This window comes from Streptomyces sp. NPDC030838 (genome assembly GCF_055572035.1).
In genome coordinates this window covers 1-53,000 of the sequence record NZ_JBVIED010000020.1, presented here as the reverse complement: position 1 = coordinate 53,000, position 53,000 = coordinate 1, and the positions used below count along the sequence as shown (strand labels likewise).

54 protein-coding genes are annotated in these 53,000 nt (G+C 72.6%); 11 read left to right on the top strand and 43 right to left on the bottom strand.

The window, feature by feature from the left end; genetic code table 11:
* The 3 genes from ACZ42A_RS36465 to ACZ42A_RS36455 form a co-directional block, all read right to left on the bottom strand.
* A partial coding sequence (locus ACZ42A_RS36465; RefSeq protein ID WP_468531651.1) for a serine/threonine-protein kinase occupies positions 1 to 1,114 on the bottom strand: 1,114 nt, incomplete at its 3' end.
* Positions 1,115 to 1,187: 73 nt separating this feature from the next.
* The gene (locus ACZ42A_RS36460; RefSeq protein WP_468531650.1) at positions 1,188 to 1,664 is read right to left on the bottom strand and encodes a MarR family winged helix-turn-helix transcriptional regulator; all 477 of its coding nucleotides are present in this window, start codon (positions 1,662 to 1,664) and stop codon (positions 1,188 to 1,190) included.
* The gene (locus ACZ42A_RS36455) at positions 1,661 to 2,266 is read right to left on the bottom strand and encodes a type 1 glutamine amidotransferase family protein (protein ID WP_468531649.1); all 606 of its coding nucleotides are present in this window, start codon (positions 2,264 to 2,266) and stop codon (positions 1,661 to 1,663) included. Before ACZ42A_RS36455 ends, ACZ42A_RS36460 begins: the two co-directional genes overlap by 4 nt.
* A gap of 166 nt (positions 2,267 to 2,432) precedes the next feature.
* On the opposite strand from ACZ42A_RS36455, the gene ACZ42A_RS36450 reads away from it, so the two are divergent.
* The 3 genes from ACZ42A_RS36450 to ACZ42A_RS36440 all read left to right on the top strand — a co-directional run bounded on the left by ACZ42A_RS36450 (position 2,433) and on the right by ACZ42A_RS36440 (position 5,379).
* Entirely contained in the window at positions 2,433 to 3,797 is a 1,365-nt protein-coding gene (locus ACZ42A_RS36450) for an aminotransferase class III-fold pyridoxal phosphate-dependent enzyme (protein ID WP_468531648.1), read from the top strand.
* 124 nt (positions 3,798 to 3,921) lie between these two features.
* Positions 3,922 to 4,623, top strand: coding sequence for a GntR family transcriptional regulator (locus tag ACZ42A_RS36445; protein ID WP_468531647.1), 702 nt, complete (start codon positions 3,922 to 3,924; stop codon positions 4,621 to 4,623).
* Between the two features lie 105 nt (positions 4,624 to 4,728).
* A complete protein-coding gene (locus ACZ42A_RS36440) occupies positions 4,729 to 5,379 on the top strand; it encodes a hypothetical protein (protein WP_468531646.1) in 651 nt (216 codons plus the stop codon).
* A 1-nt stretch (position 5,380) separates the two neighbouring features.
* On the opposite strand, the gene ACZ42A_RS36435 is transcribed toward ACZ42A_RS36440, so the two are convergent.
* Entirely contained in the window at positions 5,381 to 5,680 is a 300-nt protein-coding gene (locus ACZ42A_RS36435) for a hypothetical protein (protein WP_468531645.1), read from the bottom strand.
* 166 nt (positions 5,681 to 5,846) lie between these two features.
* Entirely contained in the window at positions 5,847 to 7,130 is a 1,284-nt protein-coding gene (locus tag ACZ42A_RS36430; RefSeq protein ID WP_468531644.1) for an adenylosuccinate synthase, read from the bottom strand.
* A 187-nt stretch (positions 7,131 to 7,317) separates the two neighbouring features.
* Here ACZ42A_RS36430 and ACZ42A_RS36425 point away from each other — a divergent pair, with 187 nt between their 5' ends.
* Positions 7,318 to 8,199 (top strand): diacylglycerol kinase family protein, encoded by an 882-nt coding sequence (locus ACZ42A_RS36425; protein WP_468531643.1) that lies wholly within the window; start codon positions 7,318 to 7,320, stop codon positions 8,197 to 8,199.
* Positions 8,200 to 8,731: 532 nt separating this feature from the next.
* On the opposite strand, the gene ACZ42A_RS36420 is transcribed toward ACZ42A_RS36425, so the two are convergent.
* Positions 8,732 to 9,226 (bottom strand): GbsR/MarR family transcriptional regulator, encoded by a 495-nt coding sequence (locus tag ACZ42A_RS36420; RefSeq protein WP_468531642.1) that lies wholly within the window; start codon positions 9,224 to 9,226, stop codon positions 8,732 to 8,734.
* A 104-nt stretch (positions 9,227 to 9,330) separates the two neighbouring features.
* Between ACZ42A_RS36420 and ACZ42A_RS36415 the strand changes: the two genes are divergently transcribed.
* Together ACZ42A_RS36415 and ACZ42A_RS36410 are read left to right on the top strand one after the other, a co-directional pair.
* The gene (locus ACZ42A_RS36415) at positions 9,331 to 10,233 is read left to right on the top strand and encodes an ABC transporter ATP-binding protein (protein WP_468531641.1); all 903 of its coding nucleotides are present in this window, start codon (positions 9,331 to 9,333) and stop codon (positions 10,231 to 10,233) included.
* On the top strand, positions 10,230 to 11,837 hold the full coding sequence (locus ACZ42A_RS36410) for an ABC transporter permease (RefSeq protein ID WP_468531640.1): 1,608 nt from the start codon (positions 10,230 to 10,232) through the stop codon (positions 11,835 to 11,837). Before ACZ42A_RS36415 ends, ACZ42A_RS36410 begins: the two co-directional genes overlap by 4 nt.
* 80 nt (positions 11,838 to 11,917) lie before the next feature.
* On the opposite strand, the gene ACZ42A_RS36405 is transcribed toward ACZ42A_RS36410, so the two are convergent.
* The 8 genes from ACZ42A_RS36405 to ACZ42A_RS36370 all read right to left on the bottom strand — a co-directional run bounded on the left by ACZ42A_RS36405 (position 11,918) and on the right by ACZ42A_RS36370 (position 20,770).
* Positions 11,918 to 13,123: a cytochrome P450 gene (locus tag ACZ42A_RS36405; RefSeq protein ID WP_468531639.1), complete on the bottom strand. Its 1,206-nt coding sequence runs from the start codon at positions 13,121 to 13,123 to the stop codon at positions 11,918 to 11,920.
* 63 nt (positions 13,124 to 13,186) lie between these two features.
* Positions 13,187 to 13,852: a response regulator gene (locus ACZ42A_RS36400; RefSeq protein WP_468531638.1), complete on the bottom strand. Its 666-nt coding sequence runs from the start codon at positions 13,850 to 13,852 to the stop codon at positions 13,187 to 13,189.
* The gene (locus ACZ42A_RS36395) at positions 13,849 to 15,207 is read right to left on the bottom strand and encodes a sensor histidine kinase (RefSeq protein ID WP_468531637.1); all 1,359 of its coding nucleotides are present in this window, start codon (positions 15,205 to 15,207) and stop codon (positions 13,849 to 13,851) included. The genes ACZ42A_RS36400 and ACZ42A_RS36395 overlap by 4 nt, the downstream gene beginning before the upstream one ends.
* A 124-nt stretch (positions 15,208 to 15,331) precedes the next feature.
* Positions 15,332 to 16,006 (bottom strand): response regulator, encoded by a 675-nt coding sequence (locus ACZ42A_RS36390; RefSeq protein WP_468531636.1) that lies wholly within the window; start codon positions 16,004 to 16,006, stop codon positions 15,332 to 15,334.
* Positions 16,003 to 17,403, bottom strand: coding sequence for a sensor histidine kinase (locus ACZ42A_RS36385; protein WP_468531635.1), 1,401 nt, complete (start codon positions 17,401 to 17,403; stop codon positions 16,003 to 16,005). The genes ACZ42A_RS36390 and ACZ42A_RS36385 overlap by 4 nt, the downstream gene beginning before the upstream one ends.
* Positions 17,404 to 17,413: 10 nt before the next feature.
* Positions 17,414 to 18,613, bottom strand: coding sequence for an acyltransferase family protein (locus tag ACZ42A_RS36380; RefSeq protein WP_468531634.1), 1,200 nt, complete (start codon positions 18,611 to 18,613; stop codon positions 17,414 to 17,416).
* On the bottom strand, positions 18,606 to 19,625 hold the full coding sequence (locus ACZ42A_RS36375; protein WP_468531633.1) for an alpha/beta hydrolase: 1,020 nt from the start codon (positions 19,623 to 19,625) through the stop codon (positions 18,606 to 18,608). Before ACZ42A_RS36375 ends, ACZ42A_RS36380 begins: the two co-directional genes overlap by 8 nt.
* Positions 19,626 to 19,882: 257 nt before the next feature.
* On the bottom strand, positions 19,883 to 20,770 hold the full coding sequence (locus tag ACZ42A_RS36370; protein ID WP_468531632.1) for an alpha/beta hydrolase: 888 nt from the start codon (positions 20,768 to 20,770) through the stop codon (positions 19,883 to 19,885).
* A 191-nt stretch (positions 20,771 to 20,961) separates the two neighbouring features.
* Here ACZ42A_RS36370 and ACZ42A_RS36365 point away from each other — a divergent pair, with 191 nt between their 5' ends.
* Complete coding sequence (locus ACZ42A_RS36365) at positions 20,962 to 21,567, top strand: TetR/AcrR family transcriptional regulator (RefSeq protein ID WP_468531631.1); 606 nt, start codon at positions 20,962 to 20,964, stop codon at positions 21,565 to 21,567.
* Positions 21,568 to 21,742: 175 nt separating this feature from the next.
* On the opposite strand, the gene kynU is transcribed toward ACZ42A_RS36365, so the two are convergent.
* The 17 genes from kynU to ACZ42A_RS36280 all read right to left on the bottom strand — a co-directional run bounded on the left by kynU (position 21,743) and on the right by ACZ42A_RS36280 (position 35,161).
* The gene (gene kynU, locus ACZ42A_RS36360; protein ID WP_468531744.1) at positions 21,743 to 22,933 is read right to left on the bottom strand and encodes a kynureninase; all 1,191 of its coding nucleotides are present in this window, start codon (positions 22,931 to 22,933) and stop codon (positions 21,743 to 21,745) included.
* 7 nt (positions 22,934 to 22,940) lie between these two features.
* The gene (locus ACZ42A_RS36355) at positions 22,941 to 23,780 is read right to left on the bottom strand and encodes a tryptophan 2,3-dioxygenase family protein (protein WP_468531630.1); all 840 of its coding nucleotides are present in this window, start codon (positions 23,778 to 23,780) and stop codon (positions 22,941 to 22,943) included.
* A 117-nt stretch (positions 23,781 to 23,897) separates the two neighbouring features.
* Positions 23,898 to 24,677 carry a thioesterase II family protein gene (locus ACZ42A_RS36350; RefSeq protein WP_468531629.1) on the bottom strand — a complete coding sequence of 260 codons (780 nt, stop codon included), beginning with the start codon at positions 24,675 to 24,677 and terminating at the stop codon, positions 23,898 to 23,900.
* Entirely contained in the window at positions 24,674 to 24,898 is a 225-nt protein-coding gene (locus tag ACZ42A_RS36345) for a hypothetical protein (protein WP_468531628.1), read from the bottom strand. Before ACZ42A_RS36345 ends, ACZ42A_RS36350 begins: the two co-directional genes overlap by 4 nt.
* Before the next feature lie 104 nt (positions 24,899 to 25,002).
* Entirely contained in the window at positions 25,003 to 26,262 is a 1,260-nt protein-coding gene (locus ACZ42A_RS36340; protein ID WP_468531627.1) for an MFS transporter, read from the bottom strand.
* 64 nt (positions 26,263 to 26,326) lie between these two features.
* Complete coding sequence (locus ACZ42A_RS36335) at positions 26,327 to 26,722, bottom strand: carboxymuconolactone decarboxylase family protein (RefSeq protein ID WP_468531626.1); 396 nt, start codon at positions 26,720 to 26,722, stop codon at positions 26,327 to 26,329.
* 149 nt (positions 26,723 to 26,871) lie between these two features.
* Positions 26,872 to 27,891 carry an aldo/keto reductase gene (locus ACZ42A_RS36330; RefSeq protein WP_468531625.1) on the bottom strand — a complete coding sequence of 340 codons (1,020 nt, stop codon included), beginning with the start codon at positions 27,889 to 27,891 and terminating at the stop codon, positions 26,872 to 26,874.
* Between the two features lie 44 nt (positions 27,892 to 27,935).
* Positions 27,936 to 28,145 carry a tautomerase family protein gene (locus ACZ42A_RS36325; protein ID WP_468531624.1) on the bottom strand — a complete coding sequence of 70 codons (210 nt, stop codon included), beginning with the start codon at positions 28,143 to 28,145 and terminating at the stop codon, positions 27,936 to 27,938.
* 167 nt (positions 28,146 to 28,312) lie between these two features.
* The gene (locus ACZ42A_RS36320; protein ID WP_468531623.1) at positions 28,313 to 29,164 is read right to left on the bottom strand and encodes a hypothetical protein; all 852 of its coding nucleotides are present in this window, start codon (positions 29,162 to 29,164) and stop codon (positions 28,313 to 28,315) included.
* Positions 29,165 to 29,169: 5 nt separating this feature from the next.
* Positions 29,170 to 29,796, bottom strand: coding sequence for a hypothetical protein (locus ACZ42A_RS36315; RefSeq protein WP_468531622.1), 627 nt, complete (start codon positions 29,794 to 29,796; stop codon positions 29,170 to 29,172).
* Between the two features lie 105 nt (positions 29,797 to 29,901).
* Positions 29,902 to 30,201, bottom strand: coding sequence for a YciI family protein (locus ACZ42A_RS36310; RefSeq protein ID WP_468531621.1), 300 nt, complete (start codon positions 30,199 to 30,201; stop codon positions 29,902 to 29,904).
* Positions 30,202 to 30,206: 5 nt separating this feature from the next.
* Positions 30,207 to 30,965, bottom strand: coding sequence for an AfsA-related hotdog domain-containing protein (locus tag ACZ42A_RS36305; RefSeq protein ID WP_468531620.1), 759 nt, complete (start codon positions 30,963 to 30,965; stop codon positions 30,207 to 30,209).
* A 36-nt stretch (positions 30,966 to 31,001) separates the two neighbouring features.
* A complete protein-coding gene (locus ACZ42A_RS36300; RefSeq protein ID WP_468531619.1) occupies positions 31,002 to 31,277 on the bottom strand; it encodes a phosphopantetheine-binding protein in 276 nt (91 codons plus the stop codon).
* On the bottom strand, positions 31,271 to 32,047 hold the full coding sequence (locus ACZ42A_RS36295; RefSeq protein ID WP_468531618.1) for an SDR family NAD(P)-dependent oxidoreductase: 777 nt from the start codon (positions 32,045 to 32,047) through the stop codon (positions 31,271 to 31,273). The genes ACZ42A_RS36300 and ACZ42A_RS36295 overlap by 7 nt, the downstream gene beginning before the upstream one ends.
* Complete coding sequence (locus tag ACZ42A_RS36290; RefSeq protein ID WP_468531617.1) at positions 32,044 to 33,378, bottom strand: class I adenylate-forming enzyme family protein; 1,335 nt, start codon at positions 33,376 to 33,378, stop codon at positions 32,044 to 32,046. Before ACZ42A_RS36290 ends, ACZ42A_RS36295 begins: the two co-directional genes overlap by 4 nt.
* A gap of 297 nt (positions 33,379 to 33,675) precedes the next feature.
* Positions 33,676 to 34,404: an HAD family hydrolase gene (locus ACZ42A_RS36285; protein WP_468531616.1), complete on the bottom strand. Its 729-nt coding sequence runs from the start codon at positions 34,402 to 34,404 to the stop codon at positions 33,676 to 33,678.
* Between the two features lie 88 nt (positions 34,405 to 34,492).
* A complete protein-coding gene (locus ACZ42A_RS36280; protein WP_468531615.1) occupies positions 34,493 to 35,161 on the bottom strand; it encodes a LuxR C-terminal-related transcriptional regulator in 669 nt (222 codons plus the stop codon).
* Between the two features lie 219 nt (positions 35,162 to 35,380).
* Here ACZ42A_RS36280 and ACZ42A_RS36275 point away from each other — a divergent pair, with 219 nt between their 5' ends.
* Positions 35,381 to 35,974 carry a TetR family transcriptional regulator gene (locus tag ACZ42A_RS36275; protein ID WP_468531614.1) on the top strand — a complete coding sequence of 198 codons (594 nt, stop codon included), beginning with the start codon at positions 35,381 to 35,383 and terminating at the stop codon, positions 35,972 to 35,974.
* A gap of 102 nt (positions 35,975 to 36,076) precedes the next feature.
* Here the strand turns inward: ACZ42A_RS36275 and ACZ42A_RS36270 are convergent, their stop codons facing one another.
* Both ACZ42A_RS36270 and ACZ42A_RS36265 read right to left on the bottom strand, forming a co-directional pair.
* A complete protein-coding gene (locus tag ACZ42A_RS36270; protein ID WP_468531613.1) occupies positions 36,077 to 37,318 on the bottom strand; it encodes an acyl-CoA dehydrogenase family protein in 1,242 nt (413 codons plus the stop codon).
* Positions 37,315 to 38,370 (bottom strand): ScbA/BarX family gamma-butyrolactone biosynthesis protein, encoded by a 1,056-nt coding sequence (locus tag ACZ42A_RS36265; RefSeq protein ID WP_468531612.1) that lies wholly within the window; start codon positions 38,368 to 38,370, stop codon positions 37,315 to 37,317. The genes ACZ42A_RS36270 and ACZ42A_RS36265 overlap by 4 nt, the downstream gene beginning before the upstream one ends.
* A gap of 206 nt (positions 38,371 to 38,576) precedes the next feature.
* Between ACZ42A_RS36265 and ACZ42A_RS36260 the strand changes: the two genes are divergently transcribed.
* Complete coding sequence (locus tag ACZ42A_RS36260) at positions 38,577 to 39,188, top strand: ScbR family autoregulator-binding transcription factor (protein WP_468531611.1); 612 nt, start codon at positions 38,577 to 38,579, stop codon at positions 39,186 to 39,188.
* Between the two features lie 106 nt (positions 39,189 to 39,294).
* Here ACZ42A_RS36260 and ACZ42A_RS36255 read toward each other — a convergent pair whose 3' ends face one another.
* The 8 genes from ACZ42A_RS36255 to ACZ42A_RS36220 form a co-directional block, all read right to left on the bottom strand.
* Complete coding sequence (locus tag ACZ42A_RS36255; protein WP_468531610.1) at positions 39,295 to 39,708, bottom strand: DUF3151 domain-containing protein; 414 nt, start codon at positions 39,706 to 39,708, stop codon at positions 39,295 to 39,297.
* Positions 39,705 to 41,210 (bottom strand): MFS transporter, encoded by a 1,506-nt coding sequence (locus tag ACZ42A_RS36250; protein ID WP_468531609.1) that lies wholly within the window; start codon positions 41,208 to 41,210, stop codon positions 39,705 to 39,707. The genes ACZ42A_RS36255 and ACZ42A_RS36250 overlap by 4 nt, the downstream gene beginning before the upstream one ends.
* A gap of 59 nt (positions 41,211 to 41,269) precedes the next feature.
* Positions 41,270 to 42,301, bottom strand: coding sequence for a class II fructose-bisphosphate aldolase (gene fbaA, locus ACZ42A_RS36245; RefSeq protein ID WP_468531608.1), 1,032 nt, complete (start codon positions 42,299 to 42,301; stop codon positions 41,270 to 41,272).
* A 145-nt stretch (positions 42,302 to 42,446) separates the two neighbouring features.
* Entirely contained in the window at positions 42,447 to 42,995 is a 549-nt protein-coding gene (pyrE, locus tag ACZ42A_RS36240) for an orotate phosphoribosyltransferase (protein ID WP_468531607.1), read from the bottom strand.
* 10 nt (positions 42,996 to 43,005) lie between these two features.
* Positions 43,006 to 43,794, bottom strand: coding sequence for an aldose epimerase family protein (locus tag ACZ42A_RS36235; protein ID WP_468531606.1), 789 nt, complete (start codon positions 43,792 to 43,794; stop codon positions 43,006 to 43,008).
* A 46-nt stretch (positions 43,795 to 43,840) separates the two neighbouring features.
* A complete protein-coding gene (locus ACZ42A_RS36230; RefSeq protein WP_468531605.1) occupies positions 43,841 to 44,659 on the bottom strand; it encodes an SRPBCC domain-containing protein in 819 nt (272 codons plus the stop codon).
* Positions 44,660 to 44,742: 83 nt separating this feature from the next.
* Positions 44,743 to 46,332, bottom strand: a complete 1,590-nt coding sequence (locus tag ACZ42A_RS36225) for a polyamine aminopropyltransferase (protein ID WP_468531604.1) — start codon at positions 46,330 to 46,332, stop codon at positions 44,743 to 44,745.
* Between the two features lie 90 nt (positions 46,333 to 46,422).
* Positions 46,423 to 46,941, bottom strand: a complete 519-nt coding sequence (locus ACZ42A_RS36220) for a DUF2617 family protein (protein ID WP_468531603.1) — start codon at positions 46,939 to 46,941, stop codon at positions 46,423 to 46,425.
* Between the two features lie 812 nt (positions 46,942 to 47,753).
* Between ACZ42A_RS36220 and ACZ42A_RS36215 the strand changes: the two genes are divergently transcribed.
* Positions 47,754 to 48,944: a pyridoxal phosphate-dependent aminotransferase gene (locus ACZ42A_RS36215; protein WP_468531602.1), complete on the top strand. Its 1,191-nt coding sequence runs from the start codon at positions 47,754 to 47,756 to the stop codon at positions 48,942 to 48,944.
* A gap of 91 nt (positions 48,945 to 49,035) precedes the next feature.
* Here the strand turns inward: ACZ42A_RS36215 and ACZ42A_RS36210 are convergent, their stop codons facing one another.
* Both ACZ42A_RS36210 and clpB read right to left on the bottom strand, forming a co-directional pair.
* The gene (locus ACZ42A_RS36210; RefSeq protein WP_468531601.1) at positions 49,036 to 49,563 is read right to left on the bottom strand and encodes a YbjN domain-containing protein; all 528 of its coding nucleotides are present in this window, start codon (positions 49,561 to 49,563) and stop codon (positions 49,036 to 49,038) included.
* A 133-nt stretch (positions 49,564 to 49,696) separates the two neighbouring features.
* Positions 49,697 to 52,312 (bottom strand): ATP-dependent chaperone ClpB, encoded by a 2,616-nt coding sequence (clpB, locus tag ACZ42A_RS36205; protein ID WP_468531600.1) that lies wholly within the window; start codon positions 52,310 to 52,312, stop codon positions 49,697 to 49,699.
* Between the two features lie 95 nt (positions 52,313 to 52,407).
* Here clpB and ACZ42A_RS36200 point away from each other — a divergent pair, with 95 nt between their 5' ends.
* Positions 52,408 to 52,821 (top strand): pyridoxamine 5'-phosphate oxidase family protein, encoded by a 414-nt coding sequence (locus tag ACZ42A_RS36200; RefSeq protein ID WP_468531599.1) that lies wholly within the window; start codon positions 52,408 to 52,410, stop codon positions 52,819 to 52,821.
* Positions 52,822 to 53,000 lie beyond the last annotated feature (179 nt).

Genomic DNA, 53,000 nt, shown 5'->3' with positions numbered 1-53,000 from the left:
CACCGAAAGCACCCGGACCGCTGAAAGCACCCGACCCACCGGAAGCACCGGGACCGCCGGAAGCACCCGGTCCACCGGAAGCACCGGGACCGCCGGTAGCACCTGGCCCACCGGAAACCCCGGACCCCCCAGAAACGCCCACTCCCCCCGCCCCCTCCAGCGCCCCCCTCCGCTCAGCCGGTGCCCCCGCCCCCTCCGGGTGCTCCGTTTCCAGCAGGGCCACCGCGTGGCGGCCGAGTTGGGCGACCAGGGTGCTGGGGAGCCAGGGGTCGAGGGCGCGGCCGTCGGAGACGGTGTCCTGGGCGCCGGTGCGGTCGAGGACGTCGTCGAGGGTGGGGCGGGTGGTGGGGTCCTTGCGGAGGCAGATGCGGACCAGGTCGGCGATGCCCTCGGGGACCCGTTCCAGGTTCGGTTCCTCCTGGGCGATGCGGAACATCAGGGCGTGCACCCCGCTGTCGGCGCCGCCGAACGGGAGGGCGCCGGTGGCGGCGTAGGCGAGGACGGAGCCCAGGCAGAAGACGTCGCAGGCGGGGGTGACGCGGTCGCCGCGGACCTGCTCGGGCGCCATGAAGCCGGGCGAGCCGACGAGTGCGCCGGTGCGGGTCAGTCCGCCGTCGGTCACCGTCTCCAGCGCCCGCGCGATGCCGAAGTCGATGACGCGCGGGCCGTCGATGGTCAGCAGGACGTTCGAGGGCTTCAGATCGCGGTGGACCATCCCCGCCGCGTGGATGTCCTTCAGCGCGTGCGCCAGCCCGGCCGCCAGGATGCGGACCGAGCGTTCCGGCAGCGGCCCGTGGTCGTGGCCGACGACCTGCTGGAGGCTGGGGCCCGCCACGTATCCGGTGGCGACCCAGGGCACGGCCGCCTCGGTGTCGGCGTCGAGCACGGGGGCCGTCCAGTGGCCGCCGACCCGCCGCGCGGCCTGCACCTCCTGCCGGAACCGCGCCCGGAACTCCTCCCGCGCGGCCAGTTCCTCGCGGACCAGTTTCACGGCGACGGTCCGGCCCCGGTCCGACCGGGCGAGATAGACCTCGCCCATGCCCCCTGCGCCGAGCCGCCCCAGCAGCCGGTACGCGCCGACCTGCTGTGGGTCCCCGGGCCCCAGTCTCTCCATCCCCACCGCCTCCCCCAGGTGAGCAACAGGCCGAGAATAGTGCGGCCGTGAGGGGAGTCGTACGGAGTGAGGTCTACGGTTCCGTAACAGGCGGAACAGGCCGGGCAGGCGGCCCCACTTCGTCGAGCACCTTCGACAGCCGCTCCAACGCCTCGACGGCGGCGGCGAGTTCGGTCTCGCCGAAGGCCTCGGCGAGCCGGTCGGCGTAGGCCGCGTGGCCGGGGTCGATGCGGGCGATCGCGGCGCGACCCTCCTCCGTGGGCGCGAGAAGCTTGGCGCGGCGGTGGGCAGGGTTCGGCCGGTACTCGGCGAGGCCCCGCTCGACCAGCAGATCCGCGATGCGCTGGACGCTCTGCCGGGTGATGCCCATGGCGCGGGCGATGCCCGCCACCGGCAGCGGTTCGCGCAGTACCGCGCCCAGTACCTGCCACCACGCCGCGGTCAGGCCGGCGGGGCGCGCCAGCTCCTCGGCGACGGCGAGGAACTGGCCGTTCAGCCGGAACACGCCGAGCGCGCTCCGGCTGAACAGGTCCTGACGGGCACGGCTCACAGCGCGCCCGCCTTCTCCAGTACGGCGTAGGCCTCGACGTCGGAGTCGTGGAAGAGCCGGTACCAGGCGTCCAGCACCTCGCCCTCGTACACCCCGAGCAGCCCGAGGATCTCCCGGGCGAAGGCGACGGGCTCGGTCGGGCCCGCGGTGATCAGCGGCCCGTCGGTGACGGCGTCGGCCTCGACGTACTTCTCGCCTCCCGCGTAGCCGGTCGCCGCCAGGTAGAAGGAGACGGCGCTCGTGTGCGCGCGGTCGTCGAGCAGGCCCTCGCGGGCCAGTCCGGCGGTGGCGCCGCAGATCGCGGCGACGGGCACGCCGGCGTCGAGGAACTCGCGCGCCTTGCGGGCGAACGGCGCGAGGTCGTCCGACGTGTCCCACAGGTCGGCGCCCGGCAGGATCAGCAGCGCGCTGTCCTCGGGCCGCACGTCGTCCAGGGCGGCGTCGGGCTGGATCCGCAGGCCGCCGAGAGTGCGGACGGGGGCGGTCGTCGGGCCGACGGTGCGGATCTCCCAGCCGGCGCGGGCGAGGTGGGCCGTGGCGTGGCCGGGCTCCCAGTCGGCGAGGGTGTCGTAGACGGCGAGGTGGACGGGCTTGCGGCTCATGGTTCCTCCTCCAGCGGTTCTGCGTATGACAGAAGGCTGTCACTTAGACAGTATGCTGTCAATAACGGGGCCTCCCCCCACCGTCGACAACCTGTCGCGGAAAGCCCCTGACCACAGACAGGACGCCGATATCGCGTCCGCATCGCGGACATCTACGCTCGGCCGCATGACCCCTCATCCCGTTCCCAACGCGCAGGCCGGCGCCGCCGTGAAGGCCGCGGACCGCGCGCACGTCTTCCACTCCTGGTCCGCGCAGGAGCTCATCGACCCGCTCGCCGTCGCCGGCGCCGAGGGGTCGCACTTCTGGGACTACGACGGCAAGCGCTACCTCGACTTCACCAGCGGCCTCGTCTACACCAACATCGGCTACCAGCACCCCAAGGTCGTCGCCGCGATCCAGGAGCAGGCCGCGAAGATGACGACCTTCGCGCCCGCGTTCGCCATCGAGGCACGCAGCGAGGCCGCCCGGCTGATCGCCGAGCGGACCCCCGGCGACCTGGACAAGATCTTCTTCACCAACGGCGGCGCCGACGCCGTCGAGCACGCGGTGCGGATGGCCCGGCTGCACACGGGCCGCCCGAAGGTGCTCTCGGCGTACCGCTCGTACCACGGCGGCACCCAGCAGGCGATCAACGTCACCGGCGACCCGCGCCGCTGGGCCAGCGACAGCGGCGCGGCCGGAGTCGTGCACTTCTGGGCGCCCTTCCTCTACCGCTCCCGCTTCTACGCCGAGACCGAGGAGCAGGAGTGCGCGCGGGCGCTGGAGCACCTGGAGACGACGATCGCCTTCGAGGGGCCGTCGACCGTCGCCGCGATCATCCTGGAGACCGTGCCGGGCACGGCCGGGATCATGGTTCCGCCGGCCGGTTACCTCGCCGGGGTGCGGGAGATCTGCGACAAGTACGGCATCGTCTTCATCCTCGACGAGGTGATGGCGGGCTTCGGGCGGACCGGTGAGTGGTTCGCCGCCGACCTGTTCGGTGTCACGCCGGATCTCATGACCTTCGCCAAGGGCGTGAACAGCGGATACGTGCCGCTGGGCGGCGTCGCGATCTCGGAGAGGATCGCCGACACCTTCGGCAAGCGGCCCTACCCCGGCGGACTGACCTACTCCGGGCACCCCCTCGCCTGCGCCGCCGCCGTCGCGACGATCAACGTCATGGCCGAGGAGGGCATCGTCGAGAACGCGGCGCGACTCGGCGCCGAGGTCGTGGAGCCGGGCCTGCGGGAGCTGGCCGAGCGGCACCCGAGCGTCGGCGAGGTGCGCGGCGTCGGCATGTTCTGGGCGCTGGACCTGGTGCGGAACCGGGAGACCCGGGAGCCGCTGGTGCCGTACAACGCGGCCGGTGAGGCCAACGCGCCGATGGCCGCGTTCGGCGCCGCCGCGAAGGCGCACGGCATCTGGCCGTTCATCAACATGAACCGCACCCATGTCGTCCCGCCCTGCAACGTCACCGAGGCCGAGCTGAAGGAAGGCCTGGCGGCGCTGGATGCGGCGCTGGCGGTGGCGGACGAGTACGTGACGGCATAGACACGTACATGACCCCGTAGTCGGTTACCCCGGGTGGGGGGACCGCGTAAGGTGGCGTGCTCGTAGGCACACCTGTGCACCCCTGGTGCACGCCATTCGAACGCGACGAGGGAGTCCCCCCACCATGCCCGGCACCAGCGGCAACGGCGCTGTGACCCGTAGCACCCTGCGGCAGCAGATCGCGGACGCGTTGCGGGACGAGGTGCTGGCCGGACGGCTGCAGCCCGGGCAGGAGTTCACCGTCAAGGAGATCGCCGAGCAGTACGGCGTCTCCGCGACCCCGGTGCGCGAGGCCCTGGTCGATCTCTCCGCGCAGGGCCTGCTGGAGGCCGACCAGCATCGCGGCTTCCGGGTCCGCGAGTACTCCGTGGACGACTTCCGCGGCCTGGTCGAGGCCCGCAGCCTGGTCACCGACGGCATGTTCCAGGCGCTCGGCGACGGCCACCGCGGCTTCCGGGACCCCGACGACCCCCGGGTCTCCGCCGCGCTCGCGGGTGTGCGGCGGCGCGGCGAGGAGGCGCAGCGCGCCGCCACGGCCGGCGACCTCACCGTGCTCATCGGCTACGACCTGCGCTTCTGGCGCGAGCTGAGCGGCCTGTTCGGCAACCCCTACCTCGCCGACTTCCTGCACCGGCTGCGCGTGCAGTCCTGGGTGTGCGCGGTGCAGCATCTGCGCCGGCTGACCGATCTGCGCGGGCAGCTGTGGGCCGGACACACAGAACTGGTGGACGCCCTGGTGCGCCGCGACACCCAGGCCGCGCGGGCGCTCATCGCCGCGTACAACACCCACTCCCTCGCACTGATCGAGCGGCTGGCGGGCGGCTGACGGCCCTTCTGGGTATGGGACCGGTACGGGAGGGGACCCGTCCGGCCCCCACCCATTACGCTTCCCTGACCGCCCCGCGCGCGCCCGTACCGGAGGAGCCCTCTTTTGGCCTGTGACCTGTGGCTGGTCCCGCTCGTCGACGTGTTGTGCCACACGCCGGACAACCCGTTCGCCGAGGAACTCGCGCAATACGACAAGGCGCTCGCCGAGGCCGGGCTGCCGCCGGTGCCGGTGTACCAGTACATGCCGGGCCTCTCCGGCGAGGTCGCCCCGGTCGCCGGATTCGACTACGACGCGCTGCACTTCCTGCGCCGGGCCTATCTCCTCCAGGTCTGCGGACTGCCGGTGACCCCGGTGGACGAACTGGGCGGCGACTACGAGCAGCTCCTGGAGATGTTCGAGACGACGGCCCAGCAGTCCCACCTGGTCTGGCACTACGACCACGCGGGCGCCTACGTCCCGGTCGACTTCCCGCACCCCCTGTCCAACGACGAACTCCTCGCGGGCGGCGGCCCGTTGGGCTCCTCCCAGACCCTCCTCCGCGAGCTGGAGCACGTCGCCCCCACCCTCGGCATCGACCCGGCCAACCCCCCGGCGGCCCCGCGACCCCCGCTCGCTCCCACCGACCTGGAGGAGCCCGCCGTACCGGCTCCCTACGACCCCAGCCCGTTCGCCCGCGAGCGCCACGTGTGGCTGGGGCTGCACGCGGCGGCGACGCGGAGTCTGGCGCAGGGGTCGATGATCGTCTTCAGCTGAGTCAGCCGCCGCCGGACAACTGGGAGAGCCCCTTCTGCACGTCATCCAGGTTCATCACCGGCGTGTAGGACACCGTGGCGTTCCCTTCCCGGAAGAGCGGCTCGGTGATCACCGGCATCTGCGACACGTCCTCCATGTCGAAGACCAGGAAGGCCGTACGCTCACCGTCGTCCGGGAGGAAGTAGGCGGCTTCCGGATGGACCCGCTCGACCATTTCCTGGATCAGTCCGGCCATCCTGCCGCTCTCGACGAGCTCGTTGCCCTTCTCCGTGTCGAAATGGGCCTTGAGCAGCACGCGCATCGCACTCACCTTCCTCGGGTCGTCCGGCTCGACGTACGCGTACGCCTTCAGGCTATGGCCGACAGGTGAGGTTCGCATGATGCGCGGAAACGCCCGGCCGGAGGACCGGCCGGGCGTTTCGCGCTCCCGGAACCCGTGGCTCGCGGCACGGATTCCCAACGGATTCCTACAGGAACGAGTTGATCTCGATCGTCTCGTCCCGGCCCGGGCCCACGCCGATCGCGGAGATCGGGGCGCCGGACATCTCCTCGAGCGCCTTGACGTAGTTCTGGGCGTTCTTCGGCAGGTCGGAGAAGGACTTCGCCTTGCTGATGTCCTCGCTCCAGCCCGGGAGCATCTCGTAGACCGGCTTCGCGTGGTGGAAGTCGGTCTGCGAGTACGGCAGCTCCTCGACGCGCTTGCCGTCGATCTCGTAGGCGACGCAGACCGGGATCTGCTCCCAGCCGGTGAGCACGTCCAGCTTGGTGAGGAAGAAGTCGGTCAGACCGTTCACCCGGGTCGCGTAGCGGGCGATGACCGCGTCGAACCAGCCGCAGCGGCGGTCACGGCCGGTGGTGACGCCCCGCTCGCCGCCGATCCGGCGCAGCGCCTCGCCGTCCTCGTCGAACAGCTCGGTCGGGAACGGGCCCGCGCCGACGCGGGTCGTGTAGGCCTTGAGGATGCCGATGACGCGGCTGATCCGGGTCGGGCCCACGCCGGCACCGGTGCAGGCGCCGCCCGCGGTCGGGTTCGACGAGGTCACGAACGGATACGTGCCGTGGTCGATGTCGAGCAGGGTGCCCTGGCCGCCCTCGAAGAGCACGACCTTGTCCTCGTCCAGCGCCTGGTTCAGGATCAGCACCGTGTCGGCGACGTACGGCTTGATCTGCTCGGCGTAGCCCAGCAGCTCCTCGACGACCTGGTCCACGGCGATGGCGCGGCGGTTGTACAGCTTGGTCAGCAGCTGGTTCTTGACGTCGAGCGCCGCCTCGACCTTCTGCTGGAGGATCGACTCGTCGTACAGGTCCTGGACCCGGATGCCCACGCGGTTGATCTTGTCCGCGTAGGTCGGGCCGATACCGCGGCCGGTCGTGCCGATCTTGCGCTTTCCGAGGAAGCGTTCCGTCACCTTGTCGACAGTGACGTTGTACGGCGTGATGATGTGCGCGTTGCCGCTGATCAGGAGCTTCGACGTGTCGACGCCGCGCTCGTTCAGCCCGCTCAGCTCGGAGAGCAGGACCGACGGGTCGACGACGACACCGTTACCGATGACCGGCGTGCAGCCGGGGGACAGGATTCCGGAAGGGAGCAGGTGGAGGGCATACTTCTGGTCACCCACGACTACCGTGTGGCCGGCGTTGTTGCCGCCCTGGTATCGCACCACGTAGTCAACGGATCCGCCGAGCAGGTCCGTCGCCTTTCCCTTGCCTTCGTCACCCCACTGAGCACCGAGCAGCACAAGTGCGGGCACGCGCGTACACCCCTTCCGGGCGGGGCATGTCCAAGGTCAGGGGCGCACGCCGCACACCTGTGGCTGCGTACACCGGCGACCTCCGTTGGCCGCAACCCGTCGGACCGGATGCCCCGGAATAGACGAAGCCCCTGGCGCAATAGCGCAAGGGGCTCTTGCACAAAGATGCTACCCGAGGAAGCGAGGCATGACCGAGGTGGCGACTTCCGCGACGTCCGAGCAGCTGTTGGTGATCATCGATCCGGTCGCCCGGCGAGTGGACTCGGAGTCCGCGCGAATCGCGAAAGACGTGCTCAGCGCGGGTGCCGCCACCAAGGTGTGCCTCCCGGACGGTCCCGAGGAATTCGCCCGGATGCTCTCCCGGCGTGGGTCCCGCCGGCCGGTCGTGGTCGGTGACGACCGCGCGCTGGTCCGTGCCGTGTCCCTTTTGCACCGGCAGCGGGAGCTGGCCGGATGTGTGCTGTCGATGGTGCCGGTCGGAGCCGGTTCCGGGGTGCTGTCGCTGGCCCGGTCGCTCGGGGTGCCGACCGGCACGGTGGCGGCGGCGCGGGCCGTGCTGGACGGGGCCGAGCGGCGGCTGGACCTGCTCGTCGACGACAGCGACGGGGTGGTGGTCGGCGCGGTGGGCATCCCGCCGCTGTCCGCCGGGCGGGACGCCCCGGAGGGGGCCACCGCCGTGAGCCGGCCGTGGCTGCGGACCTGCCAGTCGCTGGTCCGCACCCTCGTCCCGTCGCGCCCGGCCCGCGTGGCCACCGCCTCCCCGCCCAGCCCCGCCGGGCCCGCCCGGCTGCGGGTCGAGGTCGACGGGGAGACCCTGGTGGACCTCGGCCAGCCGCTGGCGGGCGTGTCGGTGTCGCCGGGGCTCGCCGGGCTGGCCGAGGTGGAGGTGCGGCCGGTGTCGGTGGGCGCGGAGGCGACCCCCCTGCGGGCTGAGGGCCGGACGGTGACGGTGACCGGACCCGCCTTCCGCTACCGGGCCGACACGCAGGTGGCGGGTCCGGTACGGCGCAGGACGTGGACGGTCTTGGAGGAGGCGCTGGGGATAACGGTGCCGGTTGGGGCCGGGTGAGTCGGGGGCACGGTGGCGGGGGCGTCCGGGTGAGTCACGTTCACCGTGCCGGTTCCGTCCGGTGGGTCCGGGGCACGGTGGCGGCGGCGTCCGGGTGAGTCACGTTCACCGTGCCGGTTTCGTCCGGTGGGTCGGGGGCACGGTGGCGGCGGCGTCCGGGTGAGTCACGTTCACCGTGCCGGTTCCGTCCGGTGAGTCAGGGGCACGGTGACTGCGGCGTCCGGGTGAGTCAGGCGCGCCGTGCCCGTTCCGTCCGGTGAGTCAGGGGGCACGGCGCCGGATTCGGCCGGGTGAGCCGGGCGCACGGTGCCGGCGGCGTCCGGGTGAGTCAGGTACACCGTGCTGGTTCCGTCCGGTGAGTCAGGGGCACGGTGGCGGCGGCGTCCGGGTGAGTCACGTTCACCGTGCCGGTTCCGTCCGTTGGGTCCGGGGCACAGCGCTGGTTGCGTCGAGGTGAGTCAGGTATACGGTGCCGGTTGCGGCCGGGTGGGGCTGGGGCACGGCGCCGGATTCGGCCGGGTGGGGCAGGGCTTCACCCGCCGAACCTCTCCCGCCGATACACCCGCCACCGCTCCATCATCCCGGCGACGTCCTTCTCGATGAACTCGAAGAAGGCGAGCGTCTCCGCCAGTCGGCGGCCCGCCGGGGTGTCGGCGCCCAGGCTGGAGACGCCCCCGCGCAGAGCGTCCTCCCAGCGCTTGATGATCGCCTCGCGATTGGCGAGCGCCTCGTACCACTGGTCGCTGTGCACCCGGTACCGCTCCCGCCGCGAACCGGGCTCCCGCTCGCGCGACAGCATGTGCACCTGCGCCAGGTAGCGCACCGCGCCCGAGACGGCCGCGGGGCTGATCCGGAGCTGTTCGCTCAGCTCCGCCGAGGTCAGGGTGCCGGAGTCGGAGGCGAGCAGGGCGGCGAAGACCCGGGCGGCCATGCGCGGCAGCCCGGCCTCCACGAGCTGGGCCGCGAAGTGCTCCACGAAGCGGGAGACCGCCTCGGGGTCCCGTTCCATCGCCTTCGGCTCCGTCATGCCTCGATCATCTCCCCTGGTCAGATGCCGCGGTCGAGTCTAGCCAGTCATTTATACGCTTCCTTAACTTCACAAATTTCTGAAGGAAGCGTACGTTCTGAAGCATGACCAAGGCCATCACCGTCTCCGGACTCCACAAGTCCTTCGGCCGGACGCACGCACTCGACGGCCTCGACCTGGACGTCGAGGCCGGCGAGGTCCACGGCTTCCTCGGGCCCAACGGGGCCGGAAAGTCGACCACCATCCGCGTCCTGCTCGGCCTGCTGCGCGCCGACTCCGGCGCCGCTCAGGTGCTCGGCCGCGACCCGTGGACGGACGCCGTCGACCTGCACCGCCGTATCGCCTACGTCCCCGGCGACGTCACCCTCTGGCGCAACCTCTCCGGCGGTGAGGTCATCGACCTCTACGGCCGGCTGCGCGGGGGCCTCGACGCCCGGCGGCGGGCCGAGCTGATCGAGCGGTTCGAACTGGACCCCACGAAGAAGGGCCGGACGTACTCCAAGGGCAACCGGCAGAAGGTCGCCCTCGTCGCCGCCTTCGCCTCCGACGTCGACCTGCTGATCCTCGACGAGCCGACCTCGGGCCTCGACCCGCTGATGGAGGAGGTCTTCCAGCGCTGTGTGGCGGAGGAGCGGGAGCGCGGGCGGACGATCCTGCTCTCCTCCCACATCCTCAGCGAGGTCGAGGAGCTGTGCGACCGGGTCAGCATCATCCGCAAGGGGCGGACCGTGGAGAGCGGCTCGCTCGCCGAGCTGCGGCATCTGACCCGCACCAGCGTCACCGCCGAGCTGGCCGGACCGCCGAACGGGCTGTCCCGGCTGCCCGGCGTGCACGACCTCGACGTCCAGGGCCGGCGGGTCCGGCTCCAGGTCGACACCGACCGGCTCGACGCCGTCCTGCGGCAGCTGAGCGAGTCCGGCGTGCGCTCGCTGACCTCCACCCCGCCCACCCTGGAGGAGCTGTTCCTGCGGCACTACCAGGACGACATGACGGAGGCCGCCCGATGAGCGCCGCCGCCTTCGCCGTACGGTCCGGAGGCTCGCGCCAACTGGCCGGCACCGGCACCCTGCTGCGGTTCGCACTGCGCCGCGACCGCGTGATGATCCCGCTCTGGGTCGGCGTGAACGCCCTGATGGTCCTGTCCATGCCGAACACGATCAAGAGCCTCTACGGCACCGCCGCCGAACGCGCCGATCTCATCCGCCAGATGGAGACCAACGCCTCCCTGCGCGCGATGATCGGCCCCGTCTTCGGCGACTCCTACGGCGCCCTGACCGTCTGGCGCGTCGGTGTGTACGCGGGAGCGCTCGCCGCCGTGATGGGCCTGCTCCTCGTCGTCCGGCACACCCGCGACGAGGAGGAGAGCGGCCGCCAGGAGCTGATCTCCTCCGCGATGGTCGGCCGCCGCGCCCCGCTGACGGCGGCTCTGCTGACCTCCGCCGTCGCCAACGCCGCCCTCGCCCTGCTGATCGCGGGTGGACTCGCCGGTCAGGGCGGCACGGGCGCCTTGGCCTTCGGGCTCGGCATCGCCGGGCTCGGCATGGTGTTCGCGACGATGGCGGCGATCGTCGCCCAGCTCACCGAGAGCGCCCGGCTCGCCCGCGGCCTCACGGCGGCGGTGCTGGGCGCCGCGTTCGTGCTGCGCGCGGCGGGCGACTCGGCTACCGACGACGGTTCCTCGGTCCTGACCTGGCTCTCTCCCATCGGCTGGCTGGAGAACCTGCGGCCGTACGCCGGTGAACGCTGGTGGGTGCTGCTGCTCTTCGCCGGCGCCGCCCTTGTCCAGGGCGCGGTGGCCTACGAACTCGCCGGGCGCCGGGACATCGGCATGAGCTTCCTGCCCGCCCGGCCCGGACCGGCTGCCGGGCGGCTGGGCAGCGCGGGCGCGCTGGCCTGGCGGCTGCAGCGGGGCGGGGTGCTCGGCTGGAGCGTCGGCTTCCTGCTCGCCGGGGTGGTGTACGGCGGGATGACCGAGGGCGCGGCCGACCTGGTCGGCGACAATGACAACGCCCGGCAGATCATCGAGCGGATGGGCGGACAGGCCGGTCTGACCGACGCGTTCCTCTCGGCGATGATCGGGATGCTGGGGCTCATCGCCGCGCTGTACATCGTCGCCTCGGTGCTGCGGCTGCACGGCGAGGAGACCTCGGGGCGGGCGGAACCGGTGCTGGCGAACGCCGTGGGGCGGCTGCGCTGGGCCGCGGGCCATCTGGCGGTCGCGTTCGGCGGCACCGTCCTGATCATGCTGCTGGCGGGGCTCGGTTTCGCCGTCGGCTACGGCAAGGAGGTCGGGCCGGTTCTGGGCGCGTGCCTGGCGCAGGTACCCGCGGTGTGGGTGATCGGCGGCGCGGCGGTGCTGCTCCACGGGCTGCTGCCCCGGGCGGCGATGGCGGCCTGGGCGGTCGCCGGGGCGGTGCTGCTGATCGGCTGGATCGGGCCCGCGCTGGACGTGCCGCGGGCGGTGCTGGACATCTCCCCGTTCGGCCATCTGCCGAAGCTGCCCGGCGGGGAGATGGAGTGGACGCCGGTGCTGGTGCTCACCGCCCTGGCGGCGGCACTCGTGGCGGCCGGGCTGGCGGGGCTGCGGCGGCGGGACCTGGTCACCTCCTGACCCCGCCGCGTCACCTCCTGACCCCGCGGTCGCCCCGGCACGGGCATCGGCATCGGTACCGGCGCCCGCCCCGGCACCGGTTACGCGATCTCCACGTCCAGGCCCTCCAGCCCCCGGATCACGAAGTTGGGCTTGCGTTTCGGCTCCGACGCCAGAGTCAGCGTCGGAGCCCGCTCCAGCAGCGCCTTCATGGAAGCGGCCAGTTCGATACGGGCCAGCGGGGCGCCGATGCAGTAGTGGATGCCCGCGCTGAAGGAGATGTGCGGGTTGTCGGCGCGGGTGAGGTCCAGGCGGTCGGGGGCCTGGAAGACCGCCGGGTCGTGGTTCGCGGAGCCGAAGAGCAGGGCCAGCTCCGCGCCCCGCGGGATCGTCGTCCCGTCGACCTCGATCTCGTCCAGCACCCAGCGCTCGAAGAGCTGGAGCGGGGTGTCGTAGCGCATCAGCTCCTCGATCGCGGCGGGAACCAGGGAGTGGTCCGCGCGGAGCGCCGCCAGCTGGTCCGGGTTGCGGAACAGCGCCCACCAGCCGTTGACCGTGGCGTTCACGGTCGCCTCGTGGCCCGCGTTCAGCAGCAGCACGCAGGTCGAGATCATCTCCTGCTCGGTGAGCCGGTCGCCCTCGTCGTGCGCCGCGATCAGACCCGAGATCAGGTCGTCGCCGGGCTCCTTGCGGCGCTCGGCGATCAGCTCCCGGAGATAGTCGGAGAACTCCACCGACGCCCGGACCGCCTTCGCCGCCGTCTCCTGCGAGGGATTCAGCTCGTACATCCCGCAGATGTCCGCCGACCAGGGCCGCAGCGGCGCCCGGTCGGCCTCCGGGACGCCCAGCATCTCGGCGATCACCGCGACCGGCAGCGGCTCGGCGACGTCGGCGAGCAGATCACCGCCGCCCCGCCGGACCAGCCCGTCCACCAGCTCCCCGGCCAGCGCCTCCAGATACGGCTTCAGCCGCTCCACCGTGCGCGGCGTGAACGCCTTCGACACCAGACGCCGGATCCGGGTGTGGTCCGGCGGCTCCAGATCCAGCATCCCGTGGTCGTTCAGCGTGTGGAACGGCTCGTGCTCCGGCGGAGGCGGCGTGCGCCCGAAGTCCTCGTGCGAGAAGCGGTGCTGGTACGTCCGCCCAAGCCGGCGGTCCCGCAGCAGCGCCGAGACGTCCGCGTGGTGCGGGATCAGCCACTGGTTCGTGGGCTCGTAGTGGTGCACGCGGCCCTGGGCACGCAGCTCGGCATAGGCGGGGTAGGGGTCGGCGAGGAACGCCGGGTCCCACGGGTCGAAGGCTGCCATGAACGGACGCTAGCCCGGCGGACCCCGCTCTGACCAGGGGGTCCGGGGCGCCCTCTTCCCCGGTCAGCCGGGTGTCACCAGCCGCGCCTCGTACGCGAACACCGCCGCCTGGGTCCGGTCGCGCAGGCCCAGCTTGACCAGGATCCGGCTCACATGGGTCTTGATCGTGGACTCGGCGACCACCAGCCGCTCGGCGATCTCCGCGTTCGACAGGCCGTGGGCGATGAGGACCAGCACCTCCGTCTCCCGGTCGGTGAGGTCCCCGTACGCCTCCTGCGCCTGCGGCAGCAGCTTCGGGGCCTCGGACAGCTTGGAGAACTCCGTGATCAGCCGCTTGGTGACCGACGGGGCCAGCAGCGCCTCGCCGGACGCCACCACCCGCACGCCCTCGGCGAGCTGCCGGGCCGAGGCGTCCTTGAGCAGGAAACCGGAGGCTCCCGCGCGCAGCGCCTGGTACACGTACTCGTCGAGGTCGAAGGTGGTCAGCACCAGCACCTTCGCCGCGCCGTCCGCGGCGACGATCTCCCGGGTCGCCTCGATGCCGTTCAGCTCCGGCATGCGGATGTCCATCAGCACCACGTCCGGCGCGAGTTCGCGGACCTTCGCGACCGCCTCCCGGCCGTTCACCGCCTCGCCGACGACCTCGATGTCCGGCATCGCGTTCAGCAGGACCGAGAAGCCCTCGCGCACCATCATCTGGTCGTCCGCGATCAGGACGCGGATGGTCATGCCTCATCCTCGCTCGTCGCCGGGACCGGCAGGAACACGGTCACCTCATAGCCTCCCTCGTCGGTGGAGCCCGCCGTCATCTCGCCGTTCAGCATCGAGACGCGCTCGCGCATCCCGGTGATCCCGTGGCCGGCCCCGGGCGAGGGCTTCACCAGGGACGGCTCCGGCGGTGCCCCGTTGACTATGCGCAGGCCCAGGCCACCGAGGACGTAGCCGATCTCGACGCGGGCGGTCGCGCCGGGCGCGTGTCTGAGGGTGTTGCTCAGGGCCTCCTGCACGATCCGGTACGCCGACAGCTCCACGCCCTGCGGGAGTTCGCGCACCGCTCCGGTCACCGCCTTGCCGACGCGGAGGCCGGCGTCGCGCACATTGGCGAGCAGCGCGTCCAGGTCGGCGAGGGTGGGCTGGGGAGCGTCCGGGGCCTCGTAGTCCTCGGCGCGGACCACGCCCAGCACGCGGCGCAGTTCGGTGAGGGCCGCGACCGCGTTCTCCCGGATCGTCGCGAAGGCGCGCTCCAGCTCCTCCGGCGGGTTCTCCACCCGGTAGGGCGCGGCCTCGGCCTGGATGGCGACGACCGACATGTGGTGGGCGACCACGTCGTGCAGCTCGCGGGCGATCGTGGTGCGCTCCTCCAGGAGGGTGCGCCGGGACCGCTCGTGCTCGGTGACCGTCTGCTGGGCGGTCACCTCCTGCTCGGCCTCCCGTCGTATGTGCCAGACGGTCACGACGAGCAGGACCAGGGCGGAGACGACCAGCATGGGCGCGGTGTTGGTGCTGTAGCCCCAGCCGAAGAGGCTCTCGGCGAAGAAGCCGTACGCGCCGGTCAGCAGCCACATCCACGCCGCCGTGCGCGGCCGGGTGCGGATCGCGACGACCGTCAGCACCACCAGGTGGGAGAAGAAGGCGCCGGGCGGCCACGGCCACTCCTGCCAGGTGCCGCCCAGCACGGTGCCGACCAGGGTCGCCGCCATCGACAGCCAGAACGCGGCGACCGGCCGGATCATGGTCAGCACCACCGGGCCGAGGGCGAGCAGGCTGAGGATCAGCTCGGAGGATCCGCCGTTGCTGGTGACCGACGCGAGCATGAACGCGAAGAATCCGGCCGCGGTGATCAGCGCGTGCGGCGTCCAGGAGGCGTACTCCCGCGGCCGGCCGCCCAGCCGCCGGGTGACCGGGCCGTCCACGGCCATGCGGGGCAGCGGGCGGTAGGCGAAGGCGTCGAGGAACAGGTCCTGCCGCAGGCCGCGCAGGGCGTCGGCGGCCAGCCGGTACTCGGGGCTGCGCGGCTTGTAGGCGGCGGACGCGGGGTTCGCGTCGTCCGCCGGCGTCGGGTGCGTGCGGGTCGTCTGGGTCACGTTCGAAACGGTAGGCCGGGGCGGGGGTTCCCGTCGTCACCAGCGAGAGGGGTCCTTCGGCATCCGTCTCAGGTACTACGGGTCGGAACCGGTACGGGTCGGACCCGGCTGGGTGGCCCCCCGCTCAGTACCCCGCCGGCCGCACCAGCCCCGACTCGTACGCGAACACCGCCGCCTGGGTCCGGTCGCGCAGGCCCAGTTTCACCAGGATGCGGCTCACATGGGTCTTCACGGTCTGCTCGGCGACGACCAGGTGCCGGGCGATCTCCGCGTTGGACAGGCCGCGGGCGATGAGGGCCAGGACCTCCGTCTCGCGCTCGGTGAGATCCGCGACGCGCTCCTTGAGCGGGGCCCGGGGCGCGCCGTCCAGGCGGGAGAACTCGGCGATCAGGCGCCGGGTGATGCCGGGGGCGAGCAGGGCGTCTCCCGCGGCCACCACCCGGACCGCCTCGGCGAGCTGGTCGGCGGAGGCGTCCTTCAGGAGGAATCCGGAGGCACCGGCGCGCAACGCCTCGTAGACGTACTCGTCGAGGTCGAAGGTGGTGAGCACCAGCACGCGGGTGTCCCGCGTCGACGCGGTGATGCGGCGGGTGGCCTCGATGCCGCCCAGCTCGGGCATGCGGATGTCCATCAGCACGACGTCCGGGTCGAGTTCGGCGACCTTGGCGACCGCGTCCAGGCCGTCCACCGCCTGGCCGATCACCTCGATGTCGGGCTTGGTGTTGAGCAGCACGGTGAAGCCCTGCCGGACCATCTGCTGGTCGTCGGCGATGAGTACGCGGATCGTGCCGCTCGTCATGGGGTCTCGCCTCCTGTCGGGGTCTCGGGAAAGATGATCTCCGGTTCCGGCACGTCCCGGAACTCCTCCTCGTCGACGAGGGCGGCGGCGTCCCGGGGCAGGAAGGCGATGACCTGGAATCCGCCGTGCAGGGTCGGCACCGCGCTGACGTGGCCGCCGAGCATCGCCGCGCGCTCCCGCATGCCGAGCAGGCCGTGGCCGGCGCCCGGGGAAGGCTGCACCGGCCCCTCGGGGGCGCTGTTGATCACGTCCAGGACCAGTCCCCGGCGCTGGTGGGTGACGGTGACGCGGACGTGCGAACCCGGCGCGTGCCGCAGGGCGTTGCTCAGCGCCTCCTGCACGATCCGGTACGCCGACAGCTCCAGCCCGGGCGGATAGGGGTGGTCGGGCTCGCCCCGGACGGCGACGGCGACCTTCAGTCCGGCGGCTCTGGTGTTCTCGATCAGGGCGTCCAGGCGGTCCAGAGTGGGCTGCGGGGCGTCCGGGGCGGCACCGGTGCCGGACTCACCCAGGCCGTAGGGATCGTCGGGGTTCTCGGAGCGCAGCACGCCGAGGACGCGCCGCAGTTCGGTCAGCGCCTCCAGCGCGTTCTGCCGGATGCCCGCCAGGTTCTCCTTCAGCTCCTCGGGCGGGTTCTCCACCAGGTGCGGGGCGACCTGGGCCTGAATGGAGATCACCGACATGTGATGGGCGACCACGTCGTGCAGCTCGCGGGCGATCCGGCTGCGCTCCTCCAGCAGGGTGCGGCGGGCGCGCTCCTCCGCGGTGATCGTGGCCTGCCGGCCGAGTTCGTCCCGGGCCTCGCGGCGGCCGCGCAGGGCCATCCCGAGGATGACGGCGACGGAGAACAGGCAGATCGCGAGCACGCCGGTGCTCTGGTAGTCCGGCGCGCCCAGCAGGCCCTGCAGGGCCCAAGTAAGGAACACCGTGACGATCAGCGCCTCGGCGGACACCCGGCTGCGCACCCGGAGGGCGAACAGCAGCAGCACGAGCAGATGGGCGATGAGCCCGGCCGAGGTCCACGGCCAGGTGAAGTCGTGGGCGTCATCGGCCAGTTGCCGCTGCCGCAGCCCGACGGCCCCGACCACGAACGCCGCCGTCGACAGCCACCAGGCCGGGATGGGCCGCCACAGCGCGAGCACCACCGCGCCGCCCTTGGCCAGCGCGACCGGGAAGGCGTACCCGAAGGCCAGGCCGCCGTTGTCCTGGAGCTGCGCCTCGTCGCCGATCACGATGCCGAGCGCGGCCAGGCACAGCAGGCCGTGCGGCAGCCAGCGCAGCCACACGAAGGGCGGCAGCGGATCGGCGCGGGCCGTCCACAGGTCGGCGCGCAGTACCCCCAGCCAGTCCCGCAGCCGGTCCGTCACCGGGTGCGGGCCCCTCCCCGTCCGCTTCACGCGCCCAACCCTAGGCACGCCGGGCCTCCTTCGCCTCGGTGCCGGTGGGGCCCCGATGGACGCGGACCACGCGGGAGGGGCGGTGAGCGGGCCGCGCGGTGCGGTGCTCGCGCGCGCGGAAGGCGAGCCAGCACATGGCCAGGGCGAAGGCGAGCACCGGCAGCCAGGCGAGCCGCGCGGCGACCCAGCCCAGGCTGTCGGGGACGGTGTGCAGGCCGGGCAGCCGGCCGGCGAGGAGGGCGGTGGCCGTGGTGGCCATCAGGGCGGTCTGGTGCCAGAGGTAGATCGTCATGGCCGAGAGGTTGACCACGGCGACCGCCGCCCAGGCGAGCGGTCGGCGCAGCGCGCGGCGCAGCGGCTCGCGCAGCAGCAGGGCGAGCCCGCACTGGGCCACGCCGAAGGTGACGGCGGCCAGCGTCGGCGGGTTCAGGTTGGAGACCGCGGCGCCCGGCACCCCGACCATCGACGCCGGATAGCCCGCCCAGGCCACCAGCGCCGCCGTCACCGCCGCACCGCCGGCCAGCAGGACCCACCCGGCGCGCCGGCGTTCCAGCTCGCCCCGGGTCCAGGCCGCGCCCAGGGTGTAGGGCACCAGCCAGCCCGCGGCCAGGTTCGCCCAGCCCAGCCAGGAGGGCCCGCCGAGCCCGAAACGCACCAGATCCACATGGAGTACGACGGCGAGCGGCCACAGCGGGTTGATCCGGGTGAGCAGCGGAGTCGCCGCCGTCAGCGCGGCGAAGACCAGCAGGAACCACAGCGGGCACAGGGCGAGCTTCACCAGAGTGCGCACGGTGGTGAACTCGGCGCCGGTCAGCAGCAGCGCCGCCGTGGCCACCGCCCACAGGGCGAGGAGGGCGGTCACCGGGGCGAACAGCCGGGCCAGCCGGGCGCGCAGCCACTGCCCGTACGTCTCCCCGCGGTCCCGCGCGGAGGCCAGGCCACGCGTCGCCACATGGCCGCCGACCAGGAAGAACACGGCGAGCGTCTGGAAGACCCAGGAGACCGGGGCCAGCCAGGGCAGATGCCGCAGCGGGCTGTCGGTGCGCAGGGTGCCGCCGTCGGCGACCAGGGCGGTCACCAGCCAGTGGCCGAGGACGACGCCGAGGATCGCGAGGGCGCGCAGCGCGTCGACCGCGCGGTCCCGCGAGGCGGGCGTCGCCGCGTCCAGACGCGCGGCGCCCTTCGACACCGAGGGGATCAGGTCACGCACGGGTCACCTCCGAGGTCTCGCCGAGCACGATCCGGGCCAGATTGGCCAGACAGACCGAGCCCGGGGCGAAGTAGTCGCTGTGGCCGCCGTCGCCGGCGGCGAAGACACGGGCGCCGAAGGCCGGGGACACCGGGTCGGTGCCGAAGCCGACGGTGGTGCCGAACAGGTCCGCTCTGGCGTGCGGGACCTCCGCGATCCAGTCGTCGCCGCCGCGGGCCGCCCAGATCCGCGCGGAGGTGTGCAGCGCGGCGGCGGAGTCGGCACCGGTGCCGGGGCTGCCGAGGAGGGCGATGTCGTCCACGGGCGGGCCGCCCCGGGCGGCGGTGCGGGCGCAGACGACCGAGCCGTAGGAGTGGCAGAGCAGGGAGATGTGGCTGTCGCGGCCGGTCAGGGTGGGCAGTCGGCGCAGGAACTCGCCCAGGCGGGGCGCGGCTTCGTCGGCGCGGCCGGTGGTGAGGACGGTGGTGCTGACCGTGCCCGGGGTGTCGTACCCGAGCCAGGCCACCACCGCCACGCGGGTGGACGCGGGGGCCCGCTCGGCGAGTTGGCGGTGCAGGGCGGTCGCCGTCGCGCGGAAGCGGTCGTAGGTGTCGAGGGTGGTGTCGGAGCCGGGGACCAGGACGGCGACACGGTCGGCGTGGGCGAGGTCGCCGAACACCTCGGTGGCCCGGCCGGTGCCGCGGCCGTCGAAGGCGAGGAGCTGCCGGGTCGGGGCGGCCAGGGCGCGGACCGCCTCCGCGCGGTGCCGGTCGCCGTGGGCGGCGGCCATCCGGGCGGCCCGCGCGGCGTTGGCGCGGTGGGCGGCGTAGGCCGTGTCGAGGGTGGCCGCTGTGATCGGGGGCAGGTCCGCCGGGGGCGGGGCGGGCACGCGGGGCCGGGCCGCGGCGGAGAGCGGGAGGACGACGGCGGCGGTGACGAGGAGGGCGAGGAGGGAGCGCAGCCGGCGGGGCGTGCGGCGGCCCGCCGGGGCCGTGCCGGTGGTGTCGGTGCCCGGTGCCTCGGTCGGCTCCATGGTGCGCTTCCCTCCCCGTCCGCCCGTCCATCGGGCCTGTTTGGTGGGGAAGTTACGGAGCGGGAGCCGTCGCTCGCGTCACGCCGGAGAGCTCTTCACGGACGTAGCTCTCAGGTATTACGGGTATGACGGGGCCCGCCTGACCGCGTCCCCGTCGGGAAACCGTGGGCCCCCGGGCCGGAACCCGCCGGAAACCGCCGGGAATCGCCGAGTGGCGCCGGGCACCGCCAGGCACGGCCGGGCACCGCCGGGCCGCCTCACCACGCCAGCTGCGCGATCTCCTCCGCCACCACCGCGCACGCGTCCGCCGCCGGATCGATGAGCGGGAAGTGGCCGACGTCCTCCAGCAGCGTCAGCCCGACCATCTCCCCCGCCTTCGCCGCCGCGTCCGCGTACGCCTCGGCGACCGCCTGCGGAACGTCCATGTCCGTACGGCCCTGGACCAGGGTCGTCGCGATGCCTGTAGGGAGCAGCAGCGCCGGGTCGGCGTACGGCTGCCGCTCGGCGAACGCGCCTTCGCCGCCCAGGAGTTGTCGTACCGCGCCCACGCACACGTCCAGCTTGTCCGCGACCGTGAAATCGGCGATCGGGGCCAGGGCGACCACTCCCCTCAGGGGTGCGGGGCGGTCGGTGCGCCAGGGGGCGTCGGCGGGCAGGAGGTGCCGGGCGGCGGCCCACAGCGCGAGGTGGCCGCCGGCCGAGTGCCCGGTGATCACCGTGCGGCGGGGATCGGCCTGCGGCAGGGCCTCGCGGACGAGCGCCGGGAGGGCGTCGAGGGCGGCGGCGACATCGTCGAAGGTGTCCGGCCAGCGGCCGGCCACGGGCCTGCCCTCGGCGCTCTCCCCTTCCGCGCCGCGCCGGTACTCCACACTCGCCACCGCGAAACCCCTACGGGCCAGGAAGTCCGCGAACGGGCTGACATGCCGGCGGTCGTACGGGGCGCGCCAGGCGCCGCCGTGCAGGACGACGACCAGCGGGGCGAGAGCGGTGGGGCCGGCGGGCTCGGTGCCGCGCGGGGCGTAGAAGTCGATGACCTGGTCGGGGTGGTCGCCGTACGCGGCGGCGGCGTCGGGATCGACGGGCGGGTGGGAGAAGGCGGACTCCTCCTCGGCGGCGGCCCGTGCTGCTGCGACGTCGTCCGTCATGCTCAACCTCTCAGCGATGAAACGTGGGTGGCGGACCAGCTGGGACACAGGCCGTTGGCGGGGACGGTACCAGGCCGGTGACGTGCCCGGACATGGGGTTGTCACGCTCGGTGAGGGGTAAACGGTCCTGTGGTTTCGTTACCGTGGCGGGGTGTCCCGTACGGCGATCCGTGTGCACCAAGGAGGCCGATATGTCCGCCGAACCCGGCACCGTACGTCCCGGAGGGCGCACCGCGCGGGTGCGCGCGGCGGTGCTGCGGGCGGCGGGGGACGTGCTGGCGGAGCAGGGGTTCGACCGGCTGGATCTCGCGGACGTGGCGCGGCGGGCGGAGGTCGGGAAGACGACCGTGTACCGGCGGTGGGGGTCGGTGACGGGGCTCGTCGCGGACCTGCTCGTGGAGATGGCCGAGCAGTCGTCGCCGCGCGAGGAGACCGGGTCGGTGCTGGGGGATCTGCGCGCCAACGCGTCGCTGGTGCGGCGGACGCTGGCCGATCCCCGGCAGGGGGCGCTGTTCCGGGCGGTGATCGCGGCGGCGAGCTGCGACGAGCGGACGGCGGGGGCGTTGCGGCGGTTCTACGAGGTGCGGGTGGACGAGTGGGCGCCGTGTGTGGAGCAGGGGGTGGCTCGGGGGGAGTTGCCGGAGGGGACGGATGCGCGGGCGGTGGTGCGGGCGGTGTCCGCTCCGCTGTATTACGGGTTGCTGACGTCCGGGGTGGTCCCCGATGCCCCCGCCGCGGAGCGGGCCGCGCGGGCGGCTTACGCGGCTGCCGTGGCGGGGGTGTACGTCGGTGAGTGAGCTGGGCTTTGAGCGGTTGCTTGAGCAGTTGCCAGAGCTGTGCCCGGCGTTGGGGCGGGCGGGGGTGGGTGCGCAGCCCAGCGGTACGGGGTGCCGCCGCGCCCACCCTCCCCAAGCTCTCGGCTTCGCTCGAGCAGGGGACCCCCATCGCCCCAGGCGGCACGCATGCCCGCGGCTATCGCTGACCCAGCACCTCCCCCAGCACCCTCGCCGCCCGCTCCGCATCCCCGAAGCCCACGTACAGCGGTGTGAAGCCGAAGCGGAGGACGTCCGGGGCGCGGAAGTCGCCGACGACGCCCTGGGCGATCAGGCGCTTCATGACCTCCCCGGCGTCCTCGCAGCGCAGCGCCACCTGGCTGCCCCGCTGCTCGTGGGGCACCGGGGTCAGGGATTCGACGCGGGAGGGGCCGACGTACGCCTCCACGCACTCCAGGAAGAAGTCCGTCAGCGCCAGCGACTTCGCGCGGACCGTGTCGATCGACACCCCGTCCCAGACGTCGAGCGCCGCTTCGAGGGCGAGCATCGACAGGATGTCCGGGGTGCCGACCCGGCCCCGCAGCGCACCCTGCGCCGGTTCGTAGGTGCCGCGCATGCCGAAGGGCTCCGCGTGGGAGTTCCAGCCGGGCAGCGGGGAGTCGAAACGGTCCTGCAGCTCCCGCCGGACGTACAGGTACGCCGGTGAACCCGGGCCGCCGTTCAGGTACTTGTAGGTGCAGCCGACCGCCAGGTCCACCCCGTGCTCGTCGAGCCCGACCGGCAGCGCGCCCGCGCTGTGGCACAGGTCCCAGACGGCCACGGCGCCCGCGCTGTGCACGGCGGCCGTGAGGGAGGGCAGGTCGTGGAGGCGGCCGGTGCGGTAGTCGACGTGGTTGAGGAGGACGGCGGCCGTACGCGGGCCCAGCACCGCCGGCACCTCCACCGGGGCGGCCGGCCGCAGCCTGCAGCCGGTCAGTCGGGCCGCCGACTCGGCGATGTAGCCGTCGGTGGGGAACGTCGTGGCGTCCACGACGATCTCGTCACGGCCCTCTCCGGCCATCCGCACCGCCGCCACCAGCGCCTTGAAGACGTTCACGCTGGTGGAATCGCCGACCACCACCTGCCCGGCCGCGGCCCCGATCAGCGGCGCGATCCGGTCGCCGATCCGCTCGGGCGCCGTCCACCAGCCGCTCTCCTCCCAGGAGCGGATCCGCAGTTCGCCCCACTGGCGGCCCACCACATCGGCGACCCGCCCGGGAACACCGGCCGGCAGCGCGCCCAGCGAGTTGCCGTCCAGATAGACGACGTCGTCCAGGACGAACTCCGCGCGCTTGCCCGCCAGTTCGTCCGCCGCGTCCAGCTTCTCCGCGCGCGCCCTCAGGTCGGACATCCTCGGCTCAGACATACGACCTCGCCGTCCACAGCTCCGGGAAGACGTTCTTCCGGGCCCGCTTCTCCAGCCAGGCCACGCCCGCCGAACCACCCGTGCCGGGCTTCGCGCCCATGGCCCTCCGGGTGGCGACCAGGTGGTCGTTGCGCCAGCGCCACACCAGCTCGGCCACGTCCGTCAACGCCTCGCCGAGCCGGGCGAGTTCGTCGGTCTCGTCGCCGGAGTAGACGGCGGTCCAGGCCGCTTCGACCTCCTCCGACGGCTCGTAGCGCAGGGAGACGTCACGCCGCAGGACGGACTCGGGGATGGCATGGCCCCGGCGGGCCAGCAGCCGCAGCACCTCGTCGTAGAGGCTCGGCTCGTGCAGCGCCTTCTCCAGTTCCGCGTGCACGCGGGGCGCGCCCCGGTGCGGGACGAGCATCGACGCGGACTTCTCGCCGAGCAGGAACTCCATCCGCCGGTACATCGCGGACTGGAAGCCGGAGCCCTCGCCCAGAGCGCTCCGGTACGAGTTGAACTGCGCCGGCGTGAGCTGGCCCAGCGGCTTCCAGGACGCGTTCAGCGCCTCCAGCTCCCGTACGGAACGTTTCAGCGCGGCGATCGCCACCGGGACGTCGTCCTCGCGGAGCGCCTTCGCCGCCGTCTCCCACTCGTGCACGACGACCGTGAACCACAGCTCCATGACCTGGGTCGTGACCAGGAAGACCATCTCTCCGGGATCGTCGGAGAGGGTGTGCTGGAGGTGGGTGAGAACGTCCGCTTTGACGTAGTCCTCGTACGGGGTGGTCCCCTGGAAGTCGAGATGCGGGGTCTCCGGCTCGTGGATTTCCTGAGCCTCGTGGGACATCGCTGTCTCCTGTATTACTCCGGGTAGCGGTCCGCCCCTGCCGTTACCGGCACGGGGGCCCCGGTCCCCACCCGCATCCTCCGCAATCCACCCCGGCGTCCGCAAGCGAGGCGCCGGTCACACCGCCAGGAGCGGATCCGGCAGACGGCCCGCGGCGCGGGTGACGTCGGCGGTCAGGTCGGCGAGCAGCGCCCGCCGGGTCACCGGGTCGGCCAGGTAGAAGTGGCCGCCCGGGTAGCGGCGTACGACGAGGTCCGCGCGGGTGTACGCGGACCAGCGGGCGAGCCGGTCCGGCGGGGCGGTGCGGTCCGCGGCGCCGCCGAACGCGGTGACCGGTACGGCGGGCGGGACGGCCGGCGGATCCTGCCGCCACCGGTCGACGAGCCGCAGGTCGGCGCGCAGGCGGCCGCCGAAGTGGCGCCACAGGGCGGGGTGCTCCACGACCTCCGCCGGGGTACCGCCCGTGGCGCGGGCCCACGCGCGCAGCTCGTCGTCGGACATCAGATGCCGCCCGCCCGGGGCGCCGCCCGGCGGACGGGGCGGCAGCGCGGCGGACAGGCCCAGCCAGTGCGGGGCGGTCCCGTCGGCGGCGAGACGGCGGGTGGTGGCGTACGCGGCCAGGGCGCCCATGCTGTGCCCGAAGAAGGCGTACGGGGTGCCGTCGAGGCGGGGCAGGATCGCGGCGCGGAAGGCACCGGCCAGGTCGTCGAGGTCGCGCGGCTCGGGAACGGCGACGGCGGCGCCCCGGCCCGGCGCGTCCAGCAGGCAGATCTCCCAGTCGCCGGGGAGGTGGCCGGCCCAGTCGGCGTAGCAGCCCGCGGAGCCGCCCGCGTGGTGGAACAGGAACAGGCGCAGCGCCGGTCCACCCGGCACCGGGCGCCGCGACACGGTGATCACCGGCTGCTCCGGTGGGCCGGGGAACGGCGCCGCGCGTCCGGCTCCACCAGGCCGGGCACCACGAACAGCGACAGCACGCTGCCCTGCGGGGACGCCGGGCCGGAGGGGAGCCGACGGGTGGCGGGCGGCTTCCGGGGAACAGCGGACGTCGCTGCCGCGGTCGAGCCCAGCGAGCGTACGGCGTGGCGCATGGGGCGGATGGTGATGGCGAGGTCGGACACGGCGGAACCTGCTCTCTCTCGGGGCGTGGGACACGGAAGGGCCCGTGGCCGGTCGGGGCGGACCGGCCACGGGCCCGTGGAGGGGTCGTACGGACGTACGCGGCTCAGGAGCCGCTGTTCGCGTCCTGCCGGCCGAGGGCGGCTGCGGCCAGCGCGGCCGCCGCGAGGGCCGCGGCGATCCAGGTGACGCTGCCCAGGCCGATGTGGTCGACGGTCAGGCCGCCGAGGAGCGAGCCGAGGGCGATCGACGCGTTGAAGGAGGTGATGTACATCGAGGAGGCCGCGTCGGTGGCGTCCCCGGCGGACTGCATGACCCACGTCTGGAGGCAGACCGGGAGCGCCGCGTACGCCAGACCCCAGACGATCAGCACCGGGTAGGCGATGAACTCGGCGTCCTTCAGCACGGCGAAGACGACCAGGGCGACCGCCATCGCGCCGACCGCGGTCAGCAGCGACTTGCGCAGCGAGCGGGCCACCGTGGCACCGGCGACGAAGTTGCCGATCACGCCGGCGATGCCGAAGACCAGCAGCAGCACGCTGATCAGGTCGGAGCTGAGGCCGGTCTCGTCCTCCAGGTAAGGGGCGATGTAGGTGAAGGCGAGGTAGTGGCCGATCATCGTCAGCGAGGTGACCAGCAGGGCGGTCATGAACGGCGCGTGGCGCAGCAGCCCGCGCAGCGCGGCGAGGTCGGCGCGGCCCTGCGGCGGCAGGGACGGCAGCAGGGTCAGGGCGCCCAGCAGCACCAGACCGCCGAGCCCGGCCATCGCGTAGAAGGCGACCTGCCAGTGCGTCTGCTGGCCGAGGAAGGTGCCCAGCGGCACGCCCAGCACGGAGGCGATGGAGATGCCGGAGAGCACGACCGCGGTGGCCTTCACGCCGTCCTTCTCGGGGACGAGCCGGACGGTGGTGCCGGGCACGGTGGACCAGAAGACGCCGTGCGCGAAGCCCATCAGGATGCGGGCGGCGATCAGCACGGTGTAGTTCGGGGCGAGCGCGGTGACGATGTTGCCGAGGACCAGCACCGCCATCAGGCCGCTGATCAGCCAACGGCGGTCGATCCGGCTGAACAGCGCGGTCAGCGGTACGGCGGTGAGGGCGGCGACCGCGCCGTAGAGGGTGACGGTCAGACCGGCCACGCCGTTCGACACGCCGACGTCCTGCGCGATGGGCGGCAGCAGGCCGACCGGCAGCAGCTCCGAGGTGACGATGGCGAAGACGCCGAGGCCGAGGGTGAGAACGGACAGCCAGCGCACCAGCGGGCTGCGGCTCGCCGGGTCGTGGGCGGCCGCGTGGCGGGCGGCGGGCGCGGGACGGGCCGGGGCCTCGTCGAGCGTGGCCCGGAATTCCGTGGACGAGGTGGTCACGAGATCTCCAAGTCGGGTCCTGGTGGGGGGATCTGGGGTGTCGGGACGGAGCGGGTTCGAGCGGTCACTGCTCGGCGGGGGGCAGGACGCGCTTGGCCACGGCCAGGGCGTTCATCACGCGCGGGATGCCGGCGTAGGCGGTGACGTGGGTGAGCAGGGCGACGATCTCGGTCCGGGTGGCGCCGGCCCGCAGGGTGGCCCGCAGATGGGTCTCCAGCTGGGCCTCGCAGCCACCGAGCGCGGTGAGGATGGCGAGGGTCGCCAGCTCCCGCGTCTTCAGGTCGAGTCCGGGCCGGCCGACGATGTCGCCGAAGACGTACTCGACGATGGTGTGCCCGAACCGCTCGTCGAGCGGGGCGACTCCGGCGATCACGGCGTCCGGGTCGATGCCGAGACTGCGCATGACCTCGGCACCGTGCGCTTCTCGCTCGCTGACGGCGACGGGGGCCTCGGTGGACATGACAATTCCCTTTCTGCGGGTGGATGCGGGGGAAGAGGAACAGGGAGGGGGTGGGGCGCGCGGGCCCGGGCGGGGGGGCTGGAACGGGCCCGCGCGGTCAGTGAGGAGCCGCTGAGGAACGGCGCTACCGGGCTATCGGGTCACCGGGGCTATCGGGTGACCGGCATGATCGCCGCGGGGTACCGCTCCCCGACGACGTTCTCGTCCCGGAACGCCTCGTCCAGCGCGTCCAGTTCGTCCTGCTTGAGCTCCACGGCGGCGGCGCCGAGGTTCTGCGCCAGGTACTCCATGCGCTTGGTGCCGGGGATCGGCACGATGTCGTCGCCCTGGGCGAGCACCCAGGCCAGGGCGATCTGCCCCTTCGTCGCGCCGTGCGCCTCGGCGATCGCGCCGACGGTGTCGAGCAGCGGCAGGTTGGCCTCCAGGCTGCCGTCGGCGAAGCGCGGGTTGACGCGCCGGAAGTCGCCCTCGGGCAGGCTGTCCACGCTGCGCACGGTGCCGGTGAGGAAGCCGCGGCCCAGCGGCGAGTACGGGACCAGCGTCACGCCCAGCTCGCGGCAGGCGCCGAGCACCCCGTCGTCGACGACATTGCGCGTCCACAGCGAGAACTCGCTCTGCACGGCGGCGATCGGGTGCACGGCGTGCGCCCGGCGCAGGTGGGCCGCGCTGATCTCGCTCAGCCCGATGTGCCGCACCTTGCCCTCGCGGACGAACTCGGCGAGCGCGCCGATGGTGTCCTCGACGGGCGTCTCGCCGTCGAACCGGTGGACGTAGTAGAGGTCGATGGTGTCGACGCCGAGCCGGCGCAGCGACGCCTCGACGGCCTGGCGGGCGTAGGCCGGGGTGTTGTCGTTCCAGCGCTTGCCGTCGGCGAGCCGGATGCCGAACTTGGTGGCCAGCACGACCTCGTCGCGGCGGCCCCGGATGGCCTTGCCGACCAGCTCCTCGTTGTGGCCGCGGCCGTACATGTCGGCCGTGTCGATGAGGGTGGCGCCCGCGTCGAGGGCGGCGTTGATGACCCGGATCGAGCGTTCGTCGTCGGCGGGGCCGTAGTACTCGCCGCTCATGCCCATGCAGCCGAGGCCGACGGCCCCGACGAGCGGGCCCTCGGCGCCGATGCGGCGCTGCGGGCCGGTCAGGCGGGGAACCTCCACCGCGTTCTCTTCCATGGTCTTCTGCTTCCTCACTGGGTGGGGGACTGGTGGCGCGGAGGTCAGCGCCGCCTGCTGAGTTCGGGGAAGTCGGGGTCCGAGCCGAGCGCGCCGGCCTCGCCCCAGCGGTTCGCCGGGACCTCGCTCAGGTAGACGGTGATCTTGTCGAGCGGGAGTCCGAGGACCTTCTGCGTGGTCGCGGTGATTTCCTCGATGAGTTCCTTGGCGACCTCATCGGTCTGCTTCCACAGGGTGACCTGAATGACAGGCATGGCAGTACCTCCAACTGAATTGAGAATTTAATGGGTTGCGTAGGGAACGACAACGCCGATTTCCACTACCCCGAAAGGGCACTACGACCGGGCAGTCCGGGCGGATACGCCGAACGGCCAGGCCAGATGGGGTAGCCGACCGGGTATGCCCGATCGGCTACCCCGGTTCAGCCAGCCGTCGTGGTGAATTCCTGGAAACTCGCCTCACGCAACTTCAACTGTGCGTGAATATCCCCGCCGAGCCCGAAGTGACCGATCGCGCCGCCGTAATTCATGCCGTAACTCATCCACAGCAGCACGACGTTCACGATGCGCTTGGGGCCGGGTGCGCCCGGGGCCGGGAAGGGATTCGGCAGCGTGGCCCGGTAACGGCCCTTTCCGTCCTCGTCGGCCATGAAGACGTTGGGCGCGCCGAGCGGGCCGGGGCGGGACGGGCCGACCGGGGCCGGCGCGAGGTCGTTCTCCCGCAGCGACATGACGGTGTACATGCTGTCGGGGACCAGGCCCGAGAACTCGAAGGAGAACTGCGCGGCCCGGCCGCCGTCCACGACGGACACCTCCAGCCAGCCCTGCGCCTGGACCCACTGCCCCAGCGTGATCGGCTGGTTCACCCGGCGGCCGTCCTCCGGGCGGAAGTCGGGGATGGGCACCTCGTGGAAGGGATAGCTGGGCCGTACGACCGAGTTGGCGCCCGGGTTCTGCTCCGGGGCGAACAGCATGGGGTAGTTGTTGATCGGCAGCGGCAGCGGCAGCGTGTACAGCACCATGTCGCGGTCGGCGTCGGTGAGGTGCTCCGGCAGCTCGCGCACGATGGTGTGCGGCAGCTGCTCGCCGTGCGGGGGCAGCGGGCTGTCCGGTGAGACGATCGCGCGTCCCCACTCCGAGGTCACCGTGCCGTCCGGGCCGGGCCGGTTGACCCGGCCGATGACGACGAAGTCGCCGTCCGCGTTCATGACCTCGCTGGGCGGATAGGTGGGGCCCTGGGTGGTCAGGCTCAGCTCGTAGACCTTCGACCGCATGCCGCTCAGCCCTCGATCCGCGCGTAGGTCTTGGTGAACAGGCCGCCCTCGCCGCCGACCGGCACGATGTACTTCTCCCGGACCTCCTCCAGGATCGCCTCGTACGCCGGGGTCTTGTAGACACCGTTGTGCCGCTCGGGCTCGCAGCTGAACCCGGCGACGAACAGCACGCCGGCGTCGGTGCTGAGCAGCGAGTGGTAGGCGAGCCACACCTCGGACTCGTCGGCGCCGCGCACGGTCTCGAAGATCGTGCGGTCGCGCCAGGCGCGGTACTCGTCCAGCACCGGCGGCTTCACCTCGACGCGGCGCAGCTGGACGTACGGCGTGGTGGGCAGCGGGGTGTCGATGTCCTTCGGCGCCTCGACGAACTCCTGGACCTGGCGCCGGAAGTCACCGGCGAGGTGCGGGGCGACGGCGTCCCACAGGTCGCGCCACTCCTCGCGGAGGGCGGCGAACTGGTTCAGGTCCTCCAGCGGGCGCAGCTCCAGCAGGGAGTCGGCACCCTCGACGGAGCGGTACAGCTGGGCGCCGGAGGGGCGGCGGGTGTGCAGGGCGAGCCATTCCTTGGCGGCCTGGTCGGCGGCGTCGGGGCGGACGGGGGCTTCGGTGACGAGCAGGAGCGGAGCGGACATTTTTTTGGCCTTTCGGGGTCGATCCGTTGTGGTCACAGTGCGGGTGCGTGGGGGCTGGTCGCGCCCACGCGGCGGAGCCGCATATCGATACAGCCCCGCGCCCCTTCAGGTGGGGATGCGGACCGGAGAGCGGTCCGACAGGCGGAGGGCGGTGATCCTTACGTCCTGCCAGACGCCGCCCGTGTAGAACGGGTCCTCCTCCACCCAGCGCCGTACCGTTGCGCGGTCGTCGGCGTTCAGGACGAACAGGCTGCCCACGGCCGTCTCCCCGTCGTCGGCGACGAGGGGGCCGTACAGGAGCGGGCGTGGGGTGACCGCCCCCAGGCGGGCGGAGTGCGCGGCGCGGTGCTCGCGCCGGCCCTCCGCCGCGCCGGGGCCGTCGGTGCAGTGGACGGTCCAGAGCACCGGGCTCACCATCCGCCCGCGCCGGCGAGGGCGGGCTCGCGCTCGGCGGCCAGTTCCTCGCGTACGGCCAGGCGCGCGGCCATGACCTCCTGCTTCTCGGCGAACCGCAGCGGGATGACGCGGATCTCCGCCTCGAAGACCGCGGCGGTCTCGCCGCCCTGGAGGATGTTCACGGTGAAGGCGATCGACTCGCCCACCGGGGACGCCTCCCGCCCGCGCAGCCGGTACTCCACCGTCGCCGGCAGCGGGAAGACGAAGCGGTGGAAGGACGAGTTGACCGAGCTGATCACGAACCGGGTGGCCGGTCCGGGCTCGAGCAGGAACTGCTCGGTGACCACCGTCCAGGTCTGGCGGGCCGCCTCCAGCAGGGTGACCGCCGGGATGTGCAGCCCGGTGAGGTGGTCGGCGAGCACCTCGACCCGCTGGTCCAGCAGCAGCGGCGCCCGGTAGGTCCCCTCGGCCGTCTGCTCGACCGGTCCGATCAGGACGTTCTTCGCGTCGTGCTTGTGGGTGAGGCTCCGCTCCACATGCGCCGGGACCTCACCCTGGCGTATCAGAACGGTGCCGGCGTGCATGGCGGCGAGCACCGACAGTTCGCTGAGCTGGTCGGCGGTCAGGCCCTGACCGACCGAGACCGTGAGCCGGTCCGGCAGGTCCCCGTGGCGCAGCCTGGCGAGCAGGTCCGTCGCGGCGACCGTGCCGCGCTGGGCGAGGAACTCCTCGAACCGGTCACCGACGACGACCACACTCTCGTGCGTGGACATCACAACTCCTCTCTGATGGCGGCGTGTCGACGGGGCTCAGACGGCGATCGCGACGCTCAGCGCCCGCTCGTAGGCGTCGACGAGGTCGCCGACGGTGCGCAGGTCGGAGACGACCAGGTCCTCCTCGGCGAACGGGTCGACGTCCAGGTCCGTCTCCAGTTGGATGATCAGCCGGGCCAGCAGCAGCGAGGAGAGGCCGACGGCGTTCAGCGGCTCGGCGCCGGTGATCTCGCCGTGCTCGACCTCGGCCTCCTTCAGGAGTTCGGTGATGTGCTCGATGACGATGTCCTTGACGACACCGGGCTTCAGCATGTGATTCCTCCGTCGACGATGATGGTTTGTCCGGTGATGAACGACGACTGCGGAGAGACGAGGAAAAGGACGGCGTCGGCGATTTCCGTGACGTCGGCGAGCCGGCCGAGCGGGGTGCGACGGGCGATGCGCTCGCGGTTCTGCTCGGTGACGTCCGTGGTCATCTCGCTGTCGAAGAATCCGGGCACGAGGGAATTCACCCGGATGTTCAGCGGGCCGAGTTCCCGGGCCAGGCTGCGGCTGAATCCGTCGAGCCCGGCCTTGGTCGCCGAATAGACGGCGACGCCCCGGTATCCGCGTACGGCGTTGATGGACGAGACATTGACGATCTGGCCGCCGCCCCGGTTGCTCATCACCCGGGCACAGGCCTGGGCGAGGGCGATCGGGGCCGCGAGGTTGCTGGCGAGGAGCAGGTCCACCTGACGGGCCGAGGCGGTCAGGAACAGCTCCTGCTTGTTCAGCACGGCCGCGTTGTTGATCAGCAGGTCGATCCCGCCGAAGGTGCGGGCGGCGGTGTTGACGAAGCTCCGCAGCGCCTTGCGGTCGACGAGGTCGACCGACTCCCACAGGAACCGGTCGGGGTGCTCCGCCAGCGTGTCCTTGACGAAGTCGTTCGCCGAGCGGCTGAACGTGGCGACCTTCCACCCGTCGGCCAGCAGCCGCTCGACCAGCAGCCGGCCCAGTCCCTTGCTGCCCCCGCTGACGACGGCGACCTTGCCGGCGTCCGTGCCGCCGGTGGCCGTGTGCGGGGTGTCCTGGACGGCGGTCACACCAGCGCCCTGGTCTTCTTGAAGCGGTCGGAGTGGTGCCGCTCGTCGGACACCGCCACGATCGCCGGGACCTTGAACGCCTCCAGCTTGGTACGGCAGTGCGCGCGCACCCGGCGGGCCACGGACCGCTCGTCCTCCTCGACGCCCTCGGCCAGCTGCACGGTCGCCTTGACGACCATGCCGGTGACCGGGCTGGGAATGCCGCCCACCGTCACCTCGGCGATCCCGTCGACCTCCAGGACGACGCTCTCGACCTCGCTCGGGTACACCTTCTCGCCGCCGACGTTGATGATCTCCGAGCGGCGGCCGAGGATCCTGATCCACTCGCCGTCGGTCTGCACCACGTCCTGGGTGTTGAAGAAGCCCTCGTCGTCGAAGGGCGCGGGCGCGTTCAGATAGCCGAGCATCGCCATGTCGGAGCGGATCCACAGCACGTCGTCGACGATCTTGTGCTCGAAGCCGGCGTTGCCCAGCTTGACCCAGAGGGTGTCGTCGCCGCGCGACTTGGTGGGCAGGATGCCCAGCTCGGACAGGCCGTACGTCTGCTTCAGCCGGACCTCGGGCAGCGCCTTCGCGAGCCGGCGCAGGGTGCGCTCGGGCATCGGCTCGGTGCCGTAGGTGACCAGCCGCAGGGCCGAGGTGTCGTACCGCTCCAGGGCGCCGGAGATCAGCACCATGTTCAGGAAGGTCGGCGTGGTCGGCAGCACCTCCACGCGGTGCCGTTCGATCGCCGCGAACACCGAGTCGGGCGTGCGCTCGGCCACCGTGATCACGGTGCCGCCCTGGGTGAGGGTGGCCAGCAGCGTGTTGACGCCGCCGATGTGGTCCAGGCTGAGGAAGGACAGGATGCGCCGGGCCTTGCCGCCCTCGCCGTAGCGGGCCAGCACCTTGGCGAAGTCCAGCACGGACGCCTTGCTGCGGCCCGTGGTGCCGGAACTGAACAGCACCAGGCCGGGCCGGTGCGCGGCGCGCAGCCTGCCGTACAGCTCGTGTCCGGCGGTGCGGCCGGTGCGCCGTACGTCGTGGTCGCCGGCGTCGTCGACGGCGATGGTCACCTCGACCTCGGCGACGTCGAGGAACTCGGCGCGCTTAGCCTCCGGCAGCGCGGTCAGCGGGACCACGACCACCTCACGCTCGATCAGCGCGATCAGGCCCGCACAGGACTGCGGCGAGTACGCCCCCTCCAGCGTCACCACCTCGCCGGGGCGCACACCGTGGGCGTCGAGCAGCCGGCGCCAGTCGTCGACCATGCCGAGCAGCTGCCGGTAGCTGTAGGCGGTGCCGTGGAACACCACGGCCTCGGCGTCCCCGAAGGAAGCCAATCGGTTCACCAGAGATATCGTCACGCTTCTCCCCCTGTGAATTGCATTCACATCGAGTGGTGCCGCTTGATTCGTGACGAGCCTATGCGGCCGATTTCCGCCCCACAACGGGCCTTTGGAGCGCCGAATTCGGCAGCATCTTTCAGGCACTCGAACAATGGCGCGGCCCATTTGACCATGCCCGAATTTCCGTACCTGAAAGGCCATACCTGTACGGGTATGGCCGTACGGGTATGGCCGCCCGAGCGCACAAAAGAAGACGGCCGCCCCCTCGAAAGGGGACGGCCGTCCGGAACGGCTCCGCGGCTACGCCGCCGGTACGGCGACCGGCGCCGGACCCGTCGCCGCGCTCAGCACGGGCCAGCCCAGCCGCCGCGCGTGCTCCGTCAGCACCGGGTCGGCGCCGATGATCCGGGGCCCGCCGACCAGGCTCAGCATCTCCAGGTCGCTGGAGTGGTCGCCGTAGGCGAAGCAGTCCTCGGCTCGCAGGCCGAGCTCGGCGATCGTCTCCCGTACGCCGAGCGCCTTGTTGGGGCCGATCATCGGGCGCGGTACGTCGCCGGTGAGCACCCCGGCCGCGTCCACGGCCGGCTCGCTGCACAGCACCCGGTGCGCGCCGATCTCCTCGGCGAGCGGTTCGAGGACGCCCCGGAAGGAGCCGGACACCAGCACCACGGCGTGACCCTCGGCGCGGTGCCGGGCGGCCGCCTCCACGGCGGCGGAGACGAACGCGTCGGGGCGCAGCCTGTACTCCTCGTACCAGGCGCGCCCGGCGGCGAACAGCTCGGCGCGCGGGACTCCGGCGAACCGGCGGTAGTAGGCGCGGTTGATCTCGGTGCGGTCCACTCCGGCGTCGGCCTTGGCCTTGGTCTCGGCCCACTCGGCGGCGTAGGCGCTGCCGTCGGCGTCTCCGTGCGCGGCGAGCCAGTGGCGGCGGAAGTGGAACATGCTCTTGACGGCGATCAGCGTCTCGTCGACGTCGAAGAACGCGGCGTGCGTGAAAGGTCGGTCGTCGGCGGTGGCCGTGGTGTGCATGGGGTGTTCGGTCCCTTCTTCTGGCTGCTGAGGGGCGGGCGCACTTGACGTGTCGGTTCGTCACCAGGTGGCTGCGAACCGGGAGTTCTCAGCTCATGACGTCGACGCGCTCGCAGTCGTAGAGGCCCTCGCGCAGGGCGCGTGCCACCGCCGTGGTGCGGTTCGGGCAGTCGAGCTTGGCGAGGATGTTCGCCACCAGGCGCTTGGCGCCGTGCTCGGAGATGACGAGCCTGCGGCCGATCTGCTTGTTGCTCAGGCCGTCCACCATGAGGTCGAGGGCCTGGCGCTCGCGCGGGGTGAGGCGGGGCAGCGGCCTGGCGGCGGACGCGGGCCGGGTGGGCTCCAGCAGCCGGCGCGCGAGCCCGGCCGGCAACGGCACCTCGCCGCGGGCTACCCGGACCAGCGCGTCGTGCAGCGTGTCGGCGTTCAGGCCGCGCACGGCCAGCACACCGGCGCTGCGGACGGCGGTCACCCGCTCGAGGTCCACGGTCTCCTCGTCGTCGACGAGCAGCAGCACCTTGGGGCCGTCGGGGCCGAGTGCCGTGAGCCGCCGCGCCGTTGCGGCGTCGATCTCGTCGACCGACACGACCAGCAGACCGGCGGCCGCCTGCCGGGCGGCGTCGACGGCGTGCGCCGCGTCCGCGTGCGACCGCAGACCGGACACGGCGGCGGCGGACTGGAGCATCCGCTCCACGCCGTAGCGCTGCAGATCGTTTCTGAGGCCCAGGACCACGTCGAAGGCCGGGGCTGCTTCCAACTGGCTTGTCTCTTGACTCCGCACGACGGCGATCCCCCTACGTCACACAGTTGCGGCCGACGGGCTGCCCGACCGGCCGAAGGCATCATGCCACAAACAAATACCTTCGGGAAGGTTTTTATCTCTTGACACACCTCGCCTCACCGGCGGAAACTCAACGGACACGAAACATACCTTTGAGCTGGTATTTTTCCTGGGCCACGCCGACGAGGAGGTGGGATGGTCAAGCAGGACCGTGCGCGCCGGACGTACGAGGCCATACTGGACGCCGCCGCAGAGGAGTTCGTCACTCTCGGGTACACACGTGCGACGCTGAACGGCGTGATCGCCCACACCGGCCTCACCAAGGGCGCCCTGTACGGCCACTTCTCCTCCAAGGAGGACCTGGCCCACACCCTGATCCGGCACGGCGGTACGGTCTGGGCGCGCATCCTCGCCGAGACCCGGGCGGCCCAACTCCCTCCCCTGGCCGCACTGCAGACCCTCATCGTGGCGCTGACGTGCGAGGTGTGGGCGGACGTGCGCGTGCGCGCGGCGTTACGACTCGCGTCCGAGATTCCGGACCTGCAGGACGGGCAACTGCTGGCGGACATCTGGGCGTTCCTGGTGCACCACGCCGAGCAGGCCCGGCAGGCCGGCCAGATCCGCGCGTCCCACAGCCCCGACGCGGTCGCACAGCTCCTGCTGTCGCTGGTCTTCGGCTTCCAGCACCTCCCGGTCGCCCAGCGCGACCAGCCGGTCCGCGACCGCATCGAGTCCCTCTGGCGCCTGGTGTCGGTGGCCCTGCGCCCCACGGCGACCGTGCCCTGCTGAGCGGCTCCGGCGCACGAAGCGACGACACAAGGGTGGGCGAGGTTCCGGCCGGAACCTCGCCCACCCACGTATCACGCCCCAGGCCCTGCGGCGGCCCGTCCGCTACGCCCCGAACACCGCCCGCGCGTACGACTGCGCCGACGGGCCGAAGCGGAGCATCGCGTGCGACGAGGCCGACTGGACGTCACGCCAGCGCCGCTGCACCGGGTCGTCCTCCGCCTGGGCGCGGGTGCCGCCCGCCCGGAACAGGCGGTCGGCCGCCGCCGCGCACAGCTCCACCGCGGCCACCACGTCCCGTACGTTCTCGGCGACCGCCAGCGGCTCCACGCTCCCGTGGTCGGCCCGCTCCGCCGCGCCCCGGGACAGCAGTTCCGCCGCCCGCAGTTCGGCCGACGACCGGGCCAGCACGACCGGACGGTCGCCGGTCGGCGCCGAGCCGATCCAGTCGGCGAGCGCACCCCGCGTCGCGCCCAGCACCGGCGCCGCGAACATCAGCGCCGCCACCAGCGGGTAGGGCACGCTGTGGCAGCGGGCCGAGCCCGCCCCGAGCGGCCGCAGCAGCGCGTCGCGCGCGACCGTGCGGTGCGCGGGAACGTGCACGCCGTCCAGGCGCACGGTGTTGCTGCCGGTGCCCCGCATGCCGAGGGGCCGCCAGGTGTCGTGCACCGCGCAGTCCTCGATGGGCACCAGGAAGAGGCGGGACGTCTCTCCGCCCGGCTCCTGCGCGCGGGCGGAGAGCAGCACCCAGTCCGCGAAGTCGACCCCGCTGACGTTCGGCCACTCCCCCTCCAGCACCCAGCCGCCGGGCACCGCGCGGGCGTCCAGCACCGGCGGGGCGATGCCCGCGGCGATCCGGACGTCGGGCGAGCCGTCCCACAGCTCGTGCCGGGCCCGCTCCGGCAGGTACGCGGCGATCCGGCCGTGCGCCGCGAACAGCGCGGCGACCCAGGCCGCCGCGGTGCACCCCTCGCCCACGCGGGCGACGGCCGCCGTCAGCGCGGCGAACGAGCCCGCCGTGCCCCCGTGCTCGACGGGGACGAAGTGGCGGTTGAAGCCCACCCGGGTGATCTCGGCGACGACCTCCAGGTCGAGCCGCCGGCGCGCGTCGGCCTCCCCGGCCCGCTTCCCCGCGAGCCGCGCCAGCCGCGCGATCCGGGGCCCGGCATTCGCGTCCTCGAGCGTGTTCGCGTCCTTCGGCGCGCCGTTCGGGTTCTTCGGCGTGCCGTTCGCATCCCGCAGCTTGCCGTTCGCGTCCTTCAGCGTGCCGGCGGAAGACTCGGGCCACGCGGCCCGCCGCGACCGTCTGCCGGCGTCGACGGTCGGCTCCCCCGTGCGGTGCGTCACGCGGCGGCCTCCTCGCAGCCCTCGTGAAACGTTTCCTCATCGCGGGTGGCCGCCCCCCGCTCGACCCACCGCGCCTCCGCGGTGGCCACCACCAGGTCCCCCTGCACCGCCTCCAGCACGAGCCCGCCGCCCCCGGCCGCGGGTCGCGTCACGATCCGCACCGGTGCGTCCAGCTCGCAGAACGCCGAGAACGTCGCGCTCCCCGCGGCCGGCACACACGCGCGCGGCGCTTCCGCCCGCGCCACCTGCCGGAAGGCCTCCAGGAGCAGCATGCCGGGCACGTGGTCGCTGGGGTGGTCGAAGTAGGTGGGGTGCGTCTGGTCCACCTTCAGGGCCCAGGCGCCGCCCGGCTCCCCCTCCGCACCGCCGAGCCGGGCCACCACCACGTCCATCTCCCAGGCGCGGCCGACCCGTCCGGGTGCGGGGACGACCGCCCCGTCCGGCAGGGGCGCCGACGGCACCTCGCCGGGCCGGGGCACCGCGGCCCCGCCCAGCCCTCGCCGGCGCACCGCGGCGTACCGGGTGGCGTGCACGGCCTGCCAGCTCACGCTGCCCTCGGCGCGGATCTCGCCGTCGGTCAGCAGCCGGGCGTCGAGGCTCATGGCGACCCCGCGGGGGCCGCGCCGCCCGGTCTCGCGGCAGTCGACCTCCAGGATCACGCACCCGTCGGCGCCGCCGTCCGCCGCCGCGGGGGCGGGGCCGTCGGTGCGCAGCTCGTAGCCGAGGCCGCAGAAGATGAACGGGTGGTCGAGGGGCACGGCGTAGAAGCGGTGCGAGAGGTAGATGGCGGTCTGCCGCAGTATCTCCACGAACAGCGTCGGATCGACCGGTCCGGCCGGGTCCGTACGGTACAGCGGGTGTCCGGCGGGCTGCCGGACCGCGAGGTAGAAGCGCCCGGGACGGACCCGTACCGCGTCGGTCAGCAGCACCTCGTGCTCCGCGGTCTTGTGCACGAGCCGCCGCGGAACGGTCCGCTCGAGCGCGGGTCCTTCCCCGGTTCCGTTCCCCCGCGCATCCCCGTGCACGCCGGCCTTCAACACGTCAACACTCATGACTCTCCCCCAGTGAGTTGGATGAAGCGGACGCTGAGCACCACACATCGGCGAGCCCTTCGGGGCCCGCCGACGGAAGAAATATACCTTCGGGAAGGTATATTGCAACGGCGATCTCTGGGATCCTTGACCGAGAGGACGCAGAATCACCAAGTCCGTTTCTACGGCTGCGCGCTTATCGGACACCGTCAGAAAGGCAGCACACGATGACCACCACGGAGCACCGCCATCTGAAGCAGGAGCGTGCCGTCCGCACGCGCAAGCAGGTGCTCGACACCGCCGCCGAGCTGTTCGCCGAGCGCGGTTACACCGGGACGTCGGTCGTCGACATCGCCGAGCGCGTCGGCATGACCAAGGGCGCGGTCTACTTCCACTTCAAGAACAAGGAAGCCATGGCCGTGGCGGTCGTCGAGAGCAACTACCAGCTGTGGCCGGACATCCTGAAGGAGGTGCGCGCCGAGGGACTCGACCCGCGCGAGACCATCCTGCGGCTGCTGGACCGCACCGCCGAGGCCTTCCACAGCGAGCCCATGGTGCAGGCGGCCACCCGGCTCCAGGGCGAGCGGTCGCTCATCGGCACCCCGCTGCCCGAGCCGTATGTCGGCTGGATCAAGCTGCTCACCGAGCTGTTCGAGGAGGCCCGGGAGGCGGGCCAGCTGAAGGAGGGGCTGACCCCGCGCGCCGCCGCGCACGTCGTGGTCGCGTCCTTCTACGGCGTGCAGCACGTCTCCGACGTGCTGCACCACCGGGTGGATCTGATGGACCGCTGGCAGGAACTGCGGGCGGTCACCCTGGAGACCGTCCTGCCCCGCGGATGAGGGCCCCGGACGGAGCGGACCGGGAACCGCCGCGGGGCCGGCCGTCTCCGGCGGGGCCCGCGGCGGTGTCGTACGGGGGTCGGTCGTACGACGGTCGGGCGAACGGTCAGCCCAGCGTCTGCGCCGCCGTCGGCGAGGAGTCCTTCAGGAACTGCGTGCAGCGCTCGTACTCCTCCTGCTCGCCGATCGCCTGCGCGGCGCGGGCGAGGCCGTGCAGGGCGCGCAGGAAGCCGCGGTTCGGCTCGTGCTCCCACGGCACCGGGCCGTGGCCCTTCCAGCCGTTGCGGCGCAGCGCGTCCAGACCGCGGTGGTAGCCGGTACGGGCGTAGGCGTACGACTCCACCACGCTGCCCCGCTCGAACGCCTCGTCGGCCAGCCGGGCCCAGGCCAGCGACGAGGTCGGGTACTTCGCGGCGACCTCGGCGGCCGGGGCGCCGCCCGCCAGCAGCTCGCGCGGCTCCGGGTCGTCGGGGAGGTGGGTCGGGGGCGGACCCCCGAGCAGGTTCTCGTGAATCGTCATGGGTTCAGTCTGTCACTGGGGGGTGCCGCCGGCCGGTGGCCCTCCGCGGCGACCGGACGATCGCCCTCCAGCGGCGGTGCCGCCACCCCGCAGTGCGTACGGCACTCCGGGTGCGGGCAGTCCGGCGCGGGCCGCCGCACCGTCGCGAACGCCAGCACAGCCCCCGCCACCAGCACCCCCGCGCACCACACCATCGCCCGGCCGAACGCGGCGTCGAAGGCGCCCGCCGAGCGATAGGCCTCCGGCCCCATCCCGGCGAGCAGCGGCAGCGCGGCCACCGCGACCAGGCCCGCCGCCCGCGCCGCGGCGTTGTTGATGCCGCTGGCCAGGCCCGCCCGCGCGGTGTCGACCGAGCCGAGGACGGTGGCGGTCAGCGGGGCGACCAGGGTGACCATGCCGAGGCCCAGCACCAGCATCGCGGGCAGGACGTCCGCCCAGTACGACGCCTCCGGCCCGACCCGCAGCATGAGCAGCATGCCCACCGCGCACAGCAGCGGTCCCACCGTGAGGGGGATGCGCGGCCCGATCTTCTCCCCCAGTTCCCCGGACCGGGCGGAGAACAGCAGCATCAGCGCGGTCGTCGGCAGCAGGGCGGTGCCCGCGCCGAGCGCCGAGTAGCCGGAGACGACCTGGAGCTGGAGGACGGCCAGGAAGAAGAAGCCGCCGAAGGCCGCGTACACGCACAGGGTGACCAGGTTGACCGCGGTGAACAGGCGGGAGCCGAAGATGTCGAGCGGCATCATCGGGTCCGGCCGCCGCCGCTCCACGACCACGAACGCCACGGCGGCGAGCAGCCCCGCGCCCGCCGTGAGGACGACGGTCAGGGCTCCGGCGTGCGCCTCGATCAGGGCGTACGTCACCAGGGCGAGCGCGAGCGCGCCGAGCGCGGCGCCGAGCACGTCGAACCGGCCGTGCGACCCCCCGCCCGCCGACTCCGGCACATGCCGCAGCGCGACCGGCACGCACAGCAGGGCCAGCGGCACATTGATCAGGAACACCCAGCGCCAGCCGGGCCCGTCCACCAGCCAGCCGCCCAGGAACGGGCCGACGGCGGCGCCGATGCCGCCGAAGCCGGACCACAGGCCGACCGCGCGGCCCCGGTCGTCGGCGTGGAAGGAGGCCTGGATGAGGGCGAGCGAGCCGGGGGTGAGCAGGGCCCCGCCGACGCCCTGGAGGGCGCGGGCGGCGACCAGCACCCCGGCGTTCGGGGCGAGCCCGCACAGCAGGGAGGCGGCGGCGAACCAGACCACGCCGAGGACGAAGATCCGCCGTCGGCCGAACCGGTCGCCGAGGGCGCCGCCGAGCAGGATCAGCCCGGCCAGCGTGACCATGTAGGCGTTGACCGTCCACTGCAGGACGGCGAGGTCCGCGTCGAGGTCACGGCCGATGCGCGGCAGGGCGACGTTGACGACGGTCGAGTCCAGCAGGGCCATGCTGGAGCCGAGCACGGTGGTGAGCAGGAGCCACTTGCCCTGCGGGGAGGCCAGCCGGACGTCGGGCATGCTCCCAGGTATACATCGAGCCCGGTGCCGGGGCACCGGGCTCGACGCGTACGGCCGTACTACTTCAGCTTCGTGCCCGCGGAACGCAGGTTCTTGCAGGCCTCGACGACGCGCGTGGCCATGCCGGCCTCGGCCAGCTTGCCCCAGGTGCGCGGGTCGTAGGTCTTCTTGGAGCCGACCTCGCCGTCGACCTTCAGGACGCCGTCGTAGTTCTTGAACATGTGGTCGGCGACCGGACGCGTGAAGGCGTACTGGGTGTCCGTGTCGATGTTCATCTTGACCACGCCGTTCTCCAGCGCGGTCAGGATCTCCTGCTCGGTGGAGCCGGAGCCGCCGTGGAAGACGAAGTCGAACGGCTGGGAGCCGGCCGGCTTGCCGTACTTGGCGGCGACGCCCTCGTTCAGCTCCTTCAGCAGCTCGGGGCGGAGCACCACGTTGCCCGGCTTGTACACACCGTGCACGTTGCCGAAGGACGCGGCCAGCAGGTAGCGGCCCTTCTCGCCCAGGCCGAGGGCCTCGGCGGTGCGGATCGCGTCGTCGACGGTGGTGTACAGCTCGTCGTTGATCTCGTGCGAGACGCCGTCCTCCTCGCCGCCGGTGGGGGTGATCTCCACCTCGAGGATGATCTTGGCGGCGGCGGCGCGGGCCAGCAGCTCCTGGCCGATGGCCAGGTTGTCGGCCAGGGTCTCCGCGGAGCCGTCCCACATGTGGGACTGGAACAGCGGGTTCTCGCCGCGCGCGACACGCTCCTCGGAGATGGCCAGCAGCGGGCGGACGTACCCGTCGAGCTTGTCCTTCGGGCAGTGGTCGGTGTGCAGGGCGACCGTCACGTCGTACTTCTTGGCGACGATGTGCGCGAACTCGGCCAGGGCGACCGCGCCGGTGACCATGTCCTTGTTGTGCTGGCCGCCCAGGAACTCGGCGCCGCCCGTCGAGATCTGGATGATGCCGTCGCTCTCGGCCTCGGCGAAGCCGCGCAGCGCCGCGTGCAGGGTCTGCGACGAGGTGACGTTGATGGCCGGGTAGGCGAACTTGCCTGCCTTCGCCCGGTCGAGCATCTCGTTGTAGACCTCGGGGGTTGCGATGGGCATCTGTCCGCTCCTTGTATGTGCGGGTGGGCGTGTGGTGCGTTTACGGCCCTGACCTAGACCATGGGGGCGACGTCATCGTCGGCCCCATCTTCCCAGACTCGGCCGGAACGTCCACGGGGCCGTCCGAGCCGTGGTCAGTGCGGGGTCAGTCGAGACCGAGCTCGTCCTTGGCGTACGCGTACAGGTACGGCACCCCCGCGCCGTCCTGGATCTTCTCGGCGGCGCCGGTGGCCCGGTCGACGATCGTCGCGACGGCCACGACCTCGGCGCCCGCCTCGCGCACCGCCTCGACGGCGGCCAGCGGGGAGCCGCCGGTGGTGGAGGTGTCCTCGACGACCAGCACCCGGCGGCCGGCGATGTCCGGACCCTCCACGCGGCGCTGCAGCCCGTGCGCCTTCGCGGCCTTGCGCACGACGAAGGCGTCGAGCCGCTTCCCGCGCGCGGCGGCCGCGTGCAGCATGGCGGCGGCGACCGGGTCGGCGCCCATGGTGAGGCCGCCGACCGCGTCGAACTCGAGGTCGGCGGTCAGGTCGAGCAGCACCTGCCCGACCAGGGGTGCGGCCTCACCGTCGAGGGTGATGCGCCGCAGGTCGACGTAGTAGTCGGCCTCGAGACCCGACGACAGGGTCACCTTGCCGTGCACCACGGCCTTGTCCTTGATCTGCTGCAGCAGCGCCGCGCGTACGTCCGTCATGCCGAACAGCTTAGAGCCGTGTCCAGCTCCAGGTCGTCGTGGCCTCCAGCGGCTCCAGCGGGGTGACCAGGCGCGGCGCCGTATTCAGCCCGTTCGGCGGGCCGGTCTGCGGCTCGACGCACACGGCGGCCTCCTGCTCGTCGTAGACGACGACCCACTGCTCGGGACTGGTGACCTTCAGCCGCAGGACGCCGGGCCAGGTCAGCGTCACGTCGACACCGCCGGGCATGCCGAAGCAGTCGTCCCAGGGGCCGGGCTCCGGGTCGATCCGGTTGCCGGTCGGCAGGTGGTCGTCGCCGCGCTCCTCCTGCCAGGCGGCCTTGAAGTCGATCTCCACGCCGGCGCCGCCGAGGTTCCGGTTGAACCACGGGTGCCAGCCGATCTGCGCCGGGAAGGACGACTCGTACGTCTCGACGGACATGGTCAGCGTCAGCGCGTCCGGCGTCAGGGCGACCACCTGCGTGACCCGGCCGGAATAGGGCCAGGGCTCGGTCAGGTCGTACGTGAGGACCGCCTCGTCGGCGGTGACGCGGGCCACGTTCCAGGCGGCGTCGCGGGCGGTGCCGTGGATGGCGTGCGGGGCGGCGTTGAGCGGCATCTGGTGCTCGGCGGCGCCGTCGCGGAACCGGCCGTCGCGGATCCGGCCGCACCAGGGGACCATCGGGAAGCAGCCGAAGCGGTCCCCCTGCCGGAGCAGCTCGGTACCGCCGAGCCGCAGTCCCGCGACCCGGCCGCCGTTGCCGGGGGCCAGGGTCACCTCCGCGTCGCCCGCGGTCAGCGTGATGTCTTCGTTACTCACGGGACGACCCTACTGGGCTGATCAAGAGCGCGTCCGCGCCATCGGCTCACCGGCGTCTGCGCAGCGCCCGCCCCACCACGATCGCCGAGGCCACGACCAGCGCCGCGGCGGGCCCCGCCCAGCGCAGGGCGCCGCTGCGCACCACCGTCTGCGGCGCGGGCACGGGCGCGTACCGGCCGCGGGGCGGCGCGTGGTCGACCTCCTCGGCACTGCGCCCGATCATCGTGCGGCGCGCGTGCGCGGCCTCGGCGGGCGGCTCGGAGGACTCCCACGCGGCGGGGGCGGCCTCGTCGGCGTCCGGTTCGAGGGAGGAGGGCGGGACCTCGGCGTCGAAGACGGAGGCGCGCTCCGGGGTGTCGTCGGGTGCGGGTGGCCCCTGTGGGGCGTCCTCGCCGTCGGCCGCGGGCTCGGCGGCCTCCGGCTCGGCGGCCGCGGGCTCGGTCGACGCCTCCGCTCCCAGGTTCTCCGCGAAACGGTTCAGCAGTCGTGTCGTCGCGGAGTGCACCGCGTCCGCCGGAAGGTCGGCGATCCTGCCGTCCGCGGTGGCCGTGCCCTCGAAGGTGAGGGTGGCGCCGTCGTCCTCGGGGCGGAGGCGGAGGGTGAGGTCGAGTTTGACCGTGCCGGTGCCGCGGGTCTCGGTGCCGTCGCCGACGACGGCGTACGACCCGTCGTCCCGCGCGGAGACCTGGACGGCGCCCCGGTAGGTGATGGTGGTCCCGCCCGCCCGCAGCTTCAGCCGCCCGGCGACGGGCTCGGCGCCCGCCTCCTGCTGGAGCCCGGGAACCGCCCGGGCGACCCGCGCGGGGTCCGTGAGCGCCGCCTTCAGCCGGTCGGCCGGTACCGGTACGAACACCTCGTGCTCCATGTCGTCGGAGCCTACCCAGTGACGGCCCGGACACACCCGGTCCGGCAGCCGCCCGTCACCCGCCCGACGCGCCGGTCCCCCGGTCACCCCCGGTACCGCGGATGCACCAGCGTCGACGGCGGCAGGCCCGGAATCCGGCCGGCCGCCGCCTCGGCCCGCCCGGCGGCCAGCCGCCGCGGGGTGAGGGTGCGCGGGCGCGGGGCACCGGGGGCGGTGTCCAGCCGCAGCGGCGGACGGGCGTCGGGGGCGGCGAGGATCAGCCCCCGGTCGCGGGCGTCGAGGTAGGGGGTGGTGTGCAGGCCCGCGGCGTGCAGGGTGCTGTCGACCGTCCAGTAGACGCGGGGGCGGCCGGTCGCCGGGCCCGTGTGGACCACCAGGCGCCCGCCCGGGGCCAGCGCGCGGCGGGCCAGGCCGTAGAACTCCTGGGAGTACAGCTGGGGGCCGGCGGTGCGGCCGGGGCCCGGGAGGTCGACGATCACCACGTCGTACGCCGCGTGCGGCGCCCCGCGCAGCCAGCGGAACGCGTCCGCCGCCGTCACGCGCACGCGGGGGTCGTCGTAGGCATGGCCGTTGAGGGCGGACAGCGCCGGGTCCGACCCGGCGAGGCGCACCAGGCCCGCGTCGCGTTCCACCACCCGCACCCGCCGCACCCCGGAGAACAGCAGCACCTCCCGCGCGGCCAGCCCGTCGCCGCCGCCGAGGATCAGCACGCGCGCGTGCGGGCCGTTCATCGCGGGATGGACCAGTGCCTCGTGGTACCGGCGTTCGTCGCGGCCGCTGACCCGCAGCCGTCCGTCGAGGAACAGGTCGAGGGGGCGGCCCGGGGTGCCGCCGGTGAGGACGACCTCCTGGACCTCCGTGCGCACCGCCACCCGGACGTCCGCCCCGTAGACCGCCTTGCGCGCGGCCCGTTCGAAGTCCTCGACGAGGACGGCGGCCCCGGCGAGCACGGCGAGCACGGTGAGGTTGGCGGCCAGCAGGAGCAGCCGGGCGCGGCGGGTGAGGTCGCGGCCGAACAGGCCGAGCACCAGGGCGCCGCCCGCGACCACGTTGACCGCGCCGGTGAGCAGCGCGCCGGTCAACTGGCCCATGAGCGGCAGGAGCAGGAAGGGGAAGGCGAGGCCGCCGACCAGCGCGCCGACGTAGTCCGCGGCGAACAGGTCGGCCACCGCGCCGCCCGCGTCCTGGCGGCGGATGCGCTGGATCAGCTCCATCAGCAGCGGGATCTCGGCGCCGATCAGCAGTCCGATGAGGAGCGAGAAGGCGATCATCAGCGCCCGTGGCCCGGCGGCCCACACGCCGCCCCAGTCGCCGGTCCAGGCGAAGACGGCGTACAGGGCCATCGCGCTGCAGCCGCCGACCAGCGCGAGCGTCGCCTCGATCGCGCCGAACCCGACGGCGGCGCGGCGGCGCAGTCCCTTCGCGACCAGGGAACCGATGCCCATCGCGAAGACCATCACGGAGAGGACGACGGACGTCTGGGTGACCGAGTCGCCGGTCAAGTACGCGGCGAGGGCGACCAGTTCGAGTTCGTAGACGAGCCCGCAGGCCGCGCAGACGAACACGCCCGCGAGGACCAGGAACCGTCCGGTTCCCGGACGGACGGGCAGCCGCGCGGGACCGCGCCAGGACGGCGGGGCGCCGGGCCGCGCCGGCGCGTGCGGATCGATCACGACAGTGACGTTACGTCACGGGTGTGGCGCGCTTCGTCACCCACACGTGTGGATTCGGGTGGGGGAGATCGCCGCGGGTTTGAGCCGCCGTCAGGCGTTCACCGGTACCCGTGAGCCCACCCGGGTCCGCGTCGCCACCAACTGCCCGTCCTGCGGGTACGCGTGCCAGGTCCGCCAGTGCACGTGGCCCTCGTGGCGCTGCGCCAGCATGGCGGTGAAGGCGTGCGGACTGCCGGGGAAGACCCCGGCGAGGCCGTTGGGGTGGTCGGAGACGAGGGCGAGGAGTTCCTGGGCGCGCCCGGCGAAGGAACCGGGGGACAACACCTCGACGCGGGCGGCGAATTCGTACTCCCAGTCGCCCACCCGCTTGGCCACGCCGAGCGGCAGGGGGGTGCTGCTGCCGGGGATGCACGCCACCGTCTCCGAGCAGTTGACCCGCTCCTCCTCCAGGAGGACCTGGTGGGAGGCGCCGAGCAGCCGCAACTGGAGCTTGGCCCCGGCCAGTTCGAGGTCGAGGGTGGCGAGGGCGGGCAGCGGTTCACGGCCCAGGGCCCAGGCGAGGTCGGCCGCGCGCGTGTCGGTGTAGGAGGTGTTCAGGGTCGTGAGCATGGATCGGCTCCGCAAGCACGCAAAGGGAGTTCGACGCCGGGAGATCGGCCCGGTCAGCCCCAGTCAGGAAGGGTGTCCGCCAGGACGTCCGAGGGGCTGCGTTGGTGATGGAGAGGGAATCATGAACAGTGGGACCGCCACAGCGTTTTTACCCAACTTCATAGGATTTCCATCCCTCAGAGGGCTCCACAGCTCAACTGTTCAACCGGGGCGTACGCCTGTACGTCGACGGCGCACGCCGGAGCGGGGCGTGAACGGCAGGGCGCCCGCCGGTCTTGCCCGGCTGGCGCCCCGTGATGCGGTTCCCCCTGTCGGAGCTCGGCTGCCCCGTGTCAGCTGCCTCCACCGCATCCGCCGCCACCGCCGCCGCAGGACGAGGAGGATCCGCCTCCGCAGGACGACGAGCTGCTCCCGCACGAATGACCGCCGGAGCTGTGGCCCGAGGACCCCGAGTCCGAGGAGGACGAACCGCTGTCGCCCCCGCCGGACGCCGCTATCACCCACCAGCTGGAGTCACCGGCGGAGCTGGAGCTCGAGCTGGAGCTGGAGCTGGAGCTGCCGCCGGGCCCCCGGCGGCCCCCCGACCGCACCGGTCCCCGCGTGACGGTCCGGGCGCTGCGGGTCGCCAGCAGGCCCACCACGATGACTACGGCCACGACCGCAAGGATGATGCCGATGACCATGGCGTCACCCTCCTTTCCATTCCCCCGAAGCGGCCCCCCGTGGGCCCCTCGTGTGGTGCGTGACCGGGGGATGCCCGTCGCTCGCGACGGTCAAAGCAGAGTTGAGGAACTCCAGAGCTTCGGCGCAGGATGACCGGCATGACCTCCACCGAGCGCCCCTTCCTCAACCGCAGCCTCGCAGAGTTCGGCACGACGATCTTCGCCGAGATGTCGGCGCTGGCCGTGCGGACCGGGTCGATCAACCTGGGCCAGGGCTTCCCCGACACGGACGGCCCCGAGGAGATCCGGGAGGCGGCCGTACGGGCGCTGCGGGACGGGCGCGGCAACCAGTACCCGCCGGGGCCGGGCGTCCCCGAGCTGCGCACCGCGATCGCCGCCCACCAGCAGCGGCGCTACGGCCTGACGTACGACCCGGACACCGAGGTGCTGGTCACGGCGGGCGCCACGGAGGCGATCGCCGCGTCCCTGCTGGCCCTGCTGGAGCCCGGCGACGAGGTGGTCGCGCTGGAGCCGTACTACGACTCGTACGCGGCCTGCATCGCGATGGCGGGCGGACGGCGGGTGCCGGTGACGCTGCGGCCGGACGGCGACGCGTTCCGGCTCGACCTGGACGAGCTGCGCGCCGCGGTCACCGACCGCACCCGGCTGCTGCTGATCAACACCCCGCACAACCCGACCGGCACCGTGCTGACCCGCGCGGAGCTGGCCGCGATCGCCGAGCTGGCGGTGGAGCGGGACCTGCTGGTGGTGACCGACGAGGTGTACGAGCACCTGGTCTTCGACGACGCCGAGCACCTGCCGCCGGCGACCTTCCCCGGGATGCGGGAGCGGACGATCACGATCGGCAGCGCGGGCAAGAGCTTCTCGTTCACCGGCTGGAAGGTCGGCTGGGTCACCGCGCCGTCCGCGCTGGTCACGGCCGTACGGTCGGCGAAGCAGTTCCTGACCTATGTGGCGTCCGGGCCGTTCCAGTACGCGGTGGCCGAGGCGCTGGCGCTGCCCGAGTCGTACTTCGCCGCCTTCCGCGCGGACATGCGCGCCAAGCGGGACCTGCTCGCGGCCGGGCTGGCGGAGGCGGGCTTCGGTGTCTTCCGCACCTCGGGCACCTACTTCATCACCACCGACATCCGGCCCCTCGGCGAGCGCGACGGCTTCGCCTTCTGCCGCTCGCTGCCCGAGCGGGCGGGCGTGGTGGCCATCCCGAACGCGGTCTTCTACGACCACCGGGAGGAGGGGGCGCCGTTCGTGCGGTTCGCCTTCTGCAAGCGGACCGGGGTGCTGGAGGAGGCGGTACGGCGGCTGAAGTCGCTCGCCGGCTGAGCCGTGTCCACGGCGTTTTCCTCAGGCTGTGGACAAACGAACGGGCGGGCGGCCGCGTGCCGCCCGCCCGTCCACAGAGCGCAAGCCGTGACTACTCCTCGTCCTCGGGCTTGTCCGCGTCGTTGATCTCCTGCTCCAGGCCGAGCTGCTCGACCAGCCAGCGGTCGAACTCGATGGCCGCGCGCACCCAGCTGACCGTCGACGAGACGAAGAACTCCAGGTTGACCCCGGGGCCGATCAGCATCTGCGCCTCGCCGATGAGGCGGACGGTGCCGTCGTCGTGGGTGTGCGTGTAGACCTTCGGCCACAGGGTGCGGCGGTTCCAGTCGTCGATCGACTCCAGCAGCTGGGGCTTCTCGTCGATCTGGTGGGGGCGGTCGTAGAAAGTCCGCACCGAGAAGACCTGCTGGTCGCCCTCGCCACGGAACATGAAGTACGTACGGAACTGCTCCCACGGCGCCGCGAGGTCGCCCTCTTCGTCGACGACGTACTTCAGCTCCATCTGGTCCAGGAGCTGCTTCACAAGGTCCTGATTCGGGACGACGGGGCCCGCCGGTCCTTGGGGCTGCGGCTGGGGCTGGCCCCCGAAGTTCGGAATCGAGGACGGGTCGATGCTCACCGTGAATTTCCCTTCGTACGGATTCCGCCATCCTCCCCCATGCGGGGCGGGGCGTGGCAAGCCCTCACCCCGCCGGTCGGGGGACGGACGACATGATCCGGCCGGTCGGGTCCCGGCGAAGGGCCGAAACGCGTCAGAGCGTCTTGCCCAGGTCCGCCGGTTCCGGCGTCGCCGGGCCCACGATCAGACCGTCGCCGAAGGTGTCCACGCGGACCGCGTCGCCGTCCTTGATCTCGCCGGAGAGGATCTCCTTGGCGAGCCGGTCGCCGATGGCGGTCTGGACGAGGCGGCGCAGCGGGCGGGCGCCGTAGGCCGGGTCCATGCCCTCGTCGGCGAGCCAGGCCAGGGCCTCCGGGGTGATCTCGAGGGCGAGCCGGCGTTCGGCGAGCCGCTTGGCCAGGCGGTCGATCTGGAGCCGGGCGATCCGGGCCAGCTCGTCCTTGGTCAGGGCGGAGAAGACCACCAGGTCGTCCAGGCGGTTCAGGAACTCCGGCTTGAAGGAGGCCCGGACCACCTCCAGGACCTGCTCCTTCTTCTCCGTCTCGCTGGTGAGCGGGTCGACCAGGAACTGGCTGCCCAGGTTGGAGGTCAGCACCAGGATGGTGTTGCGGAAGTCGACCGTGCGGCCCTGGCCGTCCGTCAGCCGGCCGTCGTCCAGCACCTGGAGCAGGATGTCGAAGACCTCGGGGTGGGCCTTCTCCACCTCGTCCAGCAGGATGACGCTGTACGGGCGGCGGCGGACCGCCTCGGTCAGCTGGCCGCCCTCCTCGTAGCCGACGTATCCGGGCGGCGCGCCGACCAGCCGGGCCACGCTGTGCTTCTCGCTGTACTCCGACATGTCGATGCGGACCATGGCCCGCTCGTCGTCGAAGAGGAAGTCCGCGAGGGCCTTGGCCAGCTCCGTCTTGCCCACGCCCGTCGGGCCGAGGAAGAGGAAGGAGCCGGTGGGGCGGTCGGGGTCGGCGATACCGGCGCGCGAGCGCCGTACCGCGTCCGACACCGCCTGCACGGCCTCCTTCTGGCCGATCAGGCGCTTGCCGATCTCCTCCTCCATGCGCAGCAGCTTCTGCGTCTCGCCCTCCAGCAGGCGGCCCGCCGGGATGCCGGTCCAGGAGGCGACGACGTCCGCGATGTCGTCGGAGCCGACCTCCTCCTTGACCATGGTGTTCTTCGCGGCCTCCTCCTCGGCCCGCGAGGCGGCCTCCAGGTCGCGCTCCAGGGCCGGGATCTCGCCGTAGAGGAGCTTGGAGGCGGTGTCGAAGTCGCCGTCGCGCTGGGCGCGTTCGGCCTGGCCGCGCAGCTCGTCCAGCTTCTCCTTCAGCTCGCCGACCCGGTTGAGGGACTGCTTCTCCTTCTCCCAGCGGGCGGTGAGGCCGCGCAGCTCCTCCTCCTTGTCGGCGAGGTCGCGGCGCAGCTTCTCCAGGCGTTCCCGGGAGGCGGCGTCGGTCTCCTTGTCGAGGGCGAGTTCCTCCATGCGCAGCCGGTCGACGGCGCGCTGGAGTTCGTCGATCTCGACCGGGGAGGAGTCGATCTCCATACGCAGCCGGGACGCGGCCTCGTCGACCAGGTCGATCGCCTTGTCCGGCAGGAAGCGGGAGGTGATGTACCGGTCGGAGAGGGTGGCGGCGGCGACCAGCGCGCTGTCCGCGATCTGCACCTTGTGGTGGGCCTCGTAGCGGCCCTTCAGACCGCGCAGGATCGCGATCGTGTCCTCGACGGACGGCTCCGCGACCAGCACCTGCTGGAAGCGGCGCTCCAGCGCGGGGTCCTTCTCGATCCGCTCGCGGTACTCGTCGAGGGTCGTCGCGCCGACCATGCGCAGCTCACCGCGGGCGAGCATCGGCTTGAGCATGTTGCCCGCGTCCATGGCGGAGTCGCCGCCGGCGCCCGCGCCGACGACGGTGTGCAGCTCGTCGATGAAGGTGATGATCTGGCCGTCGGAGTCCTTGATCTCGGCCAGCACCGTCTTCAGGCGCTCCTCGAACTCGCCCCGGTACTTGGCGCCCGCGACCATCGCGCCGAGGTCCAGCGCGACCAGCCGCTTGTCCTTCAGCGACTCGGGCACGTCACCCTTCACGATCCGCTGGGCGAGCCCTTCGACGACGGCGGTCTTGCCGACGCCGGGCTCGCCGATGAGGACCGGGTTGTTCTTGGTACGGCGGGACAGCACCTGCACCACGCGCCGGATCTCGGTGTCCCGGCCGATGACCGGGTCGAGCTTGCCCTCGCGGGCGGCGGCGGTGAAGTCGGTGCCGAACTTCTCCAGGGCCTTGTACTGCCCCTCGGGGTCCGGGGTGGTCACCCGGCGTCCGCCGCGGGCCTTGCGGAAGGCCTCCTGGAGCTTTTCGGCGCTCGCGCCCTGCCGGCCGAGCAGCTCGGCGACCTGGCCGCCCTTGGCGGCGAGACCGAGCAGCAGGTGCTCGGTGGACAGATACTCGTCGCCGAGGTCGCGGGCCCGCGCCTGGGCGTCCGCGATGACGGCGAGCAGCTCCCGGTTGGGCTGGGGCGGCGCGACGGTGGACCCGGTCACGCTGGGCAGCCCGGCGAGGATCTTCTCGGCACCGGCGCGCACGGCCGCCAGGTCGGCCTCGACGGCGACGAGCAGGTCGGTGATGTTCTCGTTGTCCTGCCCCTGGAGCAGAGCCAGGAGCAGGTGAGCCGGGGTGAGGTCCGGGTGTCCCTCGGTCACGGCCCGGTTGCTGGCCGCGTTGATCGCGTCCCGGCTCCGGTTGGTCAGCTCGGCGTCCACGTTCGCGTTCTCCTCCTGGCCTCGTCAGTCGTCGTTCATACTGACGTCAGCAACGTACACAAAGTTGAGTCTATTCCACTCAAGGCTGGTTGACCATGGCCACACACTCCGTGGATCCGGGTGCCCCGGACCCGTCGTACCTCAGCTTCTGGCGGGAGCGGCACCTGTGCACACTTACCACCCCGCGCCCGGACGGCAGCCCGCATGTGGTGCCGGTGGGGGTGACCTACGACCCCGAGGCACGGCTCGCCCGGGTGATCACGAACAAGGGCAGCACGAAAGTGCGGAACATACTGGCGGCCGGGCCGGACGGGGCGCGGGTGGCCGTCTGCCAGGTGGACGGCCGGCGATGGGCGACGCTGGAGGGCCGGGCCGTCGTGCGCACCGAGCCGGAGCGGGTGGCGGAGGCGGTACGGCGGTACGCCGTGCGCTACGAGCGGACGCCGGGCCCGAACCCGGACCGGGTGGTCATCGAGATCGAGCTGACCGGGGCCATGGGCACCATCTGAGCAAGACCACAGGTTTCAGCCAACCGCCGATCTGGCCGAAACCCGTACATACCACCGGAAACGGCAGCGGGGGGGGGGGGGGGGGGGGGGGGGGGGGGGGGGGGGGGGGGGGGGGGGGGGGGGGGGGGGTGGGGCGGGGGGGGGGGGGGGGGGAGGGGAGGGGGGGGGGGAGGGGGGGT

Coding starts and splice junctions, on each gene's coding strand:
- ACZ42A_RS36365 (WP_468531631.1), top strand. CDS start 20,962: ATGTCCGCCGAACCCGGCACCGTACGTCCCGGAGGGCGCACCGCGCGG.
- pyrE (WP_468531607.1), bottom strand. CDS start 42,995: ATGACGGACGTACGCGCGGCGCTGCTGCAGCAGATCAAGGACAAGGCC.
- ACZ42A_RS36320 (WP_468531623.1), bottom strand. CDS start 29,164: ATGCGGTCGAAGGTCTACGAGCTGAGCCTGACCACCCAGGGCCCCACC.
- ACZ42A_RS36335 (WP_468531626.1), bottom strand. CDS start 26,722: ATGTCCACCGAGGCCCCCGTCGCCGTCAGCGAGCGAGAAGCGCACGGT.
- ACZ42A_RS36405 (WP_468531639.1), bottom strand. CDS start 13,123: ATGGCAGCCTTCGACCCGTGGGACCCGGCGTTCCTCGCCGACCCCTAC.
- ACZ42A_RS36230 (WP_468531605.1), bottom strand. CDS start 44,659: ATGGAGCACGAGGTGTTCGTACCGGTACCGGCCGACCGGCTGAAGGCG.
- ACZ42A_RS36250 (WP_468531609.1), bottom strand. CDS start 41,210: ATGCCCGACGTCCGGCTGGCCTCCCCGCAGGGCAAGTGGCTCCTGCTC.
- ACZ42A_RS36375 (WP_468531633.1), bottom strand. CDS start 19,625: ATGGAGCCGACCGAGGCACCGGGCACCGACACCACCGGCACGGCCCCG.
- ACZ42A_RS36215 (WP_468531602.1), top strand. CDS start 47,754: ATGACCGGCATGACCTCCACCGAGCGCCCCTTCCTCAACCGCAGCCTC.
- ACZ42A_RS36305 (WP_468531620.1), bottom strand. CDS start 30,965: ATGTCCACGCACGAGAGTGTGGTCGTCGTCGGTGACCGGTTCGAGGAG.
- ACZ42A_RS36220 (WP_468531603.1), bottom strand. CDS start 46,941: ATGCTCACGACCCTGAACACCTCCTACACCGACACGCGCGCGGCCGAC.
- ACZ42A_RS36410 (WP_468531640.1), top strand. CDS start 10,230: ATGAGCGCCGCCGCCTTCGCCGTACGGTCCGGAGGCTCGCGCCAACTG.
- ACZ42A_RS36415 (WP_468531641.1), top strand. CDS start 9,331: ATGACCAAGGCCATCACCGTCTCCGGACTCCACAAGTCCTTCGGCCGG.
- ACZ42A_RS36315 (WP_468531622.1), bottom strand. CDS start 29,796: ATGTCCGCTCCGCTCCTGCTCGTCACCGAAGCCCCCGTCCGCCCCGAC.
- ACZ42A_RS36370 (WP_468531632.1), bottom strand. CDS start 20,770: ATGACGGACGACGTCGCAGCAGCACGGGCCGCCGCCGAGGAGGAGTCC.
- ACZ42A_RS36285 (WP_468531616.1), bottom strand. CDS start 34,404: ATGCACACCACGGCCACCGCCGACGACCGACCTTTCACGCACGCCGCG.
- ACZ42A_RS36260 (WP_468531611.1), top strand. CDS start 38,577: ATGACCACCACGGAGCACCGCCATCTGAAGCAGGAGCGTGCCGTCCGC.
- ACZ42A_RS36425 (WP_468531643.1), top strand. CDS start 7,318: ATGACCGAGGTGGCGACTTCCGCGACGTCCGAGCAGCTGTTGGTGATC.
- ACZ42A_RS36330 (WP_468531625.1), bottom strand. CDS start 27,891: ATGGAAGAGAACGCGGTGGAGGTTCCCCGCCTGACCGGCCCGCAGCGC.
- ACZ42A_RS36325 (WP_468531624.1), bottom strand. CDS start 28,145: ATGCCTGTCATTCAGGTCACCCTGTGGAAGCAGACCGATGAGGTCGCC.
- ACZ42A_RS36420 (WP_468531642.1), bottom strand. CDS start 9,226: ATGACGGAGCCGAAGGCGATGGAACGGGACCCCGAGGCGGTCTCCCGC.
- ACZ42A_RS36255 (WP_468531610.1), bottom strand. CDS start 39,708: ATGACGATTCACGAGAACCTGCTCGGGGGTCCGCCCCCGACCCACCTC.
- ACZ42A_RS36300 (WP_468531619.1), bottom strand. CDS start 31,277: ATGCTGAAGCCCGGTGTCGTCAAGGACATCGTCATCGAGCACATCACC.
- ACZ42A_RS36265 (WP_468531612.1), bottom strand. CDS start 38,370: ATGAGTGTTGACGTGTTGAAGGCCGGCGTGCACGGGGATGCGCGGGGG.
- kynU (WP_468531744.1), bottom strand. CDS start 22,933: ATGTCCGACCTGAGGGCGCGCGCGGAGAAGCTGGACGCGGCGGACGAA.
- ACZ42A_RS36455 (WP_468531649.1), bottom strand. CDS start 2,266: ATGAGCCGCAAGCCCGTCCACCTCGCCGTCTACGACACCCTCGCCGAC.
- ACZ42A_RS36435 (WP_468531645.1), bottom strand. CDS start 5,680: ATGCGCGTGCTGCTCAAGGCCCATTTCGACACGGAGAAGGGCAACGAG.
- ACZ42A_RS36445 (WP_468531647.1), top strand. CDS start 3,922: ATGCCCGGCACCAGCGGCAACGGCGCTGTGACCCGTAGCACCCTGCGG.
- fbaA (WP_468531608.1), bottom strand. CDS start 42,301: ATGCCCATCGCAACCCCCGAGGTCTACAACGAGATGCTCGACCGGGCG.
- ACZ42A_RS36275 (WP_468531614.1), top strand. CDS start 35,381: ATGGTCAAGCAGGACCGTGCGCGCCGGACGTACGAGGCCATACTGGAC.
- ACZ42A_RS36450 (WP_468531648.1), top strand. CDS start 2,433: ATGACCCCTCATCCCGTTCCCAACGCGCAGGCCGGCGCCGCCGTGAAG.
- ACZ42A_RS36400 (WP_468531638.1), bottom strand. CDS start 13,852: ATGACCATCCGCGTCCTGATCGCGGACGACCAGATGATGGTGCGCGAG.
- ACZ42A_RS36200 (WP_468531599.1), top strand. CDS start 52,408: ATGGCCACACACTCCGTGGATCCGGGTGCCCCGGACCCGTCGTACCTC.
- ACZ42A_RS36390 (WP_468531636.1), bottom strand. CDS start 16,006: ATGACGAGCGGCACGATCCGCGTACTCATCGCCGACGACCAGCAGATG.
- ACZ42A_RS36355 (WP_468531630.1), bottom strand. CDS start 23,780: ATGTCCCACGAGGCTCAGGAAATCCACGAGCCGGAGACCCCGCATCTC.